Below are 53,675 nucleotides of genomic sequence, written 5' to 3'. Positions count from 1 at the left end.
GCCAGCTCCAGGGAATTTCCTGAACGCCGTAGGTGGCGCCGGCCAGCATACCGGCGATGGCCCCGGTGGTATCGGCATCGCCACCTTGATTGACGGTGCGGATCAGGCAGTTGCGAAAGCTGTCGGTCACAAAATAATAGTGCAGCACGGTTTGCAGGGTATCGACCACGAAGGCCGAGGACTGGCCGTGGTAGGGGTCGAAGCGGAACTCACGATGGACGGCCACCAAGCGGTTGGCCTCCTCGCGACACGCCTTCATGCCCTGCCCCAGAACCAGCAGGGAAGCCATGCGGGTGAGGGAGACCGTGGCGGCATCCGACAAGGGATGATTATGGGTGGTATGGGCCTGGAGCATGGCCCAGGGCTCCAGAAGGTCGGGCCGGTTCAAGGTGGCAAGCGCAATGGGCAAGGTGCGCATGGCCGCGCCGTTGCCGCCGTCGCCGTCGTGGTAGGGGGCTTCGGTGGTGGCGTGGTTGATGTAGCGCCGGATGCCGCGCCGACAGGTATTGCCCACGTCCACCGGCCGAGACTTAAGCCACAGGGCGAATTCCTCGCACACATCGACCACATCAAGGGTCTTTTTGCTGCACAAGGAGCGCCCCAGGGCGAGGGCCATCTCGGTATCGTCGGTGACTTGCCCCGGGCGCAGGCGCAACCAGCCGCCGCCGATCATCTTGCTATGAAGGCCATGCTGGTGGGCGATTTCGCCGGGAGTCATGAACTCGACGGTAGCGCCCAACGCATCGCCCACGGCCAAGCCGAGATAGGCGCCGAGCGCGCGCTCGTGAACGGAGGGCGGGCTCACGGCCGGCCCTCCTCTAAAATCGGTGCCAAGGTCACAGGTAGGTTGCCTTCACCAGATAGTCCCCGCCGACCACGAGATATTCGCCTTCCCCGTTTAAGGGATGGGTGGGCAGCAAGGTGTTGAAAAACACGATTTTGGATGTGGGAACCCAAGCTTCAAGGATGGTGTCGCCAAAACAATCGGCGACCGAGCGATCCGAGGAAAACGACACGAGATTGTTGAGGCGAATGATCACCGTGCGATTGTCCACCTGCTCGACGCGCTGGTGCTCGGTGAAATCGTTGACCCCGCGATAGAGGCGGATCTTGCGGCCCTCGGGGGCCATGAAGCGGTCGATGGCCCACTGGCAAAACTCGTACAGCAAATCCAACTGAGAGTAGATCGCGTTGTTGTGAAAGCGCGATGCCATCTTCTCCTCGACATAGACGGCCCAGCTAGGGGCCGTGATGCGCGGGATGGGAGCCTTGTGGAAGGTGGGGAATAGGCCAAAGCGGCTCTCGACCCAGCCCTTGAGCACGGCCCCTTCGCGGGCATTGGTATCGTAGCCCCAGCCCTTGAGCAGGCGCAGATAACTGGAGCGAAACCGCCGCACGGCGCCTTTGGCCGGAGGCGGGCCTTCCTGCTGCTCGGGGTCCAGGCCATAGACGGCGGCCATGTACTTATAAAAGGCCTCGCCGGCGCTCTCCAGGTCGGGGGCCTGAGCGAGCATCTCGAACAGACTGCCGTTCATTTCGCGCACGCCGGAAATATGCATGGGCGGGGCGGCGTCGTTGAACTGGGGGTTGGCCAGCAAGTCGGTGGGGATACCGACCAGATTGGTGCTGTGGCCGATGGAGGGCAGCCGCTCGGTTGAATCCCACATGATGCCCCCTTGATGAGCCTCGACGGACCTGAGTGCCCGGTTTGCATTCCTGCCGGTTTAAGATGCCTGATTCCTTAGCACTTTCGTTGGAGCGAAGGAACGGAAAACCGCCCCCCGCCCCGGGCAATCGGTCGGCGCCCCCCTCAGGAAGGAGAGTCCTAGGGCAGCCCGGCCTCCCCCGCCTTCTTCTTCGAACGCGGCCCCCGGGGAAAAACCGGGCGGCTGTTGGCTCCGCGACAGGGGCCCGACAGGGTGTCGGGGGTTTGTCGTGTTTACGACAGGGGGCGGAAGGCGACACAGATGTGCTGAAACGGTGAAAACACCTTGAAAAATAACGCTTCTGGTAAATTTTTCGCCACTTCGATCGGGTTGGCACGCTCCCTGCATTAAGGAACCCGAGCACGACGGGGACCCCCCGACGGGATGTCAGATCAAAGAACGCAAAGGATGGTTTCCATGAGCGCCAAGCTTCGTCAGATCGCTTTCTACGGCAAGGGCGGTATCGGCAAGTCCACCACCTCCCAGAACACGCTCGCCGCTCTGGCCGAAATGGATCAGCGCATCTTGATCGTCGGCTGCGACCCGAAGGCTGACTCCACTCGACTGATCCTCAACACCAAGCTCCAAGACACCGTGCTGCACTTGGCCGCCGAGGCCGGTTCGGTCGAGGACCTGGAACTCGAAGACGTTCTGAAGCTGGGCTACAAGGGCATCAAGTGCACCGAGTCCGGTGGTCCCGAGCCCGGCGTGGGCTGTGCCGGCCGTGGCGTGATCACCGCCATCAACTTCCTGGAAGAGAACGGCGCCTACGACGATGTGGACTACGTGTCCTACGACGTGCTGGGTGACGTGGTGTGCGGCGGCTTCGCGATGCCGATCCGCGAAAACAAGGCCCAGGAAATCTACATCGTGATGTCGGGCGAGATGATGGCGCTCTATGCCGCCAACAACATTGCCAAGGGCATTCTCAAGTACGCCCACACCGGCGGCGTGCGTCTGGGCGGCCTGATCTGTAACGAGCGCCGCACCGACAAGGAACTGGAGCTGGCCGAGGCCCTCGCCGCCCGCTTGGGCTGCAAGCTCATCCACTTCGTGCCGCGTGACAACATCGTGCAGCACGCCGAACTGCGCCGCCAGACCGTGATCCAGTATGCCCCGGACTGCCAGCAGGCCAAGGAATACCGCGCGCTGGCCGAGAAGATCCACGCCAACTCTGGCAAGGGCGTCGTCCCGACCCCGATCACCATGGAAGAGCTGGAAGAGATGCTGATGGAATTCGGCATCATGAAGTCGGAAGAGCAGCAGCTGGCCGAACTGGCCGCCAAGGGCGCCTGAGGCGTGGCCCGGCGCGTCGCGCCCATCCCGCGAAGCGCCGGCATGGCTCTTGCTTCACTGTTGCCGGACCCCACCGAGAGGGCGTTGGGTCTGCGCCACAAGAGAGAAGCCCCCTGACCCGTCGGCCTCCCCGGAGACCGACGGGGCCCCCTCCGATGTCGCCCGCCCGAGTCTGCCTGACCGAGTCTGCCCGCCCGAGTCTGAAGGAGTGAGGACATGAGCCTCGATTACGAAAACGACAAGGCCCTGGCCAACGCCGCCATCCAGGAAGTCCTGGACGCCTACCCCGAAAAGACCGCCAAGAAGCGCAAGAAGCACCTTGGCACCATTGAAACGACCGACGAAGGGTCGTCTTGCAACGTCAAGTCGAATGTGAAGTCCGCCCCGGGCGTGATGACCATTCGTGGCTGCGCCTACGCCGGATCGAAGGGCGTGTGCTGGGGCCCGATCAAGGACATGGTGCACATCAGCCATGGGCCGGTCGGGTGCGGTCAGTACTCCTGGTCTCAGCGGCGCAACTACTACAATGGCACCACGGGCGTTGACTCGTTCGTGACCATGCAGATCACCTCGGACTTCCAAGAAAAGGATATCGTCTTCGGCGGCGACAAGATGCTGGAGAAGATGATCGACGAAGCGAAGGTCCTGTTCCCCCTGGCGCGCGGCTTCTCCGTGCAGTCGGAATGCCCCATCGGCCTGATCGGTGACGACATCGAGGCCGTGGCGCGCAAGAAGGCGAAGGATACGGGCCTGCCGGTCATCCCCGTGCGCTGCGAAGGCTTCCGCGGCGTGTCCCAGTCGCTGGGTCACCACATCGCCAACGACACGGTGCGCGACTGGGTGTTCACCCGCGAGAACAAGGAAGAGTTCGAGACGACGCCCTACGACGTCAACATCATCGGTGACTACAACATCGGTGGCGACGCTTGGTCGTCGCGCATCTTGCTCGAAGAAATGGGCCTGCGCGTGATTGCCCAATGGACCGGCGACTCGACGCTGGCCGAAATGGAGCGCGCGCCCAAGGCCAAGATCAATCTCATCCACTGCTACCGGTCGATGAACTACATCTGCCGTCACATGGAAGAGAAGTACAATATTCCTTGGATGGAATACAACTTCTTCGGCCCGTCCCAGATCGAGAAGTCGCTGCGCAAGATTGCCGCACACTTTGACGAGACGATCCAGGCCAATGCCGAGAAGGTCATTGCCAAGTACCGTCCGGCGGTCGATGCGGTCATCGCCAAGTTCCGTCCGCGTCTGGAAGGCAAGTCGGTTCTGCTGTATGTGGGCGGCCTGCGTCCGCGCCACACCGCCACCGCCTACGAAGACCTGGGCATGAAGATTGTCGGCGCGGGCTACGAGTTCGCCCACAACGACGACTACCAGCGCACCACCGAGTACATGAAGGACGGCACGCTGATTTTCGACGACGTCACCGGGTTTGAGCTGGAGAAGTTCATCGAGAAGCTGCGTCCCGATCTGGTCGGCTCGGGCATCAAGGAAAAGTACGCCGTTCAGAAGATGGGAGTGCCCTTCCGGCAGATGCACTCCTGGGATTACTCCGGTCCGTACCACGGCTACGACGGGTTTGCCGTCTTCGCCCGTGACATGGACATGGCCATCAACAACCCCGTGTGGAGCCTCCAGAAGGCCCCCTGGAAAAAGGCCGCGGCCGAGTAAATCCCACAGTCCCCCAGTTTCTGACGGAGAGTTCCCATGGTCCAGAGCGCTGATAAGATCAAAGACCACCTGCCGCTGTTCAAGGAAGCGGAATACCAGGACATGTTCGCCCGCAAGCGGGCCGAGTTCGAGAACTGCCACAGCGACGAGCGCATTGCCGAAGTCGCCGAGTGGACCAAGTCCTGGGACTACCGCGAAAAGAACTTGGCTCGCGAAGCGCTGGTCGTGAACCCCCAGAAAGCCTGTCAGCCCTTGGGCGCCTTGTTCTGCGCCGCTGGCTTCGATGGCACCTTGGGCTATGTCCACGGCTCGCAGGGCTGCGCCGCCTACTTCCGCTCGCACCTGTCGCGTCACTTTAAGGAAGCGTCCTCGGTCGTTTCCGACTCCATGACCGAAGACGCCGCCGTGTTCGGTGGCCTCAACAACATGATCGAGGGCTTGGCCAACGCCTACACCCTCTACAAGCCGAAGATGATCGCCGTGTGCACCACCTGCATGGCGGAAGTCATCGGTGACGACCTCCAGGCGTTCATCAGCAACGCGAAGCAGAAGGGCTCGGTGCCCGCCGACTTCAAGGTGCCCTACGCCCACACCCCGTCCTTCGTCGGCAGCCACACCACCGGCTACGACAACATGATGAAGGGCATCCTCCAGGCGTTCTGGGAAGGTCAGGAGCGTGTGGCCGGTGAGTCGGTCAACATCATCCCGGGCTTCGACGGCTACTCGGTCGCCAACGTTCGCGAGCTGAAGCGCATCATCAAGCTCATGGACGCCAACGCCACCATCTTGTCCGACACCTCGGACGTCTACGACACCCCGGCCGACGGCGAGTTCCGCATGTATGCCGGCGGCACCACCCACGAGGACACCCTGGCCGCCCTGAACGCCAAGGCGACCATCTCCCTCTCGGAAGGCTGCACCGCCCAGACCCTCAAGTACATCGAGGAAAAGGGTCAGGAGACCGTTGCCTTCACCTACCCGATGGGCCTCGGCGCCACCGACGACTTCCTGATGGCGCTGTCGCGCCTGACCGGCAAGCCGATCCCGACCGAGCTGGAGATGGAACGCGGCCGCGTGGTCGATGCCATCGCCGACTCCATGGCGTGGCTGCATGGCAAGAAGTTTGCGGTCTACGGCGACCCCGACTTCACCTTGGCCATGGTCCGCTTCCTCATGGAACTGGGCGCCGAGCCGACCCACGTGCTGGCCACCAACGGCGGCAAGAAGTGGGAAGCCGACATGACCGCCCTGCTGGCGACCAGCCCGTTTGGCGCTGAATCGCAGGTTTGGGCCGGGCGTGACCTCTGGCACCTGCGCTCGATCCTGGCCACCGAGCCCGCCGATTTCCTGATCGGCAACTCCTATGGCAAGTACATCGAGAAGGACCTGGGCATTCCTCTGATCCGCCTGACCTTCCCGATCTTCGACCGCCACCACCACCACCGCTTCCCGACCATGTTCTACCAAGGGGCGCTGCGGGTGCTGGTGAGCATCCTCGATAAGATCTTCGACACCATGGATGCGTCGAGCGACATCAGCTTCGACCTGACCCGCTAGGGCTGGTCCGAGTTCGAGAGAGCGGGCTTTGGGTCCGCTCCTCGCGAAAGGCGGGGACGACGCTGGGGGCGTCGTTCCCGTCTTTGTTTTTAAAAGGAAGGCTGGGGAGGCGGGCCTCCCCAGACCCCTCCCTCACGGTGCCAAGCCCATGGCCAGACAGCGATTGATCGCCACCAAAATATCCACCTCCTCCGCCGCCCCGGTACGCAGCGCCCACGTGGTCTGCTTATCGACAAAGATCGACAAGCTCATCATGTTGGCCTTGACCTCGGCCGGGAGGGTGCTGGCGGGCTCGGTGATGTCGGCCTGGATGAGGGTCCACAGGCGATGATTGAAGCGCAGGGCCTGGGTCAGCGTGGTCTTGTCATCGGGATGCTGGCGGGCGTCTTCCAGCATCGACGCCGCCTTCGTGAAGGCCAAGGCTTCCGCCTCGCGCGGGCTCGGAGCCGGCGGGTGCGCTTGGCTCTCTGGATCCCTGGCCATGGCCCAATATCTCCTCTTCTGACTCGATAAGATTGCGACAGACCTTGAGGGCTCTGTAATGATCCCCGGCGATCACGCACTGGGAAATCTCGTGGATCAGGTCAAGAGCGGCTCCGTCGAACGGAAGTTCAATAATTTTTCGAACAAGAGAAAAATAGGACCGGTGAAAGGCTTTTTCATTTTGGGGAGAAATATACATATTCAAGATGACATGATACAGCTTTTTAGTGACCGTATCCGCCTGCTCTTCCGTGAGGATATCCTTCTGCCGGAGGACGGGAACCCGGTTGAGAATCACCAATTCCGCCTTGGTCGGGCCATTGGCGACGACGGCTGTACCGATCAGGATCTTTTCGTTCGGTCGAAGCGTTACTTTCAAGGGCATGGGGCTGACCCGTCTGAAAAGAGGAAGGCTCGGGCGGGAGGTCCTGACACCAGACCCGGATAATGGGCCCCGACACCGTCATCGATGCTTTAGCCCAGCGGGACGGACCCCTCCCGACCCGGGTTACAAAAGCCGCAAGATGGCCGGCCCGGAACTCTGGACGATGGGACTGTCCAAGGCGCCCAGTTGTCGCTGAATCAGCAAGGCCAGGGAGTAGGCGGACTCCTTGGTGACATCGGCATGGACCAAGTCGGCCGCACAGGTTTCCAGGGTGCTGATCAGGGTTTCGGTAAAGTCTCGACGGATCTCCAAAAGGCTGGCGTGGCCCACGAAGACCTGAAGACTGTCCTGGACCGCGCAAAGAGCCGCCTCCACGGCCCGCACGGCGGCTTCCAGGCGGTCCGCCCGGGCCCAGTCCTCGGCCACGGACAAAGCGAGCCCGCCGGGGATGTCGGGGCGGGCCACGTGGCGCGGTTCGCCGGGGATCGCCAGCTTGCGCGTTGCGTTTCCGGGGTGGGCGGCAAAATGGATGGTCAGGGTGTCGGCCCGGGCCTTGATCAGGTTGATGCCATTGTAGCTCGCGTCCTCCGTCAGGGGATCAATCTGCTGGAGTGCGGCGTTGAACTGATGGGCCAAGCGCTCGCGCCCAACCTTGTCGGCTGCGGGAAGGGAGCGGGCCGCGAGAACCAGGGCTTTCATCTGCTTGAGCGTTTCGGCCAGGGCTTCCAGGGCGTCGGTGGTGGTGCGCAGGACCTGGAGCCCCTCCAGGATATTGCCCTTGATCACCGAGAGTTCGCCCGCAAAGCCCATCAAGCTGCGGGCCTTGTAGAACGACATGGCGTCGTCCACCGCGCTGTCCACGGCGGAGCCGGTCGCGAGGCGATGCTGAAGGGCGGCGAGCAGGTCCGGCGCGGGCAAAGGGGAGGGCAAGGGACTGCGGGGAGGGGACGCCGGAAAAACACTGCTGTTAGCCATAGTCGCTCAATCCCTTTCTAGGATCACAAAGAGACGTCCGGTGCACCACCAAAACGGCGCCCCCCGTCCCGCCCCCGCTGTGTCCTTGCCCTCCTTGGCCCCAACGGACCCTCCCCGGCGAAGATCACTGACCGCTAGGCGGCGTCGGCCCCTCTGTTGGCGGAACGTCATGATGAACCCGTATCAACTCCTGCGTCGCAAACCCCAGGGACTGGGCTTTGGCGATCAAGGGCGAGAGAATATCATCGGACAAAGTGGGCTGGCGGGCAAGGATCCACAGATAGTCGCGGGTGGGACCGCTCACCAAGGCGTGCGTATAGTCGGGGTCGAGATCAAACACATGATAGCCGCCGCTCAGGGGCCAGAAGAAGGTCACGGCCAAGCTAGCGGTATTGGAATCCTCCAGGAAGCGGGCGCTCCCCTCAATCCGCCGCCAGCGACCGGCGGCGGCATCATATCCCTTGTTGACCACACTGATCCGACCATTGTCCATGGCGCCATAGGTGGCGTTGACGTTGGTCAGACCCCGTTCAAACCGGTGATCAAGACGCATAACTTCGTACCACGTGCCGAGGTAGCGCGAGGCCTCGAACCGCACGGGGGTGATTCCTTCAGGCGCCCCGGTACAGCCACACAGCACCGTGCCGATGGCCAGAAGAGAGGGACAGCAAGATTTTTCGCGCAAGCGACGGCAGCACTCTCGCAGCATGGGGAGCCTCTTGGTCCGTGGATAGACTGAAGGATTGAAGTGCGCTCAGGCGACGGCGACCGCAAGGGGAAAACCGCCCCGAAGGGCTGGTGGCTCCAGATTCCCGCCTCAAAGGAAGGCGGGGGAAGCACGGCCGCCCCAGCCCCCTCGTTTCTATGGCGCGGCTTCCCCCTGTCGGGTCTGGTGGGTCTGGGCCAGGTAGGTCTCGGACTGCATCTCCATGAGGCGCGACACCGTGCGCTGGAACTCGAACGCGCCCTCGCCGTCGGGGTACAAGGCCTGGGGCGGCGCGGCGGCCGAACAGATCAGGGCCGTGCGGTGGTCATAAAGGGCGTCGATCAGCACCACGAAACGCCGAGCCTCGTCGCGGTTATGCGGCCCCAGAGAGGGAATATCCGAAACCACCACCACGTCGAAGGTTTCGGCGATCGCCAGATAGTCGTGGCTGCCCAAGGGCTGGGCGCACAGGTCGGCAAAGGTGAAGCGCGCCACGGCGTCGGTGGCGGCCCGGACCTTGACTTGACGGCCATCGACCTCCAGCGTGCGCGGCGCGACCGGGGCATCGCCAGCCAGACGGGCAAGGCAGCGGGCCAGCCAGGCATCGGCGGCCGGGCCGGGCGGCGTCATATAGACCGTCATCCCCTTCATGCGATCCAAACGATAATCGCGGGCGCTGGCCAGTTCCATGACGTCTAGCCGCTCCTTGATCAGAGCGATGAACGGCAAGAACTTCTCGCGCTGCAAGCCGTGGCGGTACAAGTCATCGGGATGACGATTAGAGGTGGTCACCACCACCACACCGCGCGCCGTGATCGCCTCGAACAGGCGCCCCACGATCATGGCATCGCCGATGTCTTGAATGTCCATCTCGTCGAGACATAAGACGCGCCGCCCTTCGGTCAGAGCCTCGGCCAAGCGCGGGATCGGATCGCCGCTGTCGCCCTTGGCCCGCTGCGGCGGCTGGGTGCGCCAGCGGTGCAAATGGGCGTGGGCCTCGCGCATGAACTCGTGAAAATGCAAGCGTCGGCCCATGCCCAGGGGCAGGGAGGCCTGAAACAGGTCCATCATCATGGACTTGCCCCGTCCGACATCGCCAAACAGGTATAAGCCCCGGGGCACGGCCTCGACCGCCGCCGCCCCGATGCCCAGGCCGAACCGAGCCAGCCAGCCCGCCCCGCGCGGCGGAGCCGGCCGGGGCTGGGGCGCCGGCAAGGGCAAGACGGCGTGATACAAAGCCTCCAGCCGCCCCATGGCCGCTTCCTGGGCCGGGTCGTGCAGGAGTCCCCCCTCGGCGAGACGCTGGCGATAGCGGGCCAGCGGGCCGGTGCCGCGTTCAACCATCCTCGGTGATGCGCGCAACCAAGTCGGCCAGCACGGCGTCGGCCCGGTCGTTCTCAATCTGGCAGGTTCCGGCCGCGTGGTGGCCACCGCCGCCATACTTCAAGCACAGCTCGCCCACGTTGGTGTTGGACGAGCGGTTAAAAATCGACTTGCCGATGGCAAACACCGTGTTCTGCTGGCCCCGGCCCCACAGGGCATGGATCGAGATGTTGGTCTCGGGGAACAGGGCATAAATCATGAAGCGGTTGCCGGCCCAGATGGTTTCCTCGTGACGCAGGTCCAGCACCGCGAGATTGTCGTGCACCGTGGTGCAGCGCTTGATCTGTTCCTTGAACTTGGGCTCGTGCTCGAAATACAAATCCACGCGCTCGCGCACGTCGGGGAGGGCCAGGATTTGCTCGATGCTATGTTCCAGGCAGTAATCGATCAACTGCATCATGAGCTGATAGTTGGACACCCGGAACTCGCGAAAGCGCCCAAGACCGGTACGGGCGTCCATCAGGAAGTTGAGCAGTTCCCACCCCTTGGGATGCAGCACCTCTTCCATGTTGTACTGGGCGCTATCCCCCTTATCCACCGCTTCCATCATGTCGTCGGTGATGCGCTCGAAGCGGTCGCGGCCGCCATAATAATCATAGACCACCCGGGCCGCCGAGGGCGCCAGCGGGTCGATGATATGATTGTCGCGCTTGCCCACCCGGATGGTTTCGGACAGATGATGGTCGAACGCCAGATGGACGCCGTCCACATAGGGCAGGTTGGTGGTAATATCCCGCCCCGTGATCTCGATCACCCCATCTTGCATGTCCTTCGGATGGACAAAGGTGATCTCGTCGATCAGACTCAGTTCCTTGAGCAGGGCGGCGCAGACCAGCCCATCGAAATCACTCCGGGTTACCAGCCGGAACTTGCCATCCGCCATGAGCGGGCCTCCCCATGAACCTGATCCTACCCCCCTCCCTCTTTTAAGAGGGTGCCTTCGGTTTAGCGTGAGCCGCCGTGTGAAGCAAGGCCCCCCCGATCTGATACCATGGTGCAATGATTTTTTGGGAGCAGGGAGCACCAGGGAGGGTTGGGGGGGGCGGAGAAGGCTGGGGAGGCGCGGCCTCCCCAGACCCCTCGTTCACGGTGTAGCGATGCCCCAGGAATGGAGGGGTCTGGGGAGGCCGCGCCTCCCCAGCCTTACTCCCCGCAAAAAAGCGGTTCCCCCAGGCCGGACCACCCTTTACCCTAACGCGGGGCAGACGCCCCCTGACGCGAAGGAGACAATACCTCAATGACGCCGTGTTTTAGGTGGTCTCGCCGATGCGGCGGACTGGTCTTGATCCTGGCCCTGGCGGTGGCGGGCTGCGCCGCGTTCGAGCCCGTGGCGCCCGAGGGGCCGGTCAGCGGAACCTTTGATGCGGCCCAGTCCCAGGCCGCCCTCGCTACCGGCGAGGCCGCCGAGGCCAGTGGTGATCTGGAGAGCGCGTTTGAAGCCTATCGACAGGCGGCGCGCTGGTGGCCGGTGTCGCGCCCGGCGTGGCAGGCCTTGGCCCGGGTCAGCGCCGCTCAGGGCGATGCCGAAAGCGAGCGCCTCGCCCTGTTCCTGGAGGAGCGGGTCGAGGATTACGATGCCTTACACCCGCGTCAAGCCCGCCTCGCCTTTGTCGGAGCCGGCGCCCATCCTCCGGCCGGTCTGGACGGCCTTGTCCCCTGGGCCGAGGTCATGGTGGCCTTTTTCGAGGAAAAAGACCTCTCCGCCCAGCGGGCCGCCTTCGCCGGCCGGGACCCCCGCTCGCGCCTTGAGCGCTATGCCATCTATCCCGTGGCGGTGGGCAGCCTCGGCGGGGCAGTCTACTCGCTGGGAACCGCAGCCAGCAGTTTCGCCTCTGAAGCCGAGTGAGCGTCGCGCCACAGGTGAACCGTAAAATCGCTGTGATCGGCGGTGTGGGTCAGGCGGCACGTCCCGCCCAACGCCTGACAAAAGGCCAAGGTGGCCTCGGGATCGGCGTGGAACAGGCTCCAGCGCTCGGGGTGGGGGGCGCGCGTTGATAGGGCATTGAACGCCACCCCGCACCGGGCCAAGCGCCACAAGCGTTCAATCACCGAGCGCATATAAACCTCTGGCTCGCTCTGCCGAAAGGCAAAGATGCCACTGGCCACCACCCAGTCGAAGCGGGCCAGCGTCGGCATCGGCCCCGCCGCCACATTGCCCACCACAAAGCGCCCGCGGGGATGGGTGGCCCGGCAGTGCTCGATCATGGCCGGGGTCATGTCGAGCCCGGTGTAGTCCACCAGCACACCCTGGGCCTCCAGCCACCCCAGGAAGTCCCCCAGACCGCAGCCCACGTCCAAAACCGACTGCCCCGGCTTCAGGCCAACCGCCGCCAGCCGGGCAAAGCGCTCCTGCTGGCTCTCGGGACTCGACCAGTGCAAGGCACGATAGGTCGGACCGTGGCGCTTGAGAAAGCCGGTATAAAGAGCGGCAACGCGGGTATCGTCGGCATCCATGACCGGGGGCACTCTCTTGTCTCTCTAGCCACAAGACAGAGACAAGTCGGCATCATTCTCGTTGATCTTGTCGCTTGACCCTTCGATCAGGTGAACCGCTTTGAACAGCCCCGGAGCCACCGCCTCCACAACCCCCTTCAACGCCCTGGCCAACGGCGCGCTTTCGAGGGTCGCCTGGGTCATGCCGGGCAAGGGATGATCGTGAAAATAAAGAACCAGGGCCTCGGTCACCCAGGGGGTTTTGTAACAGGCATCGGGGATCTTGTCGGGTTGGGGGGTCAATTGGACCGTGATCCCGTAGAACACCGGGCCCCGCCCCCGGTTCATCACGGGCACCCACATAGGCTCTAGTTGGATCATCTCGCCGCCGGTCAGATCGGCCTCGTCGCGCGGCCGTTTGGCCATCTTTTCCCGACGATCACCGCTGCCCGTCGCCTTAGCACCGCCTCCCCCCCCTTCCGCCAGGGCCAGATCCGGGGCGGCAAAGGCCAGGAGGCACGATAGCAGTACAACAGCGCGCGGGCTGGTCATGATCAAGCCTCCGTCGGCGAACGGGCGGCCCGGGGGAGTCCTCCTCTCCCGGGCCCCAAAATCAGGCCGCGACGAACTGATCGTAGGCTTCCAACGCCATGGAGCCATACACCGCCGAGGGGCCTCCCCCCATGTATAACCCCACGGCCACCGTTTCCAGAAGCTCCTCGCGCGTGGCGCCGTGCTTGACCGCCGCGCGCACGTGAAACGCCAGACAGCCGTCGCAGCGATTGGCGATGCTGATACCCACCGCGATCAACTCTTTGGTTTTGGGATCCAGCGCGCCGGGAGTCATCGATCCCTTGGCCATCTGGGAAAAACCGCCCCAGGTCTCGGGAATAGCCTTGCGGGCCTCGCCCATCAGGGCCCCCAGGTCGGTGGCAATCTGGGACCAGTCCTTGTACATGCTGACCTCGCTTGGTCGGGGGTGCGAAGGCTGCTTGTATGAGATGTTTCTTATATGCCGTCAACGCTGTTCGTAAAGGGAAGGCAAGGGGCGCGCCCCAGCCCCTTCAGCGCCGATCGCGAAAAAAAAGCCCGCAGCAAAGCCGCCGCCGCCCGCTCCTCGATCCCGCCAATGACCTCGGGCCGATGGTGACAGGTCGGCTGCCCAAACAGGCGGGGCCCATGCTCCACAGCGCCCCCCTTGGGGTCATACGCCCCGAAAATGACCCGGGCCACCCGGGCATTGGCCAGGGCTTGGGCACACATGGCGCAAGGCTCCAAGGTCACCCACAGCACACACCCCGGCAGACGCGGCGCGCCGACCCGGGCGCAGGCGGCGCGCAGGGCCAAAATCTCGGCGTGAGCACTGGGGTCGTGGTCCGTCTCGACTCGGTTGCCGGCCGCCGCCAGAACCCGGCCCCGGGCATCCAGGAGCACGGCGCCAACCGGCACCTCGCCCCGCGCCGCCGCTGCGCGCGCTTCGGCCAGGGCCAGGGCCATGGGCGCCAAGCCCCGGGTCCCCTGCCCTGCCCCGGCTCCTGCTGTCTCAACGCCCAGCCCTGTTCTCCCTCGTGCGGCCCAGACCCCCTCGGTTCCCGGGGTGTTATCGACCGTGGGTGGTCAGCTCTGCTTGTGCAGGCGCTTCTCGAAAACGTAGCTGGAGACCTCGCCTAGCTCCTTGCGGGCATACTCGATCCAAGCGCCGGTGCCCATGGTCGGCGCACGCGGCACCATGACCGAGATGGTCGAGAGCGGACCATATTTGCGCTTGAACTCGTCCAAGGATCGGGTTTGGGTCAGGCGGCTGGAATCGGCCGCTTCAAAGATATCGCGAAACACCGAGCGCAGGGTGCGGAAGAACTCGTCAACGCCAAAGGTCATGTCTTTGAGCAAAGTCGCCCCGGGCCGCGCCACAAAGGCTTCCGAGGCCTCCATCTGGGTGGTGAGGGCGTGTTGCACGCGATACATTTTTTGACTGATGGCGTTGAGCGGCAACAACTTGCAATGACCTTGAACGTATTGACTCAAGACCTGCTGGCTGATGTCGCCCGAGGTGGTGCGACCACTGCGAAAGGCCAGAATGTTGGTCAATTCCTCTTTGGTCACGGCATCAAGCACGGATTCAATGCGGGCGCGGCGGTCGGCTTGGCGCACGTCGTCCAGGGCGCCTGATTCACGCATCCAGCGCACCAGCATGTTGGCGGCATCGGTAATTTGCAGGCCGGCAAAAGACATGAGCTGGCTGCACTTCGCCGCCACCGGAAACGCCGCCTCGGCGAAGTTGCCGAACATGGACTCCATTTGCTTTTGCTGGCTGGTCTGCTTGGCAAACTCGTAAAGGACGTTCGACACCTCCTCTTCCGTATGTTTGAACTGGATCGAGGCGCCGACCTGCTGATAAAGCTGGGCCGCTGTGGTCGGAAACATGTCCATGGTGATGCGGTTGGATTCCAAAAAGGCCTTGAAGCGCTCCTGCCCGCCCTCGCCGCCGGTGCCCAACTGAGCCTGCACGAGGCTCTGGCTCATGGCATCGTTGATGTCCATGCCGTCGAAATACTGGCCGATGGCGTATTCGGTGATTTCCTTGAAACCGGCGAGGGGATTGCCATACTTGAGCTTGGGAATCTTGGCGCGGCGCACTTCCACAGCGGTACGAAACGCGTTGGCTGTGGCCGCCATGGCCGGCTTGTCGGTGGACTGGATAAAGCCCTCGCCGCGCTCCATCACCTGAATGTACAATTGAAGAGCGTAAGAAAACGCCGCATGCCACAAGGCATTGTCAGTAGCGTGCAGGAGGACCAAGCGGTCTTTGAGAGTCAAGTCGTTACGTTGCGCGAACTCGGTGAACAACTGGTCAAGGATGCGAAAGGCCCAGGTCTCGGGCCGGTCGTCGGCGCGGAAGCCGAAGCGGTCGGTGTTGTTGAGCTTGAGGAACAAGATCAGGGCATCGCGCACGGGTTCGATGTTGCGCGGCATGGTAATGGTGGGTTTGCCGCCCAACGCCATGACCAGGAGCGATTCCATCACGCCGATCTGGCCAAGCTGCACCTTGCCCCGGTCATCCACCAGCACTCCAGACTGCATGATGGCGGTGGCGTCTACCTGGGAGACCTCGGTGACCAGGGCCCGAAGGTCCACGGACCCGAACCGGCCGAGGAGCTTCAGCACTTTTTCATTAATGACGTCGCGCTTCACCTGATGTGTCCGTCAGCGGCGGGGAACTCTCCATGCCGCTTTGTCCTGGCAAAGCGACACACCCAATCCTGGGGAAACGGGGTTTGCCGCGATCCCGGGGATTTATAACTTATAACAGCCGCCGCAGACTCCGGCTACTCTTCCTCGATCCGCGACTTTGGTCTCCCGCTTGGCTGTTTCGCCTCCAAAACGCGAAAGGATGTTGTTCAAAGGAGGAACACAGCGTATCCTGAAGAATGAGGGGGCAATGACTCGGGAGGATTGGCGTATGGATTCCGCGACCGTTGCCGGCTACGCAGCGAGCCTCCAGCTCGGCGTGACGGGCCTTCAACCTTTCCAGAACACACCACCGCCCCCCCCCTCGCAAGAGGCCAAAGGGCCCGACGTTGAGCCCATGGTCCCCAAAGTGGCCGATCGTGGGGTCACTCTCGACATTGAGGCGTGAGGGCGTGTGCCCCCAGCCCCGCTTGGTCTTTCGTTTGAGGAGCGCGCCGCGAGATCATGGCCAATGAGGGGACGGGCCTCGGTCGGGGGCGGATCGAAGGAGGCTATCAGGGGCCCGTTGTCTTGCCGGGGGCCCGGCTGCGGCCGGTTCGTTCTTCGGCCGGCGTGGCATCGGCGCGCGAGGTCCGTGCACCGTCCCTTGGCGCTACCGAAGAGGCAGCTCCCCGGCCGAGACCGTCGCGCGATGCCCTGGGGTCCGGCCGTTTTGTCGTGGTCGATGGGCGGCGCTACGATCTCGATGCGCCGCGCGGGACCTATTATAACTTTCTGATCTGACCCCAAACGCCTGAGCCCTGAGGGAGGGGAGCGCATGATGGAGGAGTCCCCGTTCCCCGAGGCGCCCTGCACCACCGAAGTCTCGAACGAGGGCTACTTTTCAACCGAACAGGGCACGGCACGGGTTCGCCCGGTTTTCGAGCGTAAGATCCCCGCTGGCGACGACCGGGAGCGTCTTGTGTGCGGAACCTGTGGGTTTATCGTTTACGACAATCCCCGCATCATCGTCGGCGCCGTCTGCACCTGGGAAGACCGGGTGCTTTTGGCGCGACGGGCCATTGAGCCCCGCCGAGGCTACTGGACGGTGCCAGCCGGCTTCATGGAACTGCGCGAAACGACAGAGGAAGGCGCCGCCCGCGAAGTGCGCGAGGAAACCGGGGCGCGGGTGCGCATTGTCGATCTCTTGGCCTTATACAACCTCACACATATCAGCCAGGTCCACCTGATCTATCGCGCCGAGATGATGGACCCCCACCATGCCCCGGGCCAGGAAAGCCTGGAGACGGCCCTGGTGGCGTGGTCCGACATCCCGTGGGATGATCTGGCCTATCCCACGGTCTCCTGGGCGTTGCGCGACCACGCCCAACGGATCGGGCTCTCCAACTTTGCCCCGGCCGGACGCCCCAACGGATCCCCATGACCCGAGGGGCCTGGGGAGGCCGCGCCTCCCCAGCCTTTTTTCAGGCCGCCGACCCGGCCTCGTCTTCGGCCGTCGGCCCCTTTTTCTTGCGCCGCAACGTGTCGAGCGCACGCCGGGACAGATCCTTCCCCGCGCGCACCGCCTCGGCATAGGTGTCGCGCACCGCGTCGGCGCTCAAGTCAAGCAAGGCGCCGCCCTCGCGGTAATGCCGATCGACGACCTTGCCCACGGCATAGGTGGCCGCGCCGTTCATGACCGGCACGGTCACAAAACCGACCCCCCACCCGACACCGGGAATCAGTTTAAGGGCGCTGGCGGCCAACCGCCCGGACCCCACCCCAGCCGCCCCACCGGTCAGGGCGGTGACCACGGCCTTGCCGGCGTTTTGGGAGAAGGGACGGCCATGGAGGGCGGACAGACGGCGGATGAGGGCGATCTGGATGCCCACCGCGGCGGCGAGATCGACGCCCGGCACAGGCACAACCCCGGCGGCGACGGCGGCCATCACATGGTTTTTGATGACCCGGTCCACCACGTGGGGGCTGGGGGTCAGCGGCGCCGGCACCCCCGAAACAACGGTGTCGGGCTCGGGGGCATCAGGCTCGGGGGCGTCGGGCTCGGGAGGAGGCGTCGGCGCAGCACCGGAAGTGCCGCCGGGGGTGACCCCTCCCTCTTGAGTCTCGTTCATGCTTTTTCTCCCGCCAAACAAGACAGGCTCTCAAGATAAGAGCAACCCCGGACAAAAGATAGGAGGCGTCAGCCGATCCACAACCCTTCCAAGCGGACGCGCACCCCTTCCGGGGTTTTGTTGAGATAGTTGATCAGACCACTGTGGCGCCATTGCAGCATGCACAGCCGGGGCTGAAAAAAGTACCTCATGCCAATGGCGAGCGGGACCCGGGCCTCGGGGATCAGGCCTTCGTAAGCCTCGGCGATGTAGTAGCCCAGATCCTTAAAGCCCTTTTCGCGCGCTCCCAGAGGGCCGGTCACACACCAGACGATCACACCGGTGCGGCGATCCACCTCCCGCACCACGCCGCAATGGGTGATGGGGCAGCCGCAGGACATGCCCAAGGGGCGGCCGATCAACAGATCGCCGACCTGGATCTCCAGTTCCCGGGTCAACAGGGGGTTATGGGGCAAGATGACCTCGCGCGGTCCAGGATCCTCGGGCAGGTGCTCCAAGAAGAAGTCGAAAGGCCGGCCCAAGGAATCGCGCCACAGCGGATCCGTCTCCCCGCAAGCGGGCTCGGGCGGGAGGGGGCCCACGGCAACAGGGGCGCTCGGGCTCTTGCATCCGCCGCACGCCACCAACGCTTCCCGGTCCAGGCGCGCGCTTGAAAGAGGAAGGCACCGCTTGAGCAGATCGGGACGGGTGTCCAAAGCCTGCGACAGGTCATGACACGTTCGATAGCCACAAACCCCACAATCCAGGCCAGGCAGCGTCGGCGGCGCCAGGGTATCGCTCATGGGTTTTCCTCTCCTGTGAAGAAGCCTGTTTCGCAAACAAGGCCCGAAAGCCCGGCCCACGGTCTTGTGTCAAACCCCGGATGTCAGGGGCCGCAAGGTCTGCACCACGCTCGGAAGGACGCTCAGGACCCGCTCGATCTCGGCGGCGCTGGTGAAGCGTCCCAGTGTCAGGCGCAAGGCACCGCGGGCTTTGAGGGGGTCAAACCCCATGGCGCTCAGGATGGCCGAGGGCTCGGCGGCACGCTGGGCGCTGCACGCGCTGCCCGACGATGCGGCGATGCCAGCCTCATCAAGGGCCAGCAACACCTTGATGGCTTCCCCCTCCTGCCCCGCAAATCCCAAGCACAGATGCCCGGGCAGACGGCGCCAGCGGTCGCCGATGACGTAGACCTGGGGCACGCGGGTTTCGAGCCCCTCCAGCAGGTGCTCGCGCAAGGCAACCAAGCGCACGGCATCGTCGGGGCCCTCGCGGTGGGCCAAGGCGGCGGCAAGCCCGAGCCCGACCAGGGCCGGGGTGTTCTCGGTGCCCGAGCGCAGCCCCCGTTCCTGCCCCCCGCCCAGCATCTGGGGGGCCAGCCGAACCCCCGAGCGCACGATGAGAGCCCCCACCCCTTTGGGGCCGTGCAGCTTGTGCCCCGACAAGGACAGCAGATCGATCGGCAGGCGCTGAAGGTCCAAGGGAATCTTGCCCACGGCCTGAACGGCATCGGTATGCAACAAGATGCCGCGCGCCTGGGTGATCTTGGCCAAGGCGTCGAGGGGCTGCACCACGCCGGTCACGTTGTTGGCGGCCATGAGGGAGACCAGCCGGGTATCGGGCCGAAGGGCGCGGGCCAGGGTATCGGGATCGATCCACCCCTCGGGGCCGGGGCGCAGGCGGGTGACCCGCACCCCCTGGCGTTCCAGCCGCGCCGCCGGCGCCAGGACCGAGGGATGCTCGATCTCGCTGGTCACCAGATGATGGGACCCCGGGGGCAGGGCCTCGAAAACGCCCAGAAGGGCCAAGGTGTTGGCCTCGGTGCCGCCGCTGGTGAAGACCACGGTCTCGGGCTCGGTGCCCAGCAAGGCCGCGACCTGGGCCCGGGCGTCCTCCAAGGCGGCCCGGGCGGCCCGACCGGCGGCGTGCAGGCTGGAGGGGTTGCCCGGATACGTCCGCTGCGTGGCCGCCATGACCTCGGCAACGCGGGGATCAACGGGGGTGGTGGCGGCGTTGTCGAGGTAGATCATGGGGCTACTCCCCGCGATAGAACGTCTGGTTTTCCAAGGACCGCACGACCCCGAAGTGGGCTTGCCACCCGATCTCCTTTTTGCCCACACAGATGGTACACGTCCCGACCGGCGGGTTGCCGCGCAGCAGCATTTTGTCGGACACCTCGGGCCACGCGAGCAGCCGGCGGACCAGGGGATCGATGCCGATGCCGTGCAGGGCGTTGACCTCGCGCACCGCAACGTTGGGCGCGGCGTCTTGGATTCGCGCGCGAAACACCTCGCGCTCCGCCTGGGACACTCGGTCGATTTTGGTCACCACGGCCACGTCGGCCAGCGACAGCATGGGGCCGACCTTAAGCGGCAGATTCATGCCCGACGTCGCCTCCAAGACGACCACCCCCAAGCCTCCATCGACATAAGGCGAACAGCGCAGGCACAGCCCGGCCGTTTCGACCAGCAAGAGGTCGGCACCGGCCTTGCCGGCCCACGCCAGGGCATCGCCCAGCACCATGACGTTACAGTGGTCGGGACACAACTCACCCGAGTATATCTTGCGGGTCGGAATCCCGAACTCGGCGGCGAGTTGCTCGTCCTCCTCGGCATACTGCACGTCGATTTTCAAGAAGGCGGCCTTGTGACCCGCCCGGGCCAACCGAGCCAAGATGTGACGGATCACCGAGGTTTTGCCCGTGGTCGCCGGGCCGGCCACAATCCCCAGTCTCATGAGAAAGCCTCCAGATCGGCCAGGGTCACGCGCTGTCCGTCGCGCAGGCGCTCGCGCAGGTGCGAGAGCATGTCGTCCAGCCGGCTGACGGCGGGAGCCAGGCGGCGTTCCTCGGCGTCGGTCTCGAGCACCTCGGCAATCCGCCCCTCGCGCATGATCAAGCGCCGATCCGAAAGCAACGCCACCCGGGGGTCGTGGGTCACAAAAATGAAAATCCGCCGGCGACGGCGCAGCAGCTCAAGAGCCCGGGTGCGGTTGATGCCGGCGTTTTCCACTTCATCGAGCAGCACGATGGGCGTGTCACAAATGACCGTGGCGTCGGCAATCAGCAGCGCCCGGGTTTGCCCGCCCGACAGCTCGGTCATGCGCACCGAAGGGAGGATGGGCTCCCCGGTCAGTTGGTTGGCAAACTCCAGCGTTTCGGCCACCACATCGGCCGCCGCCGCCAAGGAGCGGGCCCGGATTCGGGCGTGGGTCGTTAGGAACTCATCCACCGGCAGGTCGGACAGAAACGTCGTGTGCTGCGTGATGAGGGCAATGGGGTTGCGGGCCGGGTCGTCCCGGTCCTCCACACTCACGGGCCGACCGTCGAACAAGAGACGCCGCCCGGTGGGGGTATCGCCATCGGCAAAAAGCTCGATGTCGTTGATCAAGGTGGTTTTACCCGAGCCAGTGCGCCCGACCACGCTGATGATCTCGCCCATGGCCAGATCAAGCCGGGGCCGCGCGTCGGGCTGGCCGTCCCGGCCGTGGCCGGCCAGAATGGAGATTTGTGAAACCATGGGGTCTTCCTCCGGGGACAGGGGGCCTGGGGATCCCGCGTTAACAGTCTACATATCAAATAGACTTTACCTGTCAAACGGAATTTGTAGACAGATTGGGCCGTCTCCTCGGGCGCAAAGCCTTGCCCCCCGCCGGGGCGGGGCGTAGACACCCCCGGCATGGTCCGCATGGGAGCTTTGACATGGCCTGGTTGGCGCGCGTTCTTCCCCTTGATCCGTATGTGATCTCTCTGCTGCTCACCGTTGGCGTGGCCAGCGTGCTGCCCGCCTCAGGGGCGTGGGCGCAAGGGATGACGGCGGCGGTGGGGGGGGCGATTTTTTTGCTGTTTTTTTTTATATGGCGCGCGCTTGGCACCGCGTGAGGTGGGGCGCGGCATGGCCCACTGGCGGCTTCAGCTTTTGGTCATACTATGCACGTATGGCGTGTTTCCCCTGCTCGGCCTGGGGATCGCCGCCCTGGGTTTTGGTCTCGCGCCACCCCTGGTGATCGGATTTCTCTACCTGTGTGTGCTCCCCTCGACGGTCCAATCGTCCATCGCCTTCACCAGCATGGCCGGCGGCAATGTCCCGGCCGCCCTCACCGCCGCCACGGTGTCGAACCTTCTGGGCGTGGTCGCGACCCCGGTGTTGACGGGCGTACTGCTGGGCGGTGCCGGCGGCGGGATCTCGCTGGGGGCGCTTGAAGCCATTGCCCTTCAAGTCCTGCTGCCCTTCGGCTTAGGGCAACTCGCTCGCCCTTGGCTGGCCGGCTGGGTTGGGCGTCACCGTCGCCTGACCACCTTGGTTGATCGTGGTGCGATTTTGTTGGTGGTTTATGCCGCCTTTAGCGAGGGCATGACCCAAGGGGTTTGGGCGCGGATGTCGTGGGGGGATTTTGGGATCATGGCGGGCCTGGACTTGGCGCTGCTGGGCATCGTGATGGCCGTCAGCCTGGGGCTCGGCCGTTGGGCCGGCTTTGATCGGGCCGATCGTCTGACGCTGTTCTTTTGTGGGTCCAAAAAGAGCATGGCCACCGGCCTCCCCATGGCGGGGGTCCTGTTCGCCGGCCAGGCCGTGCCGCTGATTGTCTTGCCCTTGATGCTGTTTCACCAGATCCAGTTGATGGTCTGTGCCATACTGGCCCAGCGTTGGAGCCGGGATCCGCGAGACTAGAGAGAGCTGCGGACAGGGGGGCGCAAAAAGCAAGGCCAGGGAGGCACGGCCTCCCCGGACCCCTCGTTTCTTCCGTTTTGTCCTTCTGCAAAAGGTCGGTGGTTGATGGCGTCTTTCGGTCGCATCGAGGCTCTTGCCGGCGTGGCTCTGGCGGGGGTGGTGGGGCTGTCCCTAGCCATGGAAATGGGGGCCCCGGTCACGCTGCAATGGGCCTCGGGGGCCTTGCTGCTGCTCTATGGCGCCGTCTTGTTCCGGCGCATGAGCCTCTCGGCCCAGGGCTTGATCTTGGTGGCCGTCGCCTTGGCGGGGCCGGCCTTGGTGCAGGGCTGGCTGGGTCCCGAGGCCCTGCGCGACGCCTTGGGCCGGGCCGGAGCCATTGCGGCCTTGTTTGCCTGCTTTGGCTTTTTGCGCGACGCCGCGGCCGCCTCCGAGGGCGTGCGGCGGTGCGGGCGGTTTTTGGCGCGCCGGCCGCCGGGGCAGCGCTACGGCGCCCTAACCTTGGGGGGCCACCTGTTTGGCCTCATCTTAAACTTCGGCGCCATCCCCTTGTTGGGGACCTTGACCGTGGAGGGCACCCGAGCCGCCGACCGGCCCGACGAGGATCCCGCCCGCATCCGCCGCGATGCCATCCGCCGCCATCGCATGGCGCAGGCCGTGCACCGGGGTTTTATCGCCACCCTCACGTGGTCGCCGCTCACGGTAAGCATGGCCGTGATCTTCTCCACCGTCCACGGCGCCCAGTGGCGGGAGTCGGCGCCCTGGCTGGCGGGAACCGCTGGCCTCTTTGTCGGCCTGGGCTGGCTGCTCGACCGCTTTTCTCCCGTGCGCCGCACCACCGGCCTCGCCCCCGACCCCGATGAAGGCGGCTCGTGGGCCTTGCTCCTGCCCGTGCTGGGGCTGGTCGCCGCCATTTTCGGGGCTGGGGTTTTTCTCGAGGAGGCCTTGGATCTGCGGTTGGTGGTGGCGGTGATGATCGTCTCGCCGGTCGCCGCCGCATTGTGGATGCTGGCCCAAAGCCGGGTCTGCCGATCGTGGCCCGGGGCCCTGGCCGCCACCGGCGAGCGTTTGGGGCGTCACGTGCTCGAGACCTTCCCCACCTATCATACCGAATTGATGGTGGTGGCCGCCTCGGCCTTCATCGGCATGGTGATTGCGGCCGTCTTGCCGCCCGACGCCGTGCCGTCCTTACTGGCGGCCCTGGGCTGGCCGGCCTGGGTGGTGCTGGCGGTGGTCCCCTGGCTGTGTGTGCTGGGGGGACAGGTGGGGATGAGCCCGGTGCTCTCGGTATCCTTACTCGCCGCCACCTTGCCGGCCCCGGCCGTGCTGGGAGTGCCGGCGACGGCCATGGTGGCGGCCTTCAGTGGCTCCTGGGCTTTGGTTGCGGCCTCATCACCATTTACGGCGGCGGTTCTCACCTCGACCCGGGTCGCCACCTCCCGGGCCCGCCCGACCAGCCCGCTGCGCTTTGGTTTGCGCGATAATTTGAGTTTTACGCTGCTCGCCACTTTAGCGTTGAGCGTTTATGTGGCGGTTTTGGCGCGGGGGTAACAACGATAAGGAAAGGCTGGGGAGGCGGGGCCGTCCCCACGACCCCTCGGGAGTTAGGCGGGGACGGCCATGCCGGCGGTCACGGCCGGGCGGGCGGTCAGGGTGTCGCGCCAGCGCCGCAAGGCAGGGCGCGTTTCCAGGGGAATGCCCAGGCGGTCGGCCAGAACGATCCACGGATAAAACGCGATGTCGGCGATGGTGTAGTGCTCCCCGGCCACCCAGGGCGTGCGGCTCAGGTGCGCCTCCAGCACATCGGTCTGGCGGTTGGCCTCGGTCAAGAAGCGCTCCAGGGCGGCCGGGTTGGGCTCGGGGGCGCGCATCGAGAAGTAATAGACTTGGCCCCAGGTCGGGCCAAGGCCGCTCATCTGGAACATCAGGCTTTGCCACACCGCCGCCCGGCCCACGGGATCGGTAGGCAGCAGGGGCGAGCCGGTCTTTTCGGCCAGATAGACCAAGATGGCGCCCGATTCCGCCAGCACCACCGGGCCATCGACAATCACCGGGATCTTGCCGTTGGTGTTAAGGGCCAAGAACGCCTCGGCGCGTTGCTCGCCTTTGGCCAGATCCACGGCATGGACCGTATAGGGCAGGCCCAGTTCCTCCAGCAAAATCGACACCTTGCGGCCGTTGGGGGTGGGAGACGTGTACAGGTCGATCATGGAAAGTCCCTTCCAGAGAAAGAGCCCGCAAACGCCAGCCCCGCCTCACCGGGACCGGCCTGGGCACACAACTGGTCAATCCGCCGGGCGGCCTCGTCAAGAACGGCGCGAGCGGTGCGCTCGATGGCCGCCGCCAGTAAGCTGTAATCCCGTGCCCGCGGCGACCCGGGGCGCCACAGGAGCGCCAAGGTGCGCGCACTGCTGGCCCCGGCCACCGGCCGCACCGTGATGCCCGAGCCGCCCCGCGCCTCCTCGGGCACGGCCAGGGCCGGGATCAGGGTCAAGCCCACCCCGCCCGCCACCATGCGCGCCAAGGTGGCGAGCCCCGTGGCCTGGAAGGCTTCGTTCTGGCGCGAGCGGGTCAGGCGGCAGGCTTCCATGGCATGCTCGCGCAGGCAATGGCCGTCTTCGAGCATCAAGAGGGTCTCCTCGGCCAGGGCCTCCAGGGGGATCTCGGGCAGCCCGGCCAGGGGATGGCCCTCGGGCAAGGCCAGCACCACGGGTTCGCTGATCAACTCTTGGCGCGGCAGGTCGCCAATGGCATAGGGCAAGGCCATCAGGGCGACATCAAGGCGCCCGGCATGCAAGCGAGCAAGCAAGCTGGCCGAGGTTTCCTCACGCAAATACAGTTTAAGCCCCGGATAGGCCGTGCGCAGCGAAGGCACGAGGCGCGGCAGCAGGTAGGGGCCAATGGTCGGGATCACCCCGAGATGCAAGTCGCCGGTCAGGGGACGCGTGCCGGCCTGGGCCGCGTCCACCAGGGCTTCGGCGTCGGCCAGCAGCCCGCGTGCCCGCGTCACCAACTCCTCGCCCAAGGGGGTGAAGACGACTTGGCGGCGGCTGCGCCGTTCGATCAGCCGCACCCCGAGCAAGGTCTCCAACTCCTGGACCCCGGCGGACAGGGTGGATTGGGTGACCGCACAGGCGTCGGCGGCACGTCCGAAATGGCGGGTTTCGCTGACCGCAACGAGGTAGCGAAGCTGTCGCAGGGTGGGCAGGGGTTTCATGAGCGCGCCTGGCCTCCGTCTCGCCGGACCTGCGGCGGTCCGTTCCATCGGAAAAAACGAATATTAAAACCATAAAAGCCGGCTGGATATGGGTCGGGGACGGCCCTAAATTGGGTCTGTCCCCGGAAACGACCCAAGGAAATGGGGGGGTGCCGGGGCCTTGGGGGCGGATCCCCGGGACCTTCTGGAGGAGAAAAATCGATGAGCAGCGATCTCGGAATCAACATCGGCATCCCCGAGGACGAGCGCAAGGCGATTGCCGAGGGCTTGTCCCGCCTGCTGGCTGACACGTACACCTTGTACCTGAAGACGCATAATTTCCACTGGAACGTCACCGGCCCGATGTTCAACACGCTGCACCTGATGTTCGAGACGCAGTACAACGAGTTGGCCCTGGCGGTCGATACCATTGCCGAGCGCATTCGTGCCCTGGGAGAATATGCGCCGGGCAGCTACGCGCAGTATGCGTCGCTGACCGTGATCAAGGAAGCGGCGGGGGTTCCGGCGGCCGAGGAAATGATTCGCGAACTGGCGCGCGACCAGGAGGCGGTGGCCCGCACCGCACGCTCGGTCTTTCCGCTGGCGGAAAAGGCCAACGACCAGCCCACGGCGGATCTGCTGACCCAGCGCATGCTGACCCACGAAAAGACGGCGTGGATGCTGCGCTCGATGGCGTCTTAAAAAAAGAAGGCTGGGGAGGCGCAGCCTCCCCAGACCCCTCGGTCTTTAAAGGCCTCAGGCGGCCTTGATGATACATTCCACCGGGCAGACAGGGACGCACTGGGGGGCGTCGTGCTGGCCAGCGCACTCGGTGCACTTGGTGGCGTTGATCTTGAACGTCGGGTCACCCTGGGTAATGGCCTCGTTCGGGCACTCCGGCTCGCAGGCGCCGCAGTTGATGCACTCGTCGGTGATCTTCAGGGTCATGATTTTTCTCCCATCCTTGTCGTGGGTTTGGGTGCGGCTCGCGGGCGGACCCCACCGCTGTGCGGGCGTCTAGCAGGTATTTTCGCCGCCGGAATTGACTTAAAGCAATCCGGGGCCCGGGAAACGTGTTTTCCCGTCAATTTTGCTGCATCGCGAAATCCATGAAAAATAAAGGGATTTTTCCCAGGTCTCTTGCAAGATGGTTGCGAGAGGTCGCGCCCGGGGATATACCTTTCTCAACCACAACGCCGCCGATCCTCGGTGTTTCAACGAGATGGGCGGGGTGACAGGGTCCCCGGCGCTGCCTGGAGAGTCCCTTCTTTATTTTTAGTTCCAAGAAAACACCCGCGCTGGCTGGCCGTCGGGCGGGATTGTCGTTTTTCGCGTCGGGGTGCGCCGGCGCCTTGCCAGAAGGACCTTCGCCATGGCCGCGTCGTCCGTTTCCATCGCGCTCACGGGATCCGGGGGAGCCGGGGTCATGACCTCGGGGCGCCTTCTCCTGGACGCGGCGGCCCGCGCCGGTCTTTATGGCCTGATGACCCGCTCGCTGGGGCCCCAGATCCGGGGCGGCGAATCGGCAGCCCTGTTGCGCCTGGGCAACCGCCCGATCGAAGGGCCCGATGACGTGTGCGATCTGCTGGTGGCCGTGGACTGGGGCAATATCGAGCGTTTCTCGGCCGAGATCCCGCTTGGGGAGCACAGCCTGATCATCGCCGACCCCGCCCAGGGTCCCGTCCCCGCCGTCATCGCCCGCGCCAATCCGCGCGTGGTGTCGGTTCCCCTCAAGGACTTGGCCGAAAGCGTGCCGCAAGGGCGGGTCAACATGGTGGCCCTGGGCTTGGCGGGCACCTTGTTGGGTCTGTCGGCAGCCGGGATCGAAGGCGTGCTGGCCGGCCTGCTCACGCGCAAGGGCGAGGCGGTGATGGCCAGCGCCCGCGCGGCCGTGGCCGTCGGCGTCAAGGCCGCCGCCTCGGTGACGGGCGCGCCGCGCCTGGACCTTGCCGATGTCCCGGCTGGGCGCGTCAAATGGTCGATCAGCGGCAACGACGCCACCGGCTTGGGCTGCCTGCGCGGCGGCGTGCGCTTTGTCGCCGCCTACCCCATCACCCCGGCCACCGAAATTCTGGAATGGCTGGCCGTCAACCTGCCCCGGGTCGGCGGCGCCTTGGTGCAGGCCGAGGACGAGTTGGCCTCCATCAACATGATCTTGGGCGCGTCGTTCGGCGGCGTGCCCGCCATGACCGCCACCTCGGGCCCCGGACTGGCCTTGATGACCGAATCCCTAGGGCTTGGCGTGGCCGCCGAGGTGCCCATTGTGGTCTGTAATGTCATGCGCGGCGGCCCTTCGACCGGCATTCCCACCAAGTCCGAACAAAGCGACCTCAACATCGCTCTCTATGGCCTGCACGGCGATGCCCCGCATGTGGTGACGGCGGCTACCTCGATCGCCGACTGCCTGTTCACCGCCCAGTGGTCGGTAGGACTGGCCGAGGCGTTGCAAGTGCCGGTCATCATGCTGACCGATCAGGCCATGGGGCAGGCCCGGGCGGTGATTGATGCCCCCACCGATCCCGGCTTGACCTCCCAACGCCTTACCGCCCCGGCCGCCCCCGACGCGCTGGCCTATCAGCGCTACGCCCTCACGCCGTCGGGCGTCTCGCCCATGGCCATTCCGGGGACGCCGGGCTGCGCCTATACCGCCGATGGCCTGGAGCACAGCCCGCGCGGCACGCCTTCGACCCAGGCGGCCCACCACCAAGAGCAGCTCGACAAACGCCAGCGCAAACTCGCCACTCATGACTACGGCTCCGCCTGGGCCGAGGTCGAAGGCGAGGGGGACACCGTCATCGTCACCTGGGGGTCACTGACCGGGGCCGCGCGCGACGCCGCCCAGCGCCTGACCGCCGCCGGCACCCCGACCCGCCTGATCAGCCTGCGCTTGCTCGCCCCCTTGCAGACCGAGGCCCTCAGCGCCCTCGTGGCCGGCAAGCGGGTGCTGGTGGTCGAACAAAGCCACAGCGGCCAGTTCTTCGGCCACCTGCGCGCCCACGGCGCCCTGCCCGCCGACGCCCGGTCCCTGGCCCGGCCCGGCCCGGTGCCCCTGCGGCCCCACGAAATCGTCGCGGCCATCGCCGCTTGGGAGAAGGGCGCGGCGAACGCCGCGTGAGAGAAGGGAGAGCAAGATGAGTCCCGAGGCCGAAACCCGTCTCGAAGCGCAGGACTACCGTTCCGACGTCAAGCCGGTGTGGTGTCCGGGCTGCGGCCACTTCGCGGTGATCACCGCCATTGCCCGCGCCCTCGCCGCGTTGGCCCTGCCGCGCGAGGAGGTGGCCCTGGTCTCGGGGATCGGCTGCTCGTCGCGCCTACCGGCCTATTCCACGGTGTACGGCTTCCACGGCGTACACGGCCGTGCCTTACCGGTGGCCACCGGGCTCAAGTTGGCCCGGCCTGACCTGACGGTCTTGGTGGCCGGCGGCGATGGCGATGGCTTTTCGATTGGCGGCAACCACTTTTTGCATGCCTGCCGCCGCAATGTGAACATGACCTACATCGTCATGGACAACAGCGTCTACGGCATGACCAAGGGCCAGGCGTCCCCGACCACCGAGGCCGACTGGTCCGGCTCCAAGCTGACCCCCAACGGCCCCGGCCTTGTCCCCTTCCAGCCCCTTGAGATTGCCCTGTCGGCCGGTGCCTCGTTCATTTCCCGGGCGTTTTCCGGCCAGCCGGCCGAACTGACCCGCCAGATCTGCGAGGCCATCACCCACGATGGCTTTTCCTTCATCCACGTACTGTCGCCGTGCATCACCTACCGCCCGGAGCAGCGCGGCTACAAGGACCGGGTGCACCAGGAATGGGAACCGGTGAGCAACCGCACCGAGGCCTTCAAGACCTTGCTCGACGACGATGGTTTTTCCACCGGCATCTTGTTCAAGGGCCTCACCCCTGCCTATATGCCGGAAACGGCCGAGCCGATGGCCCTGGCCGCTCTTGAGGCCCGCTTCGTGGTGTAATCCCCAGGGATCGGCGGGCTCTGGCGTCAAGGAGAGCCCGCATGGAAACGCTGGGAGAGTTTTTGGCCCACGCGATTGCCCTAGAAGAGGAGTCCGGCCACCGCTTCGATGCCCTGGCCGACTCCCTTGAGGTGCACCACAACTGCGAAGTCACCGAACTGTTTCGTAAGATGGCCCACTTCTCGCGGCTGCATCTGCGCGAGGTCCGGCGTCGGGCCCAGGGGGTGGACGTGCCCGCCCTCAAGCCCTGGGAGTTCCGCTGGCCCGACCCCGAGGCGCCCGAGACGGTGGCCACCGAGGATACCCACTACCGCCTAAGCGCCCCCGAGGCCCTGACCCTCGCCCTGGACAGCGAACGACGCGGCGAAGCTTTTTACCGCTGGGTGGCCCAAACCTCGGGCAACGAGACCGTGCGAACCCTAGCGACTGACTTCGCCGACGAGGAAGCCGAACACGTCGCCTTGCTGGAACACACCCAAGCCCGCTATCAACGCCCCCCGGCCGTGTTTGGCGACGACCTGGAGCCCCCCCAGGCGGTTGACTAAAAGGAACGAGGGGTCTTGGGGAGGCAAGCCTCCCCAGCCTTCCTAAAGCTTCCCCTTCATCTCCGACGCGCTGTAATTGCTGAAGTGCCCCTCTTTGGCCGCCTGGGTCCGGGCCTTCTCCAAACCTTTACGCACCGCACCGCCAATGGCCGGGGCGGCCGGCAGGCGCTCCAACTCGGTCGCGCCACAGCCGGGACACGCCGGCGCGGCACTGGAGCCGCTGACGAAAGCGCTAAACTCCTCATCGCAGCGCACACAGTGATAGGTATAAGTCGGCATCCCAGCCCTCCGTTAATCACCCAAGGCAGCGACGCGGCGCAAATCGAGGCGCAGCTCCACCACATCCTCATCGACCAAGCCGATCCGCTCGAACCCGAGGTCTTCGCAAAACCGCAGCATGCGGCGGTTGTCGCGCAACACCTGCCCGACCATGTAGCGGGTGCGCCGTTCATAACAGTACCGAATAATCTTGAGCATCAAGGCCTTGCCCAGACCGGAGCCCTTGAGATCCGAGCGGACGACCACGGAGAACTCGGTGGTTTCGTTGTCGGGATCGGTCACGGCGCGCACCACGCCCAGGGTTCGGGGCTCGTCGTCCTCCTCGATCTGGGCGATGAAGGCCATCTCGCGGGCATAGTCGATCTGGGTGAGGCGGGCCATCTGGTCGTGGGGCAGTTCCTTGACCAGCCCAAAGAAGCGGAAGCGCACATCCTCGGGGCTGAGGCGCGAGACGAACTCATAGTGCTTGGGTTCGTCCTCGGGGCGAATGGGCCGCAGCAAGGCCGCCCGCCCGTCGCGCATGACGAACGTCTCTTCCAACTGGGCGGGATAAGGCCGAATGGCAAGACGGTGCGGCCCCTTGGTCTTGCCCGGCTCCAAACGCACCCGAGCATCGACCGCCAGCACCCCCCGCGCGTCGGCAAACAGGGGATTGATCTCGAGTTCGACGATCTCGGGGATGTCGATCATCATCTGGGCGATCTGGATCAAGGTCAGGCAGATGGATTCCAGATCGGCCGCCGGCTTGTCGCGGTAGCCTTCGAGCAGGCGAAAGACGCGGGTGCGCTCCAGCATGTCGCGGGCCAGGGCCATGTTGAGGGGCGGCAGGGCCACGGCTTGGTCGCGAATGATCTCCACCGCCGTGCCGCCCTGACCAAACAGAACCACAGGGCCGAAAATCGGATCCAAGGTGGCGCCAACGATCAGTTCATGGGCCCCCGGACGCCGGGCCATGCGCTGAACGGTAAAGCCCTCCAAGGGGGCATCGGGGAAGGTTTGGGCCACACGCTGGGCCATATCCTCGGCGGCACGGCGCACGTCGTCGGGGGTCTCCAGGTCGAGCACCACGCCGCCCACGTCTGATTTGTGGGTGATGGCGCGCGACAGGATCTTGAGAGCCACCGACCCGTTCATGCGTCGGGCCACGGCGGCGGCTTCGTCGGGGGTGCGGGCGATGTGGGTCTCGACGGTGGGGATGCCATACGAGGCGAACACCGCCTTGGCCTCGGGCTCGCTCATCACCAGATGGCCGCGGGCAATGGCAAGGTCGATGATCTGGCGGGCCGATTCGACGTTGGCGGTAAACTCGGAGGGCAGGCTGGGCGGCGTTTCCATCAGCATATGCTGGTTGCGCCGGTAGGTCACGAGGTGCATGAAGCCCTGGATGGCCTCGTCGGGGGTGAGGTAGGTGGGGATTTGCGCCTCGGTGAACAGCGAGCGGGCCGCCACCACCTGCGCTTGGCCGACCCAGCAGGTGAACACGCTGGCGGTGCGATGTCGGTTGGCGGTGTCGATCACGGTCTGGGCGATCTCGGTCGAGGGCGACTGGGCGAAGGGCGCATACATCACCAAAACGGCGTCGATCTCGCCGGCCCCCAGCAGAATGTCGAGCGCCTTGCCATAAAGCTCGCCGCCGGCCGCGCCGCCCAGGTCAAGCGGGTTGGCCGGCATTACCCCGGGGGGCAGGACCTGGGCCAGGGCCTTGGTGGTTGCCGGGCTGAGGGGGGCTAGGGTGCCGCCGCGCTCGATCAACTCGTCAACGGCCATCACGCCAAGACCGCCGCCGTTGGTGACAATGGCCAAGCGGTGGCCCCGGGTGGGACGCCGGGTGTGGGCCAGGGTTTCCACGGCGTTGAACAGCTCTTCCAGGCTGTACACGCGCAGCATGCCGGCACGCTTGAAGGCGATGTCGTGGATCGCATCGGCGCCGGCGAGGTTGCCGGTATGGGAGGCTGCCGCCTGCGCGCCCTCGGCCCCGCGTCCCGACTTGATGACGATCACCGGCTTATTGCGCGCCGCCGAACGGGCCGCCGACATGAACTTGCGCGCATCGGTGACGGACTCGATGTGCAGCAAGACGGCCCGCACATCGGGTTGGGTGCCCAGGTAGTCGATGGCGTCGCCGAAATCGACATCCACCTTTTCACCCAGCGACAGAAAATGGGAAAAGCCGATGCCATGGCCGCGGGCCCAGTCGAGCACCGCCGTGCACACCGCCCCCGACTGGCTGACAAAGGCCACCTTGCCCTCGGCGGCCGGCCGCACGAAGCCGCTGGCGTTAAGGCCAATCCCCGGCGCCAGCAGGCCCAGGCTGCCCGGTCCCAGCATGCGCATGCGATGTTCGCGGGCCAAGGCCAACAGGATTTCTGACAGCGGCCGGGGTCCCTGGGCCGGCATGTGACCGCGCACATCGGTCATGACGATGGCCGCCCGGGTGCCACGCTGGCCCAGGGCCTTGATCTGAGCGGCCAGATGCTGAGGCGGCGAACAGAGCAAGGCGAGATCGGGCGTAACCGGCAAGGAGGCGACATCGGGATAAGCCAGCACCCCGGCCACGGCCTGATACTGGGGATTGACGGGCATGATGGGCCCGGCGAACCCGCCCGAGAGCAGGTTGCGCATCACCAGATGACCGACCGTGTCGGCCTGGTTGGAGGCCCCGAGGACCGCCACCGACGAGGGGGCAAACAGTGAAGACAGATGCCGCACGCTCATACCGAAGTCTCCCGTGGCTCGGAGGCTGTCAAGGTCCTGTCATGACGCCGGAAATCCCCTTCCAACGCCGGGCCCCAGGGTGAACCGTTTCCGATCCCGAGGCAAGCCACGCGCCAAGCCCCCTTGCCGCCTCATGATAAGGAGGGGTCTGGGGAGGCCCGCCTCCCCAGCCGACGCCGAGGAGGGGCCGGCCCGTGCCGCCTGCCGCCTTGGCCGTCCGGTGCGCGGCACCGGTCTGAGCGCGGCCTGGATGCAAACCGCCGACGTTGAGGAAGCCTTGTGCCTGCCGCTTCACGATGGCGGCCACCTCGTTGGCGTATTGTGCCTGGGCTGGAATGAGGAAAGCGCCCCCACCCCCGCCGTCGAAGCCGCCTTGGAGGACTTGTCCCAACGCCTGGGCCGGCTATTCACCGTGTGCCGGGCCCACAATGCCCAGCGGCTGCGCGACTTGGCCATGAGCGCCGTGGCCAGTGCGATTTTTGTGTGTGACGGCGAGGGCCGCGTTGAATGGGTGAATGAGGCTTACGAGCGTCTCACCGGGTATCAGGGGGCCGAAATGCTGGGCCATCTGCCTGAGGTGCTGCGCCCGGGCGGCCGCGAGGAGGCCGACTTGGAGCAGATTTGGGCTGCCTTGCGCGCCGGGCGGGTGTGGCGAGGCGAACTGGTCGAGCGCCGCAAGGATGGCCGAACCCACACCGTCCACCAAATCTTGACGCCTCTTCTCGACCGGGCGGGCCGGGTTTTGCACGTGGTGGCGGTGCACGAGGATGTCACGGCCCGCAAGCGGACCGAGGAGCGCATCCGCCAGCTTGTGAATTACGACACCCTGACGCGTCTGCCCAATCGCGTTTTATTTCGTGACCGGCTTGATCAGGCGGTCCATCACGCCCGGCGCAACGGCCTCGGCTTGGCCGTGCTGTTTATCGATCTCGACCATTTCAGCCGGATCAACGACACCCTGGGTCATGCCGTTGGCGATTTGTTTTTGATGACCATCGCGTCGCGTATCAATGCCGCCGCTGAGAAAGCCGACACCGTGGCCCGGGTGGGCGGCGACGAGTTTGCGCTTATTCAAACCGGCGTTTCCAGCCCCGAGGCGGCGGCGGCGGTGGCGCGTCATCTGATTGAGGTGATCCGAACGCCGGTTGATCTGGGCGACCACGAGGTGCGGGTGGGGGCCAATGTGGGCATTGCCATTTTCCCGCAAGACGGCACCGACCCCGCCACCTTGATCAAGAATGCCGACATGGCGCTCTACCGGGCCAAGCGCTCTGAGGACGAACACTGCTTATTTTTCTCGCAGGAGATGAATGCTGAGGCCGCCGCCCGCCTAAGCCTGGAAGGGGATCTGCGCCGTGCCCTGCAGTTGGGCGACCAACTCGCCGTGCATTTCCAGGTGCAATACGATTTGCGCAGTGGCCAGCCTTCAGGCGCTGAGGCTTTGGTGCGCTGGACCCATCCGGGGCTGGGTCCGATCCCGGCTTCGACCATCGTCGGCGTCGCCGAGGACAGCGATCTCATTCACGACCTTGGGGATTGGGTGCTGCGAACCGCCCTGGCCCACTATGCCAACTGGCGGGCGCGGGGCTGTGGCCGCTTGCTGATCGCGGTCAACATTTCCGCCGTTCAGTTTCGCAAGGCCGGGCTGGTTGAGCGGGTGATCGCCTTGCTCGCCGAGCACCGGGTGCCGCCCGCCGATCTGGAACTGGAGCTGACCGAGAGCATCTTGATGCAAGACGTGGACCACGCCATCCGGCTTCTCGAAGCCTTTTCGCACGCGGGGATTCGGCTGGCCATCGACGATTTCGGGACGGGCTATTCTTCCTTGAATTATCTCAAGCGCTTCCGGGTGGACCGGCTCAAGGTGGACCAGTCTTTCGTCCGCAATGTTACCGAAAACGGCAACGATGCTGTCATCACCCGGGCGATCATCAATCTCGGGCACAGCCTCGGCCTGGAGGTGATCGCCGAGGGTGTGGAAACCGACGCCCAGTATGCCTACCTGGGCTCGGTCGGCTGCGATGCCGTGCAGGGTTTTCTGCTGGCCCGGCCCGAACCGGCCGAAAAAGTCCTGAACACCCTGCTAGGCCACAGCGTGGCGTCGTAACTCCCCCAAGGGAACCGAGGGGCTGGGGAGGGCCGCCTCCCCAGCCTTTTCTTCAAGCCGCCTGGGGATCCTTCAAAACACCCGGCCTGCGAAACGCCGCGACCACGGCCTCGGCATCACTGACCCCCACGCAGCGCAAGGCCGTGTCCATCATGGCAAAGGCCAACTCGCGTTCGCCCATCACCGCATGATCGACGCCCAGGCGCTCCAAGGTCTCGCGCTCTTCATCGCTGTGGGTGCGCACGACGATGTCGAGCTGGGGGTTGACGTGGCGTGCCCCTTCAACGATCCGCCGCACGGCAAAGCCATCAGGGATGGCAACGATCAAGAGGCGGGCCCGCTCGAGATGGGCCCGCTGCAAGACGTCCATCACGGCGCCATCCCCGCACAGGGCCAAACGGCCCTCCTCGCGCAGACGCGTGACCACGGCCCGGTTCTGCTCGACCAGCAAGGAAGGAACACCGGCCTGATGCATGGCCTCAGCCAACAAGGACCCCACCCGGCCGTGGCCGATGATCAAGACGTGCTGATCCGGCACGGGCGTTCCCACCGGCAGGTGGGCCAGCGGGTCCGGGGTGGAATGCTCCAAGGTTGAGGTCAGGCGGGGGTGGCGGCGGATCCAGCGCTCCAGGGGGCCCACAAGGTGAAACACCAGCGGGTTCAAGGCGATGGACAGCAGGGCTCCCGACAAGATGTAGGTCATGCCCGCCGGCGGCAACAGGCCCAGCGAGACGCCCAACGCTCCAAGGATAAAGGAAAATTCACCAATTTGGGCCAAAGAGGCCGAGACGATCAAGGCGGTGGACACGGGATAGCGGAACAACAGCACAATGCCGAAGGCCGCCAGCGACTTGCCAATAATGATGACCAGGAGCACCGCGAGCACCGCGAGGGGATCGGCGAGGAGGATGCGGGGGTCGAACAGCATGCCCACCGAGACAAAGAACAAGACGGCGAAGGCATCCTTGAGGGGCAGGGAATCGGCGGCGGCTTTTTGGCTCAGGTCGGACTCGCTCATGATGACGCCGGCAAAAAAAGCACCAAGCGCGAACGACACGCCAAACAGGCTGGAGGACAGATAGGCGATGCCCAGCGCCAGGGCCAGAACCGCCAAGGTGAACAACTCGCGCGATCCCTGGCGGGCCACCTGATCCAAGATCCACGGCACCACCCGGCGCCCCACCAGCATGACCAAGGCGATGAACATGGCCACCTTGGCCAAGGTAAGGCCCAGGGTGCTGGCGATGTCCGTGGGATCGGACAAGGGAGGGGCGCCGGCGGTGCCGGTCAGGCTGGCCACAGCAGGCAGCAAGACCAGGGCCACGACCATGGCCAGATCCTCGACCACCAGCCAGCCTACGGCGATGTGGCCGTTGTGGCTTTGCACGATGCCGCGCTCCTCCAGGGCGCGCAGCAAGACGACGGTGCTTGCGGTTGACAGCGCAAGGCCGAAGACGATACCCGCGATCAGGCCCCATCCCCAGAGCCAGCTCAAGGTCGTGCCGATGGCGGTCGCGGCCGCAATCTGCCCCAGAGCGCCGGGGATGGCGATGCGGCGAACCGCCCACAGGTCGCGGACCGAAAAATGAAGTCCCACCCCGAACATCAGAAGGATGACGCCCACTTCGGCGAGCTGCTGGGCCAGCGGGCCATCGGCCACGAAGCCCGGTGTGAACGGTCCCACCGCAATGCCGGCGACCAGATAGCCCACCAAGGGGGAGAGATGGAGGCGAGCCGCCACCCACCCAAATCCCAGGGCGAACATCAGGCTCATGGAGATTGTGGCAATGAGGGTGAAGTCGTGCACGTGGGTTCCTTTCCGGGCCAGGGGCGGGACGGGGAAGGGTTAGGTTTTCAGGTGAGTGTGGGACATCATGCGTTCCACGTAGCTAAGAATAAGCGCAGAAATGACAAAGGTCAGATGAAGAAGAGTTAACCACATGACCTTGCTGTCAGTGTACTCATGAATATTCAGGAAAACCTGAAGAAGATGGATGGAGGAAATAGCCACGATGGACGAGGCGACCTTGAWTTTGAGGCTGCCCGTGTCCAACTTTCCTAGCCAGGAGACCTCGTCGGTTCCTTCATCAAAGCGACTGACAAAATTTTCGTAGCTGCTGATCATGACCATGACCAGCAGACCAGCGACCAGGGCGGCGTCAATCAGGCCCAGCATGGCGAGAATCATGTCGCTCTCGCTGTACGTGAAGACGTTGGCGGCCACTTTCGAAAATTTATAGACAAACGCGGCGCCATACAGCGCCAGGGCCGCGCCCAGCCCAAGGTAAAAAATCACCAGCAACCAACGGCTGGCCAGGATGATGCGTTCAATGAAAAGTTCTAGCGATTTCACGGCCGGTCTCTCGGCGGAAGTGTGGGGAAAAAGCGGTGAGGTCAACGGATGGGAGAGACCTAGAGGTCGGCTCAAGAGCGGTCGATGTCAAGGGAAAGAAAGGGAAAAAGGATTTAAAATCCTGGGGATAGGCTCTCCTCGCGCGAGGCAGGAAAGCACGGAAATGTACACTTCTCTGGCGATTGTTCCGAAATGGTCCTTTGGAGGGGGGACACAGAGCGCGGATTTCCGCCGCTCGGCACTTTGGCCTGATTCATGCAAAGCGTTCGGGGGATGGCTCCCCGAAGACCCCCTGTCGATGCACCCAGGCCTTGGGGTGCTCGCTTCGGGGGGCCATCCTGAGCAAGAGGCTGGGGGCAAGAGGTGGGGTGGGCCTCCGCTGCGCTCTCTGTGCTCTTCGGGCAAAAAAAATCCCCGGCATCCGTGACGATCCCGGGGAGTGTGGGCCACTGGGCCGTGGGCCTTACATCATCGGGCACGTCCGTGTCTCCCCCCGGGTCAAACCGCTGCGAGCCGCATTGACCGCAGCCAGCACATCCGCAACCTCAATGGCGTCGCGCTGGCGCACCAACGCGCCGATGGGATCGTCAATCAGTTCCCACACCGAGGGTTCGCTCCCCGGCACCAGCCAGCGATCCGCAATCCGCGTCCGATGAAGGGGCCTCTCGCCAGAATTTTGTCTCATGTCTCTTCTTCCCGTCTTCTGCCAGTCCCGACCCGGGATGGGGGGCGGCTTGGGGATCCTGACATGGGGGTGATGGTGTGTCCAGTCAATCTATCTAAATTATAGATTAAGCAACGACGGGGCCGCCCCCCGACCGGCCCGGCGCAAAACCGGTTTCCCCGCGGTGAGTCTCGCTCTAAAGTCCCCCCTTTCAGCCTCCCCCTCTCGTCGCGGAAGTCGTTGTTTGTCCATGTCCCTGTTGTTCATTACCGCTACGCGCATCGGCGATGCCGTTCTTTCCACCGGTGTGCTTGACCACCTCATCCGCGCCACCCCCGGCGTGCGTGTCACCGTCGCGTGTGGTCCGCTGGCCGCCGATCTGTTCGCTGCCGTGCCGGGGCGGGAAGAAACCTTCGTTCTGACCAAAGGCCCCCGGGCGCGTCACTGGCGCCAGTTGTGGCGGGCTTGCGTCGGTCGGCACTGGGAGACCGTGGTCGATCTGCGCGCCTCGCCCGTCTCCTGGGTGTTGCGGGCCAACCGGCGCTACTGGCTGCGCCCCGGGCCGGCCCACGAGCACAAGGTGGTCCGCCTCGCCCGCCTGCTCGGCGTCAGTCCGCCCCCCGCGCCGCGCCTTTGGCTGGCGCCTGAGCATCACGCTGCTGGTGATCGCCTGATTCCCCTGGGGGCGCCCGTGCTGGCCGTGGCCCCGGTGGCCAACTGGCACGGCAAGACGTGGCCCATCCAACGCTTTGTTGAGATCACCCGCCGCCTCACCGCCGCCGATGGCCCCCTCCCGGGCGGGCGGGTCGCCGTATTGGGCGGCGCCGAGGACCGTGCCGCCGCCCAGCCCCTGCTCGACGCCGTGCCCGCCGAGCGCCGCCTCGACCTGCTGGGCCAGGGCAGCTTGCTGGAGGTTCAGGCCGTCTTGGAACGCTGCGCCTTCTTCCTGGGTAACGATTCCGGGCTCATGCACATGGCCGCCGCCGCCGGCATTCCTACCCTCGGCCTGTTCGGCCMCACCCCCGACGCCGTCTACGGCCCTTGGGGCCGCTGTACCGCCGTGGTCCGCACCCCCGAACCACCGGCCGTCCTGTTCCCCCCCGGGACCAACGCCGCTACCGTTGGCCCCCTCATGCAAAGCCTGCGCCTCGAAACCGTCGAAGCCGCCGCCTGGGCCCTGTGGGAACGCCGCCCCCGCGGGTGACGGCGACGCGGGCGGAGCGCTCGGGTAGAAAACGCGGCGCTGGTCGTTCGCTCGGGCGACGCGGGGCTGCCGCCCCGAGCCCCGCCTGGGGCGATGCCCAGACCCCTTTTTCTTCTGTTCATGGCTCTCCCTTCCCCCTCCTTTGGAAAAGCGCGCTTTTCCAAAGGAGGGGGAAGGGAGAGCCAATTAATAAAARGAAAGCGGAGGTCTGGAGGCGTCAGCCTCCAGGCGGGGCCCGGGGTGGCAGCCCCGCGTCACCCCGGCAAACACCCCCTTATTTCTTTTTCCCCTTCTGAGGCAAAAAGCTCATGCCATCGACGACGGCCTGGGCGGTGGGCAGGGCTTTTTCGAAGGCGTCATCGGGGGCGGTATAAAGGACGACGAGGGCGACGGCCATGTCGGCGCGGGGGATGGCGACCATCCATTGGCGCACCGGGCCGTTTTGTCCTTGGAAGCGGGCGACGGCTTGTTGGCCGTTGCCGGCGGGGCCGCTGCCGGGGAAGGTGAACGGGGCCTCGCGGAGGATTTCCTGGTCGGTTCCCCGGGCACGGATGGCCGCCACGTATTGGGCGACCAGGGTCGCGGCGCCGGCCTGGGGATTTTTACTGTCGGGGTTTTCCTGGTTGGTGAGGGTCACGGTGGTAAGCCACTCCGGCGTCTCGGGCGCTCCCGAGAGCAAGACCGTATGGCCATCGACCTTTTCCAGGCGCCAACTGGCGGGATAGCGAAAGTGAACCCCCAGGCCGGGGGGCTGGGCCTCGGCAAGGGTGCGCCCGGGTTTGGCCGGGGCTTCCTTGGCGTCGGCGGTGGGAATCCCGACCAGTGGGACGCCCAGCGCCAGGGCGAGCAGAAGGAAGGCGGGGTTCATCGGGGCATCTCCGGGCGGGAGGTCAGGGCCAGGAACGCACGCGCTTCGGCGAGGCGGCGGCGCAAGGCGGCGGGATCAAGGCGCTCGGGCACCCCGGCGCCCCAGACCGGGCCGGGCCAGGCCACATCCTCGCCGCGACGCGCCACCACGTGGACGTGGAGCTGCGAGACAATATTGCCCAGAAGGCCGACGTTGATCTTGGCGGCCCGGGTGGCGGCCTTGAGGGCGGCGGCGGCGGCCAGAGCTTCTTGCCACAAGATCGCCTGATCCTCGGGGGCGAGATCGAACGGTTCAACGGCGCCAGCCCGATCGGGCACGAGCACCAACCAGAAAAAACGGGCGTCATCCATCAAGCGCACCTGACACAGGGGCCAATCGACGACCCAATGGCTGTCGGCGGCAAGCCGGTCATCAAGGGGAACCATGATCCGCAAGGGCCTCCCAGGGGACACGCCGGGGCGGGATTGCCGCCGGACGGCCGGGCCTTTATATGGGGCGCGACTGCCCGCGGACATCAAGGCGAAAGGATCCCCGCATGACCCGCCGCTCCCTGCTTGGCGCCGCCCCGGTGCTGTTGAGCTTGGCCGCGTTTTTTTGGGCGACCAACGCCATCGTCGGCAAGATCGCGGCCCAGTCGGGCATTCCGCCGATCGGGTTTGCGTTTTGGCGCTGGGCGCTGGCCATTGTCCTGATTTTACCGTTGACGGGTCGGTCGTTGTGGGAACACCGCGCGGTGTTGCGCCGGGATGGGCCGTTCTTGCTGCTGTTGGGCGCGCTGAGTGCTGGGGCGTATAATGCCTTGATGTATGCCGCCCTGGCGACCTCGACGGCGATCAACGTTTCGCTGGTCGGGGCGTCGATGCCCATCATGATGGTGGTGCTGGCCCGCCTTGTCCTCAAGGATCGACTGGGCAAGCGACAGATGGCGGGCATTGCCTTGTCGTTCCTGGGGGTCTTGCTGGTGGTGGCCCAGGGGGATCTCCAGGTTCTGGCGTCCCTGACCTTGCACGAAGGCGATGCCTTGATGCTGCTGGCCACGTTTTTGTGGTCGGTGTTTTCCGTGTTGCTGCGGCGTCATCCCCCAGCGGTGCCGGCCACGACGTTTCTGACGGTGCAGATGGTGGGAGGGCTGCTGATCTTGGTGCCGTTTTATGCCTGGGAGATCCTGGCAGGCCGCACCATGCCGCTTGATGCCACCACGGCTTGGGTGTTGCCCTATACGGCCGTGTTCCCAGCCCTGCTGGCGTTTTTGTTCTGGAACAAGGGGTTGGCGGCGGTGGGGCCGGGGGTTGCCGGCCTTTATTCCAACTTGATCCCGGTCTTGACCGCGGTGATGGCGGTCGGCCTGTTGGGCGAGACCCTAAGCTGGTTTCATGCCTGCGCCATGGTCCTGATCCTGGGCGGCATCGCCCTGGTCAGCCGACGGCCGCGCTAGCCCAAGGGGGAGGGCTTATACCCCCAGACGCACCGGCCCCAACCCCGGAATATCGGGGCCGGCGCAGGTCAGGGGAGGCACGTGCGGCCCGGCCACAATCTCGGCCCCCTGGCGTACCGCCAGATCATGGAGCAAGGCACCGGCCCGGATCACCCCTTCGGCAAGAGCGGGGTCGTTGATCAAGGCGCGATAAAAGCCCTGCGACGGCAACACCCCTCCCCATAAGCTGGTCAAGAGCCGGGGCATGGCCTGAAGACGCACCATCCCCCATCCCCGAAACGCGACGCGCTCGATAGGGCGCTCCAGCACCACATGGACGTCGCCATGACGGGGATCACAGGCGATACGGTCATAGAACATGGTTTTGACCCGCTCGGACGGCCCCTCCATGACCTGAAAAATGGTGTCCCCCAAGCGCAGCAAAAACCCACCGATGGCAATGCTGCGGTTGCGGGTCTGGGAAAAGCGGATCAAGGCGTCGAACTCGTCCTCGGACGTTCCGGCGTCGAGACTGACATAAGCCAACTGCCATGCCTCGGTCATCGCGGGTGTTCTCCTGGGGGCAGGACTGATCTCTACGTTGGATCAGCCCCCCCTCCCGTCAAGAGTATACTCCAAAGGCTGAGGAGACGCGGCCTCCCCAGTCCCCTCCCCTCCTGAAGGCATGCCTCCCGGAAAGGACCTCCGGGACCGTGGGGACTGGGGAGGCCGCGCCTCCCCAGCCTTCTTTTCCTCTTTCGCCGGCTTTCAGCCCTCTGTCACCCAATGCCCCCGAGATTTCCCCGTCTTTCGCCGGCGCGAAACCCCGCGTATAGTCGGCCCGGTTCCCCGAGCAAGGAGTCCGTCATGACGGCCGACAATCCGATCCTCCATTATTTCGAAGACCTGAGCGAAGGCATGTCCGCCAGCGTGGCCAAGACGGTCAGCGAGGCCGATATCTATACCTTCGCCGGGGTGACAATGGACACCAACCCAGCGCACCTTAACGAAGAATACATGAAAACGACCCCGTTTGGCGGGCGAATTGCGCATGGCATGCTTTCCGCCGGCTTTATTTCTGCCGTTTTGGGAACCAAGCTGCCMGGGCCGGGGGCGATTTATGTGGGGCAGACCCTGAAGTTCAAAGCCCCCGTGCGTATCGGCGACACGGTGACAGCCACCGCCGAGGTCACCGCCTTGGTGCCGGCCAAGCGCTTTGTCACCCTGCGGACCACCTGCACGGTCGCCGGCAAGCTGGTGCTCGATGGCGAAGCCACGGTGATGGTGCCGGCCCGACCCGAGTCCTGATTCCCTCCTCTTGGAGCCTTCCTACCATGCGCGTGTTGCGCCACACCAGCGAGCTGCCGGCCTCCTTGCGAGGCGCCAGCGTGGCCCTGGGCAATTTTGACGGGGTTCACCGGGGGCATCAGCGGGTGATCGGCGCGGCACGCGCCATTGCCCATGGCCTGGGCTGCCCCCTGGGGGTCATGACCTTCGAGCCTCACCCCCGTCGTTTTTTCCAGCCTGACCTGCCGCCCTTCTCTTTAAGTTCGTTTCGCCTCAAAACCCACCTGATCGCCGCGCAAGGCGCGGACTTCCTGATTGTCCAGGCCTTTGACGCCGCCTTGTCCCAGGGATCGGCTGACTGGTTCATCGAGAAGGTGCTGCAACAGGGCCTGGGCGTCTCCCACGTGGTCGTGGGGCAGGATTATGCCTTTGGCCACCAGCGCGAAGGGACCGTGGCACTGCTCCAGGCGCGCGGCCTGGAACGCGGCTTTGGCGTCACAGCGGTGGCGCCGGTGCGCGATGCCCAGGGGGAGACCTGTTCCTCCACGCGGGTGCGCGAGGCCTTACAAGCCGGCGACATCGCCCGGGCGACCGCCGTTTTGGGACATCCCTGGGAGATCGAGGGCCGTATCGAGCGCGGCGACCAGCGCGGCCGGCAGATGGGCTTCCCCACCGCCAACCTGCGCCTCGGGCTTTACCAACCGCCGCGCGCTGGCGTTTATGCGGTCACGGCGGGGCTCGACGGCGGCCTCGACACCAAATTTCTGCCGGGCGTGGCCAATTTCGGGCGCCGCCCCACGTTCGGGGCCGGCGACCCAATTTTGGAAGTCCACCTGTTTGATGCTACGCCCGACCTCTATGGTCGGCATGTGCGGGTGCGCTTTCACCACTTCCTGCGGCCGGAGCAGACCTTTTCCGGCCTGGAGGCCCTGCGCGCCCAGATCGAGAACGATGTTGCCCAGGCGCGGGCCTTGCTGGCCAACGGGTAGACGGCGTTCGTTCCTCAAAAAGAAAGGCTGGGGAGGCAGGCCTCCCCAGACCCCTCGGCGATGGGGGCCCTATTCCGAGGGCTCCAGCACGTCGGGATCTCCCGAGTGGGCATCGAATAGGTGGCGAATGAGGAACTCCAGGGACTCGGCGAACACCGGTTTCTTGGCGTCAGGCAGTTCCTCGATCCCGTCGATCAGGTGATTGATGGGATCATGTTCAATGAGCATGCGCCCGGCCTCGGTCAGGACCAGGACGTGGGAGCTTTTTTTGCCGCGGCTGGGCTGGCGCACGAGGTAGCCCTTGCGCACCAAGGCCGAGATCGACTGGGACGCGGTGCCCCGACTCGACCCGTAGTGCTCGGCGAACTTCATCACCGTGGCCACCGATTCGTTGGCCTGACTGAAATAGCGCAAGGCCATCCACTGCGCCGGGTTCAGCCCCCCTGTGAAACCACGGCTGTGGGTCAGGCGTCCGACCTGCGTGAGCAGTTCGGCCACGGCCCGCGATGTGCAGCTGTGTTTCATCCATCTCACCCCTGTGGGGCTCCTCTGGGAGGCTCTTCGGATCCCCACCGAAAAGCGGAAAGTTTCGACTCAGAATAACTCTTTCTGGGGTAAGCCGCAAGGAATCCCGCGAGGCCCTAGCCTGTTTGGGGATATTATCACAGCGATCATTGCTGATGGGACCTTTTTTAGCAAACTTACAATCCGCAAGGGAACGCCCTTTCCTGGTGTTATCCCACACACCTCGCCCAAAGAGGAGCCTACGCCAGGAAATAGCCCTGGACTACCCGAAAGAATATGGTAGGGTGATTACAATGGTTAGAGTTCAAAAGCCGCATCCTTCCCGAAAGGCATCGGCTTCGTAACAAACCGCCCCACGGAAAAACAATGCGCCTTTTGACGCGATGAATTGCTTGTATACGAGAGAAGGCGTGCTAATTTTCCGGCCGATGAAGGATGATGACACTTTCCCTTCTCGCGCTCGGCGGGTATTTCCCGTCTCGGAAGCGGAATACCAAAGGAGCCGGGTCCGCGTTAGATGTGTCGAAAGAGCCTTCAAAGCCCGGTGGGTCGAAAAAGGCTATTCTTCGGCATGGTAACACGGTAAGGCAACGGACAGGAGACCCGACACGGGGGGGGGACGCGAGACATGGGAACGCGGGAGGACGCGCACGCCATGCGCATAATGATTGTTGACGACCACGAACTCTTCAGAAACGGCCTGCGCTTCCAGCTGGCCCACATTGACCCCTCCATGGATATCCTGGAAGCGGATACGTTCCATGACGCCATTCGTCTCGCCGACACCGAACCTCGGCTGGACAAAGTGTTCTTGGACGTGATGATCCCGGACATGGACTGGCGTGAAGCCCTGCTGGCCCTGCGCGACCGGGCCGAGCCCCCCGATGTGGTGGTGGTTTCGGGCGCCGGCGATGCCCGCACCATTCGTGCGGCCATCGATCATGGCGCTTGCGGCTTCATCCCCAAAAGCCTGAAGGGCGACATCCTGGAAAGCGCGCTGCGGCTGGTTCTGGTGGGCGGCTTCTCCATCACGCCCCAAGGCGTGGGTCCTGCGATGCCTGGAGGATCGCTGGGCTCCAGCGCTCCAGTCGGCGGTGGCGAGGATGTCCCGCTCACCCCGCGTCAGCGCGAGGTGCTCAACCACATCCACGCCGGCCTCTCCAACAGGCAGATTGCCCAAGCCATGACCTTGTCGGAAGCTACGATCAAGATGCACATCGGCCGACTGTTCAAGGTGCTGGGCGCCCAAAGCCGCACCGACGCCCTGGCCGTGGCGCGACGCAAGGGCGTTTTGTAAGCCCCGCCTCCCGACCTCCCCGAAGCCCCCCCGGAAACGAGGGGTCTGGGGAGGCCGCGCCTCCCCAGCCTTCCTGGTGATTTTTCGTGCCCAGCGAAGGCCCGCGCCTCTGTCGCAAAGCCGACATTGTCGGATCCCCAACAGCCCAGCACGCAATACTTCCCCTGGGTTTCCAAGCTCCCAGCCTCTGGCATTGCTTTTGCTTATCCTCATCGAGCGGTCACGCCCCCCCCCGCCCGGAGGTACGCATGAGCAAGGATCGAGCAGCCAAGGTTTTCGAGGAGCCGGACTGTGGTCATAACCGGGCCAAAAGCGAGGCCGAGCGCAAGAAAGGCTGCGCCGCCAAGGGCCCGACGCCAGGCAACGCCGCCGGCGGCTGCGCCTTCGATGGCGCCAAGATCGCCCTGCAACCCATCCTTGATGCGGTCCACCTCGTCCACGGCCCCCTGGCCTGCGAGGGCAACTCCTGGGACACGCGCAACGTCGGCACCTCGGGCCCCCTGGTCTACCGCTACGGCTTCACCACCGACCTGTCGGACCTCGACATCATCCACGGCGGCGAGAAGAAGCTCTACAAGGCGATCAAAGAAGCCATCGCCCGCTACGCCCCCCCAGCCATCTTCGTCTACCAAACCTGCGTCCCCGCCCTGACCGGCGACGACATCGAGGCCGTGTGCCGCGAGGCCACCAAGCGGCTGGGTACGCCCTGCATTCCGGTCTTGGCCCCGGGCTTCGCCGGCTCGAAAAACCTGGGCAGCCGTCTGGCGGCCGAAGCCCTGCTGGCCCACGTCATCGGCACCGAGGAGCCGGACGATGCCGGCCCCACCGACATCAACATCATCGCCGAATACAACGTGGCCGGCGAATTCCGCTTGGTGGCCCCCTTGCTGCGCCGCCTGGGCATCCGGGTGCGGACCTGCATCACCGGCAATGCCCGCTACCACGACCTCACCCGAGCCCACCGGGCCCGCGTCAACATGGTGATGTGCTCGCAAGCCATGCTCAACCTCGGCCGAGGCATGCGCGAGCGCTGGGGCATCCCCTATTTCGAGGGCTCGTTCTACGGCGCCGGCGACACCTCGCAGACCTTGCGGACCATGGCGCGCAGACTCGTTGAGCAGGGCGCCCCCGCCGACCTCATCGACCGCACCGAGGCCCTGGTCACCGCGGAAGAAGCCCGGGTGCGGGCCGTGCTGGCCGAGATGCGCCCGCGCCTCGCCGGCAAGAAGGCGCTCCTTTATACCGGCGGCGTCAAAAGCTGGTCCATTGTCAACGCGTTGCAGGAAATGGGCATGGAGGTGGTCGGCACCTCGGTGCGCAAATCGACCGACGACGACAAGGCCCGCGCCAAGGCCGCCCTTCAGCGCAACCCGGGCAGCGGCACCGAGGGCACGCTCTATGAAAAGCTCCCCAACACCGACATGGACGCCCTGTTTCGCAGCGGCCGGGCCGACATCATGCTCTCGGGCGGCCGCTCGCAGTTCGTGGCCCTCAAGGCCCGCACGCCCTGGATGGACATTAACCAGGAGCGCCACCACGCCTACGCCGGCTATGACGGCCTGATCACCCTCGTGGAACAGATGGACCTGGAAATCAACAACCCGGTGTGGGCGCAAGTCCGCCAGCCCGCGCCGTGGGAAACCACCGCGCCGCCCCTCGATCTCGATGCCGCCCTCGCCGCCGACGAAACCGCCCCGGACACCCCGGCGGCCCTGCGGGAGGGCGCGGCATGAGCAAGGCCTTCACCCTGCCGCGCTCGGGCAAGGCGCTCTCGGTCAGCCCGCTCAAACTCTCGGCTCCGCTCGGCGCCGCCCTCGCCTTGATGGGCATCGACCGCTGCCTGCCCTGCTTGCACGGCACCCAGGGCTGCACCGCCTTCGCCCTGGTCATGCTGGTGCGCCACTTCCGCGAGGCGATCCCGCTGCAAACCACGGCCATGAGCGAGATCTCGACCATCCTCGGCGGCCGCGATAACATCGAGCAGGCCCTACTCAACATCCAAAAGCGGGCCAAGCCCCGGCTCATCCCGATTTTGACCACCGCCTTGACCGAAACCCGGGGCGAGGACATGACCGGCGATCTGGCGGCGATCCGCACCCAGCGCCGCGAGTTGGACGACACCGAGGTGGTGCTGGTCCACACCCCTGATTTCAGCGGCAGCCTGGAACTGGGGTGGAGCCGCGCCGTCACCGCCCTGATCGACGCCCTGGTGCCCGAAGATGTGCCCGAGTCCGACCCTGGCCATATCAACGTCCTGGCCGGCGCCCACCTCGGCCCCGGCGATGTCGAGGAACTGAAAAGCCTGATCGAGGCCTTCGGCCTCACCGTCACCATGCTGCCCGACCTTTCGGTGTCCCTGGACGGCCACGTCCCCGACGCCTGGAGCCTCACCACCTTGGGCGGCACCACCGTCGAGGAGATCAAGGTCCTGGGCCGCGCCTCGGCCACCTTGGTAATCGGCGAGCACATGCGCACCGCCGGCGATCTCCTGGAAGCGCGCACCGGCGTGCCCTCCTTGCTTTTTGAAAGCCTCACCGGCCTCGCCCCCACTGATCGCCTGATGAGCACCCTGGCCGAGCTGTCCGGCCGCCCGGTGCCCGCCGCCCTGCGCCGCCAGCGCTCGCGCCTCGTCGATGCCCTGATGGATGCTCACTTCTCCTTTGGCGGCACCCGCGTCGCCCTGGCCGGCGAGCCCGACTTCGTCATGAGCCTGGGCCCTCTGCTGACCGGCCTCGGCGCTCGCTTGCAGTGCGTCGTGGTCCCCGTGGACGCCCCCCATCTCGCCGGCCTCGAAGCCCACAGCCTCCTGGTTGGCGACCTCGAGGACTTGGGCCAGGGCGCCGTCGGCTGCGACCTGATGATCGCCTCCACCAACGGCCAGCTCCCGGCCCGGCGCGCCCAGGTGCCGCTGTTTCGCGCCGGCTTCCCGGTTATTGATCGTCTTGGCGTGCCCCAACGCCTCAGCATCGGCTACCGCGGCACCCGCGACATGGTTTACGCCTTGGGCAACGCCCTCATCGACGCCGCCGAGGCCCACCACGCCGCCCACGACGCGGCCCAGCCCGATCTCTTTTCCCCTCTTTCCCCCACCACGGAGAGTCCGGTCCATGAACGCCCCGCCGACCGCCCGCAGGCTGCGCTTGGTTGAGACCGGGATCGAACGTGGTCCCGTCGCAGGAGGACGCATGAAAGTCGCCCTGGCCACCCATGACATGACCCACGTCAACGCGCACTTCAACGGCGCGCGGACCTTGGCCATCTACGAAGTCACCCCCGACAGCTACAGCTTCGTCGAGGCCATCCAGTTCTCGGAGATCAGCAAGGAAGACGGCCGCCACGCCGAGGACGGCGAGGACCGCATCAAGGCCAAGGTCGAGGCCCTCAAGGGCGTGGCCCTGCTGTTCGTCAAGGCCATCGGGGGCCCCGCTGCCGCCCGCGTCGTCCAGGCCCGCATCCACCCCATGAAGGTCGCCGAGGACGAGCCCATCCCCGAGGTGCTGGAGCGCGTGCGCCGTATGCTGGGCGGCAACCCACCGCCGTGGCTGCGTAAAATCCTGCAAGCCGAAGCCGGCCCCGACAGCCGCCCCGCCTTCCTCGACGACGAGGACGACCTCCCCGAGGGAGCCCGCTGATGACCGATACCCTCGAAACCCCCTTCGTCCGCCAACTCCTGCGCCAAATCCGCGCCCAGGACACCTTCGGCGCCTGGGAGGGCAAACCCGATCCCGAGTTACTTGCGCCTTATATTATCACCCGCGAACAGCGCCGCGAGCTCCCGATCATCGCCGACCCCGATCCCGATATCCTGGATCGGGTCGAGATGTTCTATGCCGCCGTCGGTCTCACCTTGGAGCAGGCCACCGGCTTGGTCGGCGCCCCCTTGATGAGCATCAATCACGAGGGCTTCGGCCGTGTTTTGCTGACCACCGGCCGCCTCGTGGTGCTGAACCTTTATGTACGCGATGTCCACCGCTTCGGCTTCGACTCCATTGACGCCCTCTCGGCCAAAGGTGCGGCCCTCGTTGCCGACGCCCAGGCCATGATCGAGCAGTTCCCCGAGGTGGCCCGCGCCTAACCCCCTCCCCCGTCCCTGTCCCGCTTCTTTGATCAAAGGATTGATGCCATGAGCATTACGTTCTCCACCCGCGACGGGTCGCCCTGGACCCCGAAATACCTGATGGGTATCAATGGCGAGCTGTGCATCGGCTGCGGCCGCTGCTTCAAGGTCTGCGGCCACGACGTGCTGGAGCTGAAAGGCATCAACGAAGACGGCGAAGAGTGCGACCCCTACGATGACGACGAGGAAATTCTGCGTAAAGTCATGACCCTCGCCCACGAAGGCAAGTGCATCGGCTGCGAAGCCTGCGCCAAGGTCTGCGGCACCAACGCCCAAGCCCACGCCCCCGCCTGATCCCTCCCCCCCAACCCCGGGGCTCTGCCATGACCCAGACCATGTTCGAGCCCCGGTCCCCGAGCCTCGCCGAAACCTTGATGGCCATCCCGGGGGCCGGGGATCCCTTCGACCGCCTGCTCTTCGCCCACCTCCTCGCCGCCGGCGCCGCCGACTCCCGGCCGCTGTCCGACGCCCTGGGGCTCCTGCCGACCGCCTTGCGCACTCTCGTCGATCGCTTTTTCCCCGGCGCCGGCCTCATCATCCCCGAAACGCCCCCCGGCCCCGACGCCCCCGAGGAACCCGACCTGCGCGCCCTCCTCCTCGCCGGCCGAGCCCACGGCACCCCGGAAGAAGAGTGGCTCGCCACCATCCTCGCCCGTCGCTCCCTGCTGCCCAACCACCTGTGGCAGGACCTCGGCCTGCGCTCGCGCAGCGACCTCTCCACCCTCCTCACCCGCCACTTCACCCCCCTCGCTCGCCGCAACACAAAAAACATGAAGTGGAAAAAGTTCTTCTACCGCGAACTCTGCCAGCAAGACGGCATCCTCGTCTGCAAATCGCCGCTGTGCGACGCCTGCTCCGATTACAGCGCGTGCTTCGGACCGGAGGGCTGAGGGAGGGAAAAAGAGTAGGCGGGCCACCATATCAAAGCCCCCCACGGAGCCATTACGCCGGAACAAGCCCGGAAGTGATACCCCATGACCGACGATATCGTTGTTGACCTGCGGCAGCGAGGGCACACTGACGATCTGCTCACCGAGGTTCTGAGGGCCGGAGCACGACAACTGCTGGCCCAGGCGATCGAGGCCGAGGTTGCCGTCCTGCTTGCCGAGCACGATCACCTGAAAACCGAAGACAACCGTCGCCGCGTGGCCTGTCACGGTCCGCAACGCGAGATCCTGACGGGCATCGGGCCTGTCGCCAGGCGTCTATCTGCAGGGCCGGATGGAAGATGAGAAGCAATGCATTCTCGTGGTGATCGGCGCTACGCTGGAGGGCCTCTATCTCTTCTTTGTCTTTGTAGAGCTGAGACTAGGGGTAAACCTCAACCTTGACCGCCCCCTCGGGATAGCTTTCGCCCAGCTCCTTGAACGTCGACGCCAACGCCACCCCCAGCCCAAGGACTCGGTCCCGCACCCTGTCGCTACCAGCGCACGGGCGGGATTTTCACCCGCTCAAGACACCCGCCTTACCCTGCCCCCGCCCCGCTTCTTATTATTGAACGGGAGGGCGCGTCAGTTCGCGTTCCGTCATTTCCTCGAAGCTGCTGTAACGGATCCGCTCCCGGATGAACATCAGGATGTCGGCGCTGGACTTCACGATCTCGATAATCCGGGCGAGGTCAAGGGCAGCCTGGACACAATCCGTGGCCTGCTGCAGCCGGTCATAGGCCGCGTGCTGCTGCGCACGCCAGAACTCCCGGTGTTGCTGCAGGTCGGTTTCATGTCGGATCGCGGCATCGCCGAGCAGCACCCGGATGCGATCTTCGAACACGCCTCTATTGCCGTTGCAGCGCTTCCAGATCCCCACCAGTTCGAACATGCAGTAGGGGGATTTGAGGTAGGCATCGGTCAGCCAAATGAAGATCCGCTCGCCGCTGACAAGGCGGTCCATAAACGCCTCGATCTGGTCGCCATAACGCAACTCGTCGATATCCCGACGCACGGTGATCGACGTCGCCGCCTTGACTTTGTCACAGAACGCCGCGACCGGCCGCCCCCCGGCGTTCTCGGACTCGGTAGCGTAGGAGAAAAACCAGCCCGGCTCGGCGGAAGGGAGCCGCTGCACATCAAGCGTCAGGTCTTGCTGGGGGGGCATCGAAGCCGATCGGGGTCCTGGCCCCCCCTCAATCGCGGTCGGCCTCACCCCCAGCCGGGCCTCCTCCCGCTCGACAATCTTGACCAGGGTCGCCAGCAGACCCGCCGCGTCGCCGGCGCGAGTCCGCAGGGTCAACCGCCCGCTGCCCGTATCGCTCACGATCAGCCCCTCGCTCCGCGTTGCGGCCTCGTTGATGCGGACCCCGTGACGCCAGTAATCGCCCCGGGGCCCCGCTTTGCGGCCGATGGCGCAAAGAATGTTCCGAATCAGGGTAGCCGGCAAATGAGCGTAACAACGACTCTGCTTCTGATCGGGGGTATCGCCGTCCCAGCCCCCATCGCTTCGCCTCTCCGGCAACAGGTCCGGGGCGAGGTAGCTTGCCTCTGTGCCGGCCTTAGGGTCGCCCGGCAGTTTCTCGAAACAGATACCACAAGATTGCATCATCGCCAGGAACAGGGCTTGCTCCTCGGGAGTGTAGGCCTCATCCCACACCAGCCCAAGCAGGATCCGGGTGAAGGTGCCGCCATGGGCCTGGAGGATCGCGTGGGTCTTGCTGGCGCGGTCGAACACCGCGTAGATCGCCCGAATCGCCCATTCCTGGTCAAGAATGATCTCGCCGTTGAAAAAGCCGGGGCGGTGAAAGACGGTGCCGGCATGGTGCAGCGTCTCCAGGAACAGGTCAGGATCGGCGATGCCGCCCAGCCTGTCGCACAAGGCGTGAAACGCCGGAACAGTCATGCTGCGTTGGGTGTGGGCGGCGATGAGATCCTCGATCGTGCGCTTCACCCTGGCCCGGACCACCCCGATCACGGGTTGCTCGATCGCGGCATAGCTCTCGGCGATGGCCTCGGCCAACTCCTCCAAACCGCGCGGTTTCTTGGCGCTATGGTGGACCTCGAACGCGGTGGCGAACGTCGCGAACCGCTCCCGGGCCGCTGGATCGAGCGGCCGTTTATCGGCCAACCCGTCCACCTGGGTCTGCACCACGATCAGCGGCGCGCTCCGCCCGCCAAACTCTGCCACTTGGCCCAGCCAATAGGGCAGTCGGTAATTGCGAAACTCCTGGCCGCCCTGGCGGTGGAGGTCGTTATCCTCCTGCGCCGGGGTCCAGGCGACGAGGTAAATCCCCCGGCTGCGCAAGAACAAGGTGTGGGTGCTGTGATAAATGTCCTGCCCGCCGAAATCCCAGAGCTGGATGCGCGCCGGCTCCGTCCCCGCCTCCCCGGCCAGATCGAACCCCTGCACCACAATACCGTGAGTCGAATCGGCGTTGTCCTCGAACCCCGCGCCGAGCAGCCGATTGCACAATTGGGTTTTGCCGACCCGTCCGTTGCCGAGCACCAACAGCTTGGCATCCCGCATCCGCACGGCTCCGCGCTCCAGGTCACGGAGATGAGCGCGCAGGCGGGGGAGGCAATTGTCGTCCTCTGTCTGCGAGAGAATCTCGCCCGGGATGTCCCCAAGCCGACCATCGTAACAGAAGACTTCCTCCAGCGCGGGGCGGTCAAA

At 65.2% G+C, this 53,675-nt stretch carries 56 protein-coding genes and 2 pseudogenes (1 of these 58 cut by a window edge); 27 read left to right on the top strand and 31 right to left on the bottom strand.

The features are described 5' to 3' along the window. On the bottom strand, positions 1–805 hold the 5' portion of the coding sequence (gene draG / locus RSPPHO_RS13900) for an ADP-ribosyl-[dinitrogen reductase] hydrolase (RefSeq protein WP_014415843.1). 83 nt of this gene lie to the left of the window's left edge; 805 of the gene's 888 nt are visible here — the first part of the coding sequence; it begins with the start codon at positions 803–805; its stop codon lies off the left edge, out of view. 31 nt (positions 806–836) lie between these two features. Beyond that, a complete protein-coding gene (locus RSPPHO_RS13895; RefSeq protein WP_014415842.1) occupies positions 837–1,667 on the bottom strand; it encodes an NAD(+)--dinitrogen-reductase ADP-D-ribosyltransferase in 831 nt (276 codons plus the stop codon). 456 nt (positions 1,668–2,123) lie between these two features. On the opposite strand from RSPPHO_RS13895, the gene nifH reads away from it, so the two are divergent. The 3 genes from nifH to nifK all read left to right on the top strand — a co-directional run bounded on the left by nifH (position 2,124) and on the right by nifK (position 6,239). Beyond that, positions 2,124–3,002 carry a nitrogenase iron protein gene (nifH, locus tag RSPPHO_RS13890; RefSeq protein ID WP_041797500.1) on the top strand — a complete coding sequence of 293 codons (879 nt, stop codon included), beginning with the start codon at positions 2,124–2,126 and terminating at the stop codon, positions 3,000–3,002. A gap of 216 nt (positions 3,003–3,218) precedes the next feature. Further along, on the top strand, positions 3,219–4,682 hold the full coding sequence (nifD, locus tag RSPPHO_RS13885; protein ID WP_014415840.1) for a nitrogenase molybdenum-iron protein alpha chain: 1,464 nt from the start codon (positions 3,219–3,221) through the stop codon (positions 4,680–4,682). A 36-nt stretch (positions 4,683–4,718) separates the two neighbouring features. After that, positions 4,719–6,239: a nitrogenase molybdenum-iron protein subunit beta gene (gene nifK / locus RSPPHO_RS13880; protein WP_014415839.1), complete on the top strand. Its 1,521-nt coding sequence runs from the start codon at positions 4,719–4,721 to the stop codon at positions 6,237–6,239. A 132-nt stretch (positions 6,240–6,371) separates the two neighbouring features. On the opposite strand, the gene RSPPHO_RS13875 is transcribed toward nifK, so the two are convergent. From RSPPHO_RS13875 to RSPPHO_RS13850, 6 genes are all read right to left on the bottom strand, one after another. Then, a complete protein-coding gene (locus tag RSPPHO_RS13875; RefSeq protein ID WP_277905225.1) occupies positions 6,372–6,635 on the bottom strand; it encodes a flagellar biosynthesis regulator FlaF in 264 nt (87 codons plus the stop codon). After that, entirely contained in the window at positions 6,604–7,107 is a 504-nt protein-coding gene (locus RSPPHO_RS19335; protein WP_081581792.1) for a flagellar biosynthesis repressor FlbT, read from the bottom strand. Before RSPPHO_RS19335 ends, RSPPHO_RS13875 begins: the two co-directional genes overlap by 32 nt. Before the next feature lie 123 nt (positions 7,108–7,230). Continuing rightward, a complete protein-coding gene (locus RSPPHO_RS13865) occupies positions 7,231–8,082 on the bottom strand; it encodes a flagellin (RefSeq protein ID WP_014415837.1) in 852 nt (283 codons plus the stop codon). 124 nt (positions 8,083–8,206) lie between these two features. Further along, complete coding sequence (locus tag RSPPHO_RS13860; protein ID WP_014415836.1) at positions 8,207–8,791, bottom strand: lipocalin family protein; 585 nt, start codon at positions 8,789–8,791, stop codon at positions 8,207–8,209. A 153-nt stretch (positions 8,792–8,944) separates the two neighbouring features. After that, complete coding sequence (gene zapE, locus RSPPHO_RS13855; protein WP_041795616.1) at positions 8,945–10,132, bottom strand: cell division protein ZapE; 1,188 nt, start codon at positions 10,130–10,132, stop codon at positions 8,945–8,947. Further along, positions 10,125–11,054 (bottom strand): exopolyphosphatase, encoded by a 930-nt coding sequence (locus RSPPHO_RS13850; RefSeq protein WP_041795614.1) that lies wholly within the window; start codon positions 11,052–11,054, stop codon positions 10,125–10,127. Before RSPPHO_RS13850 ends, zapE begins: the two co-directional genes overlap by 8 nt. Positions 11,055–11,408: 354 nt before the next feature. Here RSPPHO_RS13850 and RSPPHO_RS13845 point away from each other — a divergent pair, with 354 nt between their 5' ends. After that, positions 11,409–12,017 (top strand): hypothetical protein, encoded by a 609-nt coding sequence (locus RSPPHO_RS13845; RefSeq protein ID WP_014415833.1) that lies wholly within the window; start codon positions 11,409–11,411, stop codon positions 12,015–12,017. On the opposite strand, the gene RSPPHO_RS13840 is transcribed toward RSPPHO_RS13845, so the two are convergent. The 5 genes from RSPPHO_RS13840 to RSPPHO_RS13820 form a co-directional block, all read right to left on the bottom strand. Then, a complete protein-coding gene (locus tag RSPPHO_RS13840) occupies positions 11,969–12,625 on the bottom strand; it encodes a class I SAM-dependent methyltransferase (RefSeq protein WP_041795612.1) in 657 nt (218 codons plus the stop codon). The genes RSPPHO_RS13845 and RSPPHO_RS13840 overlap by 49 nt on opposite strands. A gap of 24 nt (positions 12,626–12,649) precedes the next feature. Then, complete coding sequence (locus RSPPHO_RS13835; RefSeq protein ID WP_041795609.1) at positions 12,650–13,156, bottom strand: hypothetical protein; 507 nt, start codon at positions 13,154–13,156, stop codon at positions 12,650–12,652. Between the two features lie 61 nt (positions 13,157–13,217). Further along, positions 13,218–13,562, bottom strand: coding sequence for a carboxymuconolactone decarboxylase family protein (locus tag RSPPHO_RS13830; protein ID WP_014415830.1), 345 nt, complete (start codon positions 13,560–13,562; stop codon positions 13,218–13,220). A 50-nt stretch (positions 13,563–13,612) separates the two neighbouring features. Then, positions 13,613–14,101 carry a nucleoside deaminase gene (locus RSPPHO_RS13825; protein WP_051013894.1) on the bottom strand — a complete coding sequence of 163 codons (489 nt, stop codon included), beginning with the start codon at positions 14,099–14,101 and terminating at the stop codon, positions 13,613–13,615. Between the two features lie 120 nt (positions 14,102–14,221). Next, complete coding sequence (locus tag RSPPHO_RS13820; protein ID WP_014415828.1) at positions 14,222–15,796, bottom strand: hypothetical protein; 1,575 nt, start codon at positions 15,794–15,796, stop codon at positions 14,222–14,224. Between the two features lie 268 nt (positions 15,797–16,064). On the opposite strand from RSPPHO_RS13820, the gene RSPPHO_RS13815 reads away from it, so the two are divergent. Genes RSPPHO_RS13815 through RSPPHO_RS13805 form a run of 3 tightly spaced genes read left to right on the top strand, consistent with a single transcriptional unit; the run spans position 16,065 to position 17,216 of the window. Further along, positions 16,065–16,241, top strand: coding sequence for a hypothetical protein (locus tag RSPPHO_RS13815; RefSeq protein WP_157879250.1), 177 nt, complete (start codon positions 16,065–16,067; stop codon positions 16,239–16,241). Between the two features lie 56 nt (positions 16,242–16,297). Beyond that, positions 16,298–16,576, top strand: coding sequence for a hypothetical protein (locus RSPPHO_RS13810; RefSeq protein WP_041795607.1), 279 nt, complete (start codon positions 16,298–16,300; stop codon positions 16,574–16,576). Between the two features lie 34 nt (positions 16,577–16,610). Next, complete coding sequence (locus tag RSPPHO_RS13805) at positions 16,611–17,216, top strand: NUDIX hydrolase (protein ID WP_014415827.1); 606 nt, start codon at positions 16,611–16,613, stop codon at positions 17,214–17,216. 40 nt (positions 17,217–17,256) lie between these two features. Here RSPPHO_RS13805 and RSPPHO_RS18080 read toward each other — a convergent pair whose 3' ends face one another. The 5 genes from RSPPHO_RS18080 to RSPPHO_RS13780 form a co-directional block, all read right to left on the bottom strand. Continuing rightward, positions 17,257–17,904, bottom strand: coding sequence for a YcjF family protein (locus RSPPHO_RS18080; protein WP_051013893.1), 648 nt, complete (start codon positions 17,902–17,904; stop codon positions 17,257–17,259). 68 nt (positions 17,905–17,972) lie between these two features. Further along, the gene (locus RSPPHO_RS13795; RefSeq protein WP_041795606.1) at positions 17,973–18,686 is read right to left on the bottom strand and encodes a (Fe-S)-binding protein; all 714 of its coding nucleotides are present in this window, start codon (positions 18,684–18,686) and stop codon (positions 17,973–17,975) included. Between the two features lie 69 nt (positions 18,687–18,755). Next, positions 18,756–19,913 (bottom strand): cysteine desulfurase family protein, encoded by a 1,158-nt coding sequence (locus tag RSPPHO_RS13790; protein ID WP_041795603.1) that lies wholly within the window; start codon positions 19,911–19,913, stop codon positions 18,756–18,758. Between the two features lie 4 nt (positions 19,914–19,917). After that, positions 19,918–20,619, bottom strand: coding sequence for a GTP-binding protein (locus RSPPHO_RS13785; protein ID WP_014415823.1), 702 nt, complete (start codon positions 20,617–20,619; stop codon positions 19,918–19,920). Beyond that, on the bottom strand, positions 20,616–21,401 hold the full coding sequence (locus RSPPHO_RS13780; RefSeq protein WP_014415822.1) for an ATP-binding cassette domain-containing protein: 786 nt from the start codon (positions 21,399–21,401) through the stop codon (positions 20,616–20,618). The genes RSPPHO_RS13785 and RSPPHO_RS13780 overlap by 4 nt, the downstream gene beginning before the upstream one ends. A 182-nt stretch (positions 21,402–21,583) precedes the next feature. Between RSPPHO_RS13780 and RSPPHO_RS21260 the strand changes: the two genes are divergently transcribed. The 3 genes from RSPPHO_RS21260 (at position 21,584) to RSPPHO_RS13770 (ending at position 24,101) form a co-directional block, all read left to right on the top strand. Next, entirely contained in the window at positions 21,584–21,763 is a 180-nt protein-coding gene (locus RSPPHO_RS21260; RefSeq protein WP_242390501.1) for a hypothetical protein, read from the top strand. After that, positions 21,750–22,553, top strand: coding sequence for a bile acid:sodium symporter family protein (locus tag RSPPHO_RS13775; protein WP_014415820.1), 804 nt, complete (start codon positions 21,750–21,752; stop codon positions 22,551–22,553). The genes RSPPHO_RS21260 and RSPPHO_RS13775 overlap by 14 nt, the downstream gene beginning before the upstream one ends. Before the next feature lie 105 nt (positions 22,554–22,658). Further along, entirely contained in the window at positions 22,659–24,101 is a 1,443-nt protein-coding gene (locus RSPPHO_RS13770; RefSeq protein ID WP_041795602.1) for a hypothetical protein, read from the top strand. Positions 24,102–24,154: 53 nt separating this feature from the next. On the opposite strand, the gene RSPPHO_RS13765 is transcribed toward RSPPHO_RS13770, so the two are convergent. Continuing rightward, positions 24,155–24,760, bottom strand: coding sequence for a glutathione S-transferase family protein (locus RSPPHO_RS13765; protein ID WP_014415818.1), 606 nt, complete (start codon positions 24,758–24,760; stop codon positions 24,155–24,157). After that, entirely contained in the window at positions 24,757–25,767 is a 1,011-nt protein-coding gene (locus tag RSPPHO_RS13760; RefSeq protein ID WP_081581791.1) for a LysR substrate-binding domain-containing protein, read from the bottom strand. Before RSPPHO_RS13760 ends, RSPPHO_RS13765 begins: the two co-directional genes overlap by 4 nt. Before the next feature lie 201 nt (positions 25,768–25,968). On the opposite strand from RSPPHO_RS13760, the gene RSPPHO_RS13755 reads away from it, so the two are divergent. Next, positions 25,969–26,448 (top strand): Dps family protein, encoded by a 480-nt coding sequence (locus tag RSPPHO_RS13755; RefSeq protein WP_041795600.1) that lies wholly within the window; start codon positions 25,969–25,971, stop codon positions 26,446–26,448. 54 nt (positions 26,449–26,502) lie between these two features. Here the strand turns inward: RSPPHO_RS13755 and RSPPHO_RS13750 are convergent. Then, positions 26,503–26,703: pseudogene (locus RSPPHO_RS13750) on the bottom strand (YfhL family 4Fe-4S dicluster ferredoxin); the annotation flags it as partial. Positions 26,704–27,118: 415 nt separating this feature from the next. On the opposite strand from RSPPHO_RS13750, the gene RSPPHO_RS13745 reads away from it, so the two are divergent. The 3 genes from RSPPHO_RS13745 to RSPPHO_RS13735 are packed head-to-tail and all read left to right on the top strand — an operon-like array spanning position 27,119 to position 30,253. Then, positions 27,119–28,861 carry a 2-oxoacid:acceptor oxidoreductase subunit alpha gene (locus tag RSPPHO_RS13745; protein ID WP_041795598.1) on the top strand — a complete coding sequence of 581 codons (1,743 nt, stop codon included), beginning with the start codon at positions 27,119–27,121 and terminating at the stop codon, positions 28,859–28,861. 16 nt (positions 28,862–28,877) lie between these two features. Continuing rightward, on the top strand, positions 28,878–29,708 hold the full coding sequence (locus RSPPHO_RS13740; protein ID WP_014415813.1) for a thiamine pyrophosphate-dependent enzyme: 831 nt from the start codon (positions 28,878–28,880) through the stop codon (positions 29,706–29,708). Between the two features lie 41 nt (positions 29,709–29,749). Continuing rightward, positions 29,750–30,253, top strand: a complete 504-nt coding sequence (locus RSPPHO_RS13735; RefSeq protein WP_014415812.1) for a ferritin-like domain-containing protein — start codon at positions 29,750–29,752, stop codon at positions 30,251–30,253. Between the two features lie 42 nt (positions 30,254–30,295). Here the strand turns inward: RSPPHO_RS13735 and RSPPHO_RS13730 are convergent, their stop codons facing one another. Both RSPPHO_RS13730 and RSPPHO_RS13725 read right to left on the bottom strand, forming a co-directional pair. Further along, positions 30,296–30,532: an FmdB family zinc ribbon protein gene (locus RSPPHO_RS13730; protein WP_014415810.1), complete on the bottom strand. Its 237-nt coding sequence runs from the start codon at positions 30,530–30,532 to the stop codon at positions 30,296–30,298. Between the two features lie 12 nt (positions 30,533–30,544). Further along, positions 30,545–33,247: a bifunctional acetate--CoA ligase family protein/GNAT family N-acetyltransferase gene (locus RSPPHO_RS13725; protein WP_014415809.1), complete on the bottom strand. Its 2,703-nt coding sequence runs from the start codon at positions 33,245–33,247 to the stop codon at positions 30,545–30,547. 133 nt (positions 33,248–33,380) lie between these two features. Here RSPPHO_RS13725 and RSPPHO_RS13720 point away from each other — a divergent pair, with 133 nt between their 5' ends. Beyond that, a complete protein-coding gene (locus tag RSPPHO_RS13720; protein WP_081581790.1) occupies positions 33,381–35,354 on the top strand; it encodes a putative bifunctional diguanylate cyclase/phosphodiesterase in 1,974 nt (657 codons plus the stop codon). A gap of 52 nt (positions 35,355–35,406) precedes the next feature. Here RSPPHO_RS13720 and RSPPHO_RS13715 read toward each other — a convergent pair whose 3' ends face one another. The 3 genes from RSPPHO_RS13715 to RSPPHO_RS13705 form a co-directional block, all read right to left on the bottom strand. Then, entirely contained in the window at positions 35,407–37,161 is a 1,755-nt protein-coding gene (locus RSPPHO_RS13715; RefSeq protein WP_014415807.1) for a cation:proton antiporter domain-containing protein, read from the bottom strand. Between the two features lie 39 nt (positions 37,162–37,200). Further along, positions 37,201–37,707 carry a TIGR00645 family protein gene (locus RSPPHO_RS13710; protein ID WP_041795596.1) on the bottom strand — a complete coding sequence of 169 codons (507 nt, stop codon included), beginning with the start codon at positions 37,705–37,707 and terminating at the stop codon, positions 37,201–37,203. Positions 37,708–38,170: 463 nt separating this feature from the next. Continuing rightward, a complete protein-coding gene (locus RSPPHO_RS13705; protein ID WP_041795594.1) occupies positions 38,171–38,392 on the bottom strand; it encodes a hypothetical protein in 222 nt (73 codons plus the stop codon). A gap of 229 nt (positions 38,393–38,621) precedes the next feature. Here RSPPHO_RS13705 and RSPPHO_RS13700 point away from each other — a divergent pair, with 229 nt between their 5' ends. After that, positions 38,622–39,575, top strand: coding sequence for a glycosyltransferase family 9 protein (locus tag RSPPHO_RS13700; RefSeq protein WP_041795592.1), 954 nt, complete (start codon positions 38,622–38,624; stop codon positions 39,573–39,575). A 274-nt stretch (positions 39,576–39,849) separates the two neighbouring features. Here the strand turns inward: RSPPHO_RS13700 and RSPPHO_RS13695 are convergent, their stop codons facing one another. Continuing rightward, a complete protein-coding gene (locus RSPPHO_RS13695; RefSeq protein WP_014415803.1) occupies positions 39,850–40,443 on the bottom strand; it encodes a hypothetical protein in 594 nt (197 codons plus the stop codon). Beyond that, positions 40,440–40,868, bottom strand: a complete 429-nt coding sequence (locus tag RSPPHO_RS13690) for an HIT domain-containing protein (RefSeq protein ID WP_041797484.1) — start codon at positions 40,866–40,868, stop codon at positions 40,440–40,442. The genes RSPPHO_RS13695 and RSPPHO_RS13690 overlap by 4 nt, the downstream gene beginning before the upstream one ends. 110 nt (positions 40,869–40,978) lie before the next feature. On the opposite strand from RSPPHO_RS13690, the gene RSPPHO_RS13685 reads away from it, so the two are divergent. Further along, complete coding sequence (locus RSPPHO_RS13685; RefSeq protein ID WP_041795590.1) at positions 40,979–41,878, top strand: DMT family transporter; 900 nt, start codon at positions 40,979–40,981, stop codon at positions 41,876–41,878. 15 nt (positions 41,879–41,893) lie between these two features. Here the strand turns inward: RSPPHO_RS13685 and RSPPHO_RS18075 are convergent, their stop codons facing one another. Beyond that, a complete protein-coding gene (locus RSPPHO_RS18075) occupies positions 41,894–42,421 on the bottom strand; it encodes a BLUF domain-containing protein (RefSeq protein ID WP_014415800.1) in 528 nt (175 codons plus the stop codon). Between the two features lie 303 nt (positions 42,422–42,724). Between RSPPHO_RS18075 and RSPPHO_RS13675 the strand changes: the two genes are divergently transcribed. Both RSPPHO_RS13675 and RSPPHO_RS13670 read left to right on the top strand, forming a co-directional pair. Then, positions 42,725–43,165 carry a MaoC family dehydratase gene (locus tag RSPPHO_RS13675; RefSeq protein WP_041795588.1) on the top strand — a complete coding sequence of 147 codons (441 nt, stop codon included), beginning with the start codon at positions 42,725–42,727 and terminating at the stop codon, positions 43,163–43,165. Between the two features lie 26 nt (positions 43,166–43,191). Continuing rightward, entirely contained in the window at positions 43,192–44,133 is a 942-nt protein-coding gene (locus tag RSPPHO_RS13670) for a bifunctional riboflavin kinase/FAD synthetase (protein ID WP_014415798.1), read from the top strand. A 69-nt stretch (positions 44,134–44,202) separates the two neighbouring features. On the opposite strand, the gene RSPPHO_RS13665 is transcribed toward RSPPHO_RS13670, so the two are convergent. Next, complete coding sequence (locus tag RSPPHO_RS13665; RefSeq protein WP_041795587.1) at positions 44,203–44,658, bottom strand: MarR family winged helix-turn-helix transcriptional regulator; 456 nt, start codon at positions 44,656–44,658, stop codon at positions 44,203–44,205. A gap of 655 nt (positions 44,659–45,313) precedes the next feature. Between RSPPHO_RS13665 and RSPPHO_RS13660 the strand changes: the two genes are divergently transcribed. The 8 genes and pseudogenes from RSPPHO_RS13660 to RSPPHO_RS18070 all read left to right on the top strand — a co-directional run. Further along, positions 45,314–45,955: a response regulator gene (locus RSPPHO_RS13660; protein ID WP_041797481.1), complete on the top strand. Its 642-nt coding sequence runs from the start codon at positions 45,314–45,316 to the stop codon at positions 45,953–45,955. A gap of 248 nt (positions 45,956–46,203) precedes the next feature. After that, the gene (nifE, locus tag RSPPHO_RS13655; RefSeq protein WP_051013892.1) at positions 46,204–47,688 is read left to right on the top strand and encodes a nitrogenase iron-molybdenum cofactor biosynthesis protein NifE; all 1,485 of its coding nucleotides are present in this window, start codon (positions 46,204–46,206) and stop codon (positions 47,686–47,688) included. Next, complete coding sequence (nifN, locus tag RSPPHO_RS13650) at positions 47,685–49,103, top strand: nitrogenase iron-molybdenum cofactor biosynthesis protein NifN (protein ID WP_051013891.1); 1,419 nt, start codon at positions 47,685–47,687, stop codon at positions 49,101–49,103. The genes nifE and nifN overlap by 4 nt, the downstream gene beginning before the upstream one ends. A gap of 37 nt (positions 49,104–49,140) precedes the next feature. Continuing rightward, positions 49,141–49,587: a nitrogen fixation protein NifX gene (nifX, locus tag RSPPHO_RS13645; RefSeq protein WP_081581789.1), complete on the top strand. Its 447-nt coding sequence runs from the start codon at positions 49,141–49,143 to the stop codon at positions 49,585–49,587. Next, complete coding sequence (locus tag RSPPHO_RS13640) at positions 49,587–50,030, top strand: NifX-associated nitrogen fixation protein (RefSeq protein WP_014415791.1); 444 nt, start codon at positions 49,587–49,589, stop codon at positions 50,028–50,030. Before nifX ends, RSPPHO_RS13640 begins: the two co-directional genes overlap by 1 nt. Positions 50,031–50,078: 48 nt before the next feature. Then, complete coding sequence (gene fdxB, locus RSPPHO_RS13635; protein ID WP_014415790.1) at positions 50,079–50,366, top strand: ferredoxin III, nif-specific; 288 nt, start codon at positions 50,079–50,081, stop codon at positions 50,364–50,366. A gap of 29 nt (positions 50,367–50,395) precedes the next feature. Beyond that, positions 50,396–50,962 (top strand): nitrogen fixation protein NifQ, encoded by a 567-nt coding sequence (locus RSPPHO_RS13630; protein WP_242390500.1) that lies wholly within the window; start codon positions 50,396–50,398, stop codon positions 50,960–50,962. 84 nt (positions 50,963–51,046) lie between these two features. After that, positions 51,047–51,277: pseudogene (locus RSPPHO_RS18070) on the top strand (IS256 family transposase); the annotation flags it as partial. 286 nt (positions 51,278–51,563) lie between these two features. Here the strand turns inward: RSPPHO_RS18070 and RSPPHO_RS13620 are convergent. Further along, entirely contained in the window at positions 51,564–53,528 is a 1,965-nt protein-coding gene (locus RSPPHO_RS13620) for a COR domain-containing protein (protein WP_051013889.1), read from the bottom strand. Positions 53,529–53,675: the final 147 nt, after the last annotated feature.

It is taken from the genome of Pararhodospirillum photometricum DSM 122 (assembly GCF_000284415.1).
Lineage (GTDB): Bacteria > Pseudomonadota > Alphaproteobacteria > Rhodospirillales > Rhodospirillaceae > Pararhodospirillum > Pararhodospirillum photometricum.
This window is presented reverse-complemented; position numbering and strand designations above follow the sequence as displayed.

Excerpts from the sequence above, each read along its gene's own strand:
- RSPPHO_RS13895 (WP_014415842.1), bottom strand. The coding sequence starts at position 1,667 with ATGTGGGATTCAACCGAGCGGCTGCCCTCCATCGGCCACAGCACCAAT.
- nifH (WP_041797500.1), top strand. The coding sequence starts at position 2,124 with ATGAGCGCCAAGCTTCGTCAGATCGCTTTCTACGGCAAGGGCGGTATC.
- nifD (WP_014415840.1), top strand. The coding sequence starts at position 3,219 with ATGAGCCTCGATTACGAAAACGACAAGGCCCTGGCCAACGCCGCCATC.
- nifK (WP_014415839.1), top strand. The coding sequence starts at position 4,719 with ATGGTCCAGAGCGCTGATAAGATCAAAGACCACCTGCCGCTGTTCAAG.
- RSPPHO_RS13875 (WP_277905225.1), bottom strand. The coding sequence starts at position 6,635 with ATGCTGGAAGACGCCCGCCAGCATCCCGATGACAAGACCACGCTGACC.
- RSPPHO_RS19335 (WP_081581792.1), bottom strand. The coding sequence starts at position 7,107 with ATGCCCTTGAAAGTAACGCTTCGACCGAACGAAAAGATCCTGATCGGT.
- RSPPHO_RS13865 (WP_014415837.1), bottom strand. The coding sequence starts at position 8,082 with ATGGCTAACAGCAGTGTTTTTCCGGCGTCCCCTCCCCGCAGTCCCTTG.
- RSPPHO_RS13860 (WP_014415836.1), bottom strand. The coding sequence starts at position 8,791 with ATGCTGCGAGAGTGCTGCCGTCGCTTGCGCGAAAAATCTTGCTGTCCC.
- zapE (WP_041795616.1), bottom strand. The coding sequence starts at position 10,132 with ATGGTTGAACGCGGCACCGGCCCGCTGGCCCGCTATCGCCAGCGTCTC.
- RSPPHO_RS13850 (WP_041795614.1), bottom strand. The coding sequence starts at position 11,054 with ATGGCGGATGGCAAGTTCCGGCTGGTAACCCGGAGTGATTTCGATGGG.
- RSPPHO_RS13845 (WP_014415833.1), top strand. The coding sequence starts at position 11,409 with ATGACGCCGTGTTTTAGGTGGTCTCGCCGATGCGGCGGACTGGTCTTG.
- RSPPHO_RS13840 (WP_041795612.1), bottom strand. The coding sequence starts at position 12,625 with ATGGATGCCGACGATACCCGCGTTGCCGCTCTTTATACCGGCTTTCTC.
- RSPPHO_RS13835 (WP_041795609.1), bottom strand. The coding sequence starts at position 13,156 with ATGACCAGCCCGCGCGCTGTTGTACTGCTATCGTGCCTCCTGGCCTTT.
- RSPPHO_RS13830 (WP_014415830.1), bottom strand. The coding sequence starts at position 13,562 with ATGTACAAGGACTGGTCCCAGATTGCCACCGACCTGGGGGCCCTGATG.
- RSPPHO_RS13825 (WP_051013894.1), bottom strand. The coding sequence starts at position 14,101 with ATGGCCCTGGCCCTGGCCGAAGCGCGCGCAGCGGCGGCGCGGGGCGAG.
- RSPPHO_RS13815 (WP_157879250.1), top strand. The coding sequence starts at position 16,065 with ATGGATTCCGCGACCGTTGCCGGCTACGCAGCGAGCCTCCAGCTCGGC.
- RSPPHO_RS13810 (WP_041795607.1), top strand. The coding sequence starts at position 16,298 with ATGGCCAATGAGGGGACGGGCCTCGGTCGGGGGCGGATCGAAGGAGGC.
- RSPPHO_RS13805 (WP_014415827.1), top strand. The coding sequence starts at position 16,611 with ATGATGGAGGAGTCCCCGTTCCCCGAGGCGCCCTGCACCACCGAAGTC.
- RSPPHO_RS18080 (WP_051013893.1), bottom strand. The coding sequence starts at position 17,904 with ATGAACGAGACTCAAGAGGGAGGGGTCACCCCCGGCGGCACTTCCGGT.
- RSPPHO_RS13795 (WP_041795606.1), bottom strand. The coding sequence starts at position 18,686 with ATGAGCGATACCCTGGCGCCGCCGACGCTGCCTGGCCTGGATTGTGGG.
- RSPPHO_RS13790 (WP_041795603.1), bottom strand. The coding sequence starts at position 19,913 with ATGATCTACCTCGACAACGCCGCCACCACCCCCGTTGATCCCCGCGTT.
- RSPPHO_RS13785 (WP_014415823.1), bottom strand. The coding sequence starts at position 20,619 with ATGAGACTGGGGATTGTGGCCGGCCCGGCGACCACGGGCAAAACCTCG.
- RSPPHO_RS13780 (WP_014415822.1), bottom strand. The coding sequence starts at position 21,401 with ATGGTTTCACAAATCTCCATTCTGGCCGGCCACGGCCGGGACGGCCAG.
- RSPPHO_RS21260 (WP_242390501.1), top strand. The coding sequence starts at position 21,584 with ATGGCCTGGTTGGCGCGCGTTCTTCCCCTTGATCCGTATGTGATCTCT.
- RSPPHO_RS13770 (WP_041795602.1), top strand. The coding sequence starts at position 22,659 with ATGGCGTCTTTCGGTCGCATCGAGGCTCTTGCCGGCGTGGCTCTGGCG.
- RSPPHO_RS13765 (WP_014415818.1), bottom strand. The coding sequence starts at position 24,760 with ATGATCGACCTGTACACGTCTCCCACCCCCAACGGCCGCAAGGTGTCG.
- RSPPHO_RS13760 (WP_081581791.1), bottom strand. The coding sequence starts at position 25,767 with ATGAAACCCCTGCCCACCCTGCGACAGCTTCGCTACCTCGTTGCGGTC.
- RSPPHO_RS13755 (WP_041795600.1), top strand. The coding sequence starts at position 25,969 with ATGAGCAGCGATCTCGGAATCAACATCGGCATCCCCGAGGACGAGCGC.
- RSPPHO_RS13745 (WP_041795598.1), top strand. The coding sequence starts at position 27,119 with ATGGCCGCGTCGTCCGTTTCCATCGCGCTCACGGGATCCGGGGGAGCC.
- RSPPHO_RS13740 (WP_014415813.1), top strand. The coding sequence starts at position 28,878 with ATGAGTCCCGAGGCCGAAACCCGTCTCGAAGCGCAGGACTACCGTTCC.
- RSPPHO_RS13735 (WP_014415812.1), top strand. The coding sequence starts at position 29,750 with ATGGAAACGCTGGGAGAGTTTTTGGCCCACGCGATTGCCCTAGAAGAG.
- RSPPHO_RS13730 (WP_014415810.1), bottom strand. The coding sequence starts at position 30,532 with ATGCCGACTTATACCTATCACTGTGTGCGCTGCGATGAGGAGTTTAGC.
- RSPPHO_RS13725 (WP_014415809.1), bottom strand. The coding sequence starts at position 33,247 with ATGAGCGTGCGGCATCTGTCTTCACTGTTTGCCCCCTCGTCGGTGGCG.
- RSPPHO_RS13720 (WP_081581790.1), top strand. The coding sequence starts at position 33,381 with ATGATAAGGAGGGGTCTGGGGAGGCCCGCCTCCCCAGCCGACGCCGAG.
- RSPPHO_RS13705 (WP_041795594.1), bottom strand. The coding sequence starts at position 38,392 with ATGAGACAAAATTCTGGCGAGAGGCCCCTTCATCGGACGCGGATTGCG.
- RSPPHO_RS13695 (WP_014415803.1), bottom strand. The coding sequence starts at position 40,443 with ATGAACCCCGCCTTCCTTCTGCTCGCCCTGGCGCTGGGCGTCCCACTG.
- RSPPHO_RS13690 (WP_041797484.1), bottom strand. The coding sequence starts at position 40,868 with ATGGTTCCCCTTGATGACCGGCTTGCCGCCGACAGCCATTGGGTCGTC.
- RSPPHO_RS13685 (WP_041795590.1), top strand. The coding sequence starts at position 40,979 with ATGACCCGCCGCTCCCTGCTTGGCGCCGCCCCGGTGCTGTTGAGCTTG.
- RSPPHO_RS18075 (WP_014415800.1), bottom strand. The coding sequence starts at position 42,421 with ATGACCGAGGCATGGCAGTTGGCTTATGTCAGTCTCGACGCCGGAACG.
- RSPPHO_RS13670 (WP_014415798.1), top strand. The coding sequence starts at position 43,192 with ATGCGCGTGTTGCGCCACACCAGCGAGCTGCCGGCCTCCTTGCGAGGC.
- RSPPHO_RS13665 (WP_041795587.1), bottom strand. The coding sequence starts at position 44,658 with ATGAAACACAGCTGCACATCGCGGGCCGTGGCCGAACTGCTCACGCAG.
- RSPPHO_RS13660 (WP_041797481.1), top strand. The coding sequence starts at position 45,314 with ATGCGCATAATGATTGTTGACGACCACGAACTCTTCAGAAACGGCCTG.
- nifE (WP_051013892.1), top strand. The coding sequence starts at position 46,204 with ATGAGCAAGGATCGAGCAGCCAAGGTTTTCGAGGAGCCGGACTGTGGT.
- nifN (WP_051013891.1), top strand. The coding sequence starts at position 47,685 with ATGAGCAAGGCCTTCACCCTGCCGCGCTCGGGCAAGGCGCTCTCGGTC.
- nifX (WP_081581789.1), top strand. The coding sequence starts at position 49,141 with ATGAAAGTCGCCCTGGCCACCCATGACATGACCCACGTCAACGCGCAC.
- RSPPHO_RS13640 (WP_014415791.1), top strand. The coding sequence starts at position 49,587 with ATGACCGATACCCTCGAAACCCCCTTCGTCCGCCAACTCCTGCGCCAA.
- fdxB (WP_014415790.1), top strand. The coding sequence starts at position 50,079 with ATGAGCATTACGTTCTCCACCCGCGACGGGTCGCCCTGGACCCCGAAA.
- RSPPHO_RS13630 (WP_242390500.1), top strand. The coding sequence starts at position 50,396 with ATGACCCAGACCATGTTCGAGCCCCGGTCCCCGAGCCTCGCCGAAACC.
- RSPPHO_RS13620 (WP_051013889.1), bottom strand. The coding sequence starts at position 53,528 with ATGCGGGATGCCAAGCTGTTGGTGCTCGGCAACGGACGGGTCGGCAAA.